The 56,389-nt window shown below is 47.9% G+C and carries 60 protein-coding genes, 1 other RNA gene and 2 other annotated features (2 of these 63 cut by a window edge); of the genes, 9 read left to right on the forward strand and 52 right to left on the reverse strand.

Annotated features, from left to right (window positions below):
* The 6 genes from hrcA to gpr form a co-directional block, all read right to left on the reverse strand.
* Positions 1 to 681, reverse strand: the 5' portion of a protein-coding gene (gene hrcA, locus GKZ89_RS03620; RefSeq protein WP_155110981.1) for a heat-inducible transcriptional repressor HrcA. 351 nt of this gene lie to the left of the window's left edge; only the first 681 of its 1,032 coding nucleotides appear in the window; it begins with the start codon at positions 679 to 681; the stop codon falls past the left edge of the window.
* Between the two features lie 106 nt (positions 682 to 787).
* Positions 788 to 1,927 carry a radical SAM family heme chaperone HemW gene (hemW, locus tag GKZ89_RS03625; protein ID WP_155110982.1) on the reverse strand — a complete coding sequence of 380 codons (1,140 nt, stop codon included), beginning with the start codon at positions 1,925 to 1,927 and terminating at the stop codon, positions 788 to 790.
* A 70-nt stretch (positions 1,928 to 1,997) separates the two neighbouring features.
* The gene (lepA, locus tag GKZ89_RS03630) at positions 1,998 to 3,821 is read right to left on the reverse strand and encodes a translation elongation factor 4 (protein ID WP_155110983.1); all 1,824 of its coding nucleotides are present in this window, start codon (positions 3,819 to 3,821) and stop codon (positions 1,998 to 2,000) included.
* A 194-nt stretch (positions 3,822 to 4,015) separates the two neighbouring features.
* A complete protein-coding gene (locus tag GKZ89_RS03635) occupies positions 4,016 to 4,351 on the reverse strand; it encodes a YqxA family protein (protein WP_155110984.1) in 336 nt (111 codons plus the stop codon).
* Positions 4,352 to 4,372: 21 nt separating this feature from the next.
* Positions 4,373 to 5,569: a stage II sporulation protein P gene (gene spoIIP / locus GKZ89_RS03640; protein WP_155110985.1), complete on the reverse strand. Its 1,197-nt coding sequence runs from the start codon at positions 5,567 to 5,569 to the stop codon at positions 4,373 to 4,375.
* Between the two features lie 68 nt (positions 5,570 to 5,637).
* A complete protein-coding gene (gene gpr / locus GKZ89_RS03645; protein WP_155110986.1) occupies positions 5,638 to 6,762 on the reverse strand; it encodes a GPR endopeptidase in 1,125 nt (374 codons plus the stop codon).
* A 202-nt stretch (positions 6,763 to 6,964) separates the two neighbouring features.
* On the opposite strand from gpr, the gene rpsT reads away from it, so the two are divergent.
* Positions 6,965 to 7,231 (forward strand): 30S ribosomal protein S20, encoded by a 267-nt coding sequence (gene rpsT / locus GKZ89_RS03650; RefSeq protein ID WP_155110987.1) that lies wholly within the window; start codon positions 6,965 to 6,967, stop codon positions 7,229 to 7,231.
* 109 nt (positions 7,232 to 7,340) lie between these two features.
* Here rpsT and holA read toward each other — a convergent pair whose 3' ends face one another.
* Positions 7,341 to 8,369: a DNA polymerase III subunit delta gene (gene holA / locus GKZ89_RS03655; RefSeq protein WP_430696638.1), complete on the reverse strand. Its 1,029-nt coding sequence runs from the start codon at positions 8,367 to 8,369 to the stop codon at positions 7,341 to 7,343.
* A 313-nt stretch (positions 8,370 to 8,682) separates the two neighbouring features.
* Between holA and GKZ89_RS03660 the strand changes: the two genes are divergently transcribed.
* A complete protein-coding gene (locus tag GKZ89_RS03660) occupies positions 8,683 to 8,817 on the forward strand; it encodes a YqzM family protein (protein WP_155111111.1) in 135 nt (44 codons plus the stop codon).
* Positions 8,818 to 8,882: 65 nt separating this feature from the next.
* On the opposite strand, the gene GKZ89_RS03665 is transcribed toward GKZ89_RS03660, so the two are convergent.
* From GKZ89_RS03665 to GKZ89_RS03675, 3 genes are all read right to left on the reverse strand, one after another.
* The gene (locus tag GKZ89_RS03665) at positions 8,883 to 11,177 is read right to left on the reverse strand and encodes a DNA internalization-related competence protein ComEC/Rec2 (protein WP_155110989.1); all 2,295 of its coding nucleotides are present in this window, start codon (positions 11,175 to 11,177) and stop codon (positions 8,883 to 8,885) included.
* Positions 11,178 to 11,203: 26 nt separating this feature from the next.
* On the reverse strand, positions 11,204 to 11,761 hold the full coding sequence (locus GKZ89_RS03670) for a ComE operon protein 2 (RefSeq protein WP_155110990.1): 558 nt from the start codon (positions 11,759 to 11,761) through the stop codon (positions 11,204 to 11,206).
* 64 nt (positions 11,762 to 11,825) lie between these two features.
* On the reverse strand, positions 11,826 to 12,467 hold the full coding sequence (locus tag GKZ89_RS03675; protein ID WP_162356416.1) for a helix-hairpin-helix domain-containing protein: 642 nt from the start codon (positions 12,465 to 12,467) through the stop codon (positions 11,826 to 11,828).
* Positions 12,468 to 12,553: 86 nt separating this feature from the next.
* Here GKZ89_RS03675 and comER point away from each other — a divergent pair, with 86 nt between their 5' ends.
* Positions 12,554 to 13,384, forward strand: a complete 831-nt coding sequence (gene comER / locus GKZ89_RS03680) for a late competence protein ComER (protein WP_155110992.1) — start codon at positions 12,554 to 12,556, stop codon at positions 13,382 to 13,384.
* A gap of 287 nt (positions 13,385 to 13,671) precedes the next feature.
* On the opposite strand, the gene GKZ89_RS03685 is transcribed toward comER, so the two are convergent.
* The 8 genes from GKZ89_RS03685 to GKZ89_RS03720 are packed head-to-tail and all read right to left on the reverse strand — an operon-like array spanning position 13,672 to position 18,689.
* Positions 13,672 to 14,418, reverse strand: a complete 747-nt coding sequence (locus tag GKZ89_RS03685) for a class I SAM-dependent DNA methyltransferase (protein ID WP_155110993.1) — start codon at positions 14,416 to 14,418, stop codon at positions 13,672 to 13,674.
* Positions 14,415 to 14,771 carry a ribosome silencing factor gene (rsfS, locus tag GKZ89_RS03690; RefSeq protein ID WP_155110994.1) on the reverse strand — a complete coding sequence of 119 codons (357 nt, stop codon included), beginning with the start codon at positions 14,769 to 14,771 and terminating at the stop codon, positions 14,415 to 14,417. Before rsfS ends, GKZ89_RS03685 begins: the two co-directional genes overlap by 4 nt.
* A gap of 7 nt (positions 14,772 to 14,778) precedes the next feature.
* A complete protein-coding gene (yqeK, locus tag GKZ89_RS03695; RefSeq protein ID WP_155110995.1) occupies positions 14,779 to 15,348 on the reverse strand; it encodes a bis(5'-nucleosyl)-tetraphosphatase (symmetrical) YqeK in 570 nt (189 codons plus the stop codon).
* Positions 15,338 to 15,907, reverse strand: coding sequence for a nicotinate-nucleotide adenylyltransferase (locus GKZ89_RS03700; RefSeq protein WP_155110996.1), 570 nt, complete (start codon positions 15,905 to 15,907; stop codon positions 15,338 to 15,340). Before GKZ89_RS03700 ends, yqeK begins: the two co-directional genes overlap by 11 nt.
* A gap of 19 nt (positions 15,908 to 15,926) precedes the next feature.
* Complete coding sequence (gene yhbY, locus GKZ89_RS03705; protein ID WP_155110997.1) at positions 15,927 to 16,217, reverse strand: ribosome assembly RNA-binding protein YhbY; 291 nt, start codon at positions 16,215 to 16,217, stop codon at positions 15,927 to 15,929.
* Positions 16,218 to 16,219: 2 nt separating this feature from the next.
* Entirely contained in the window at positions 16,220 to 17,056 is an 837-nt protein-coding gene (gene aroE / locus GKZ89_RS03710; protein ID WP_155110998.1) for a shikimate dehydrogenase, read from the reverse strand.
* Between the two features lie 20 nt (positions 17,057 to 17,076).
* Positions 17,077 to 18,180, reverse strand: coding sequence for a ribosome biogenesis GTPase YqeH (gene yqeH, locus GKZ89_RS03715; RefSeq protein ID WP_488225883.1), 1,104 nt, complete (start codon positions 18,178 to 18,180; stop codon positions 17,077 to 17,079).
* Positions 18,177 to 18,689, reverse strand: a complete 513-nt coding sequence (locus GKZ89_RS03720) for a YqeG family HAD IIIA-type phosphatase (protein ID WP_155111112.1) — start codon at positions 18,687 to 18,689, stop codon at positions 18,177 to 18,179. Before GKZ89_RS03720 ends, yqeH begins: the two co-directional genes overlap by 4 nt.
* A 384-nt stretch (positions 18,690 to 19,073) precedes the next feature.
* Here GKZ89_RS03720 and sda point away from each other — a divergent pair, with 384 nt between their 5' ends.
* Entirely contained in the window at positions 19,074 to 19,208 is a 135-nt protein-coding gene (sda, locus tag GKZ89_RS03725) for a sporulation histidine kinase inhibitor Sda (RefSeq protein ID WP_155111113.1), read from the forward strand.
* A 129-nt stretch (positions 19,209 to 19,337) separates the two neighbouring features.
* Here the strand turns inward: sda and GKZ89_RS03730 are convergent, their stop codons facing one another.
* Together GKZ89_RS03730 and GKZ89_RS03735 are read right to left on the reverse strand one after the other, a co-directional pair.
* Entirely contained in the window at positions 19,338 to 19,511 is a 174-nt protein-coding gene (locus GKZ89_RS03730) for a hypothetical protein (RefSeq protein WP_155111000.1), read from the reverse strand.
* 97 nt (positions 19,512 to 19,608) lie between these two features.
* Positions 19,609 to 20,343 carry an SGNH/GDSL hydrolase family protein gene (locus GKZ89_RS03735; RefSeq protein ID WP_155111001.1) on the reverse strand — a complete coding sequence of 245 codons (735 nt, stop codon included), beginning with the start codon at positions 20,341 to 20,343 and terminating at the stop codon, positions 19,609 to 19,611.
* A gap of 175 nt (positions 20,344 to 20,518) precedes the next feature.
* Here GKZ89_RS03735 and sigK point away from each other — a divergent pair, with 175 nt between their 5' ends.
* On the forward strand, positions 20,519 to 21,244 hold the full coding sequence (sigK, locus tag GKZ89_RS03740) for an RNA polymerase sporulation sigma factor SigK (RefSeq protein WP_155111002.1): 726 nt from the start codon (positions 20,519 to 20,521) through the stop codon (positions 21,242 to 21,244).
* A gap of 140 nt (positions 21,245 to 21,384) precedes the next feature.
* On the opposite strand, the gene GKZ89_RS03745 is transcribed toward sigK, so the two are convergent.
* The 6 genes from GKZ89_RS03745 to GKZ89_RS03770 form a co-directional block, all read right to left on the reverse strand.
* Positions 21,385 to 21,513, reverse strand: coding sequence for a YrzI family small protein (locus GKZ89_RS03745; protein ID WP_155111003.1), 129 nt, complete (start codon positions 21,511 to 21,513; stop codon positions 21,385 to 21,387).
* A 1,198-nt stretch (positions 21,514 to 22,711) separates the two neighbouring features.
* A complete protein-coding gene (locus GKZ89_RS03750) occupies positions 22,712 to 22,936 on the reverse strand; it encodes a YrhC family protein (RefSeq protein WP_155111004.1) in 225 nt (74 codons plus the stop codon).
* A 76-nt stretch (positions 22,937 to 23,012) separates the two neighbouring features.
* On the reverse strand, positions 23,013 to 24,146 hold the full coding sequence (locus GKZ89_RS03755; protein ID WP_155111005.1) for a bifunctional cystathionine gamma-lyase/homocysteine desulfhydrase: 1,134 nt from the start codon (positions 24,144 to 24,146) through the stop codon (positions 23,013 to 23,015).
* Between the two features lie 2 nt (positions 24,147 to 24,148).
* Entirely contained in the window at positions 24,149 to 25,072 is a 924-nt protein-coding gene (locus GKZ89_RS03760; protein ID WP_155111006.1) for a PLP-dependent cysteine synthase family protein, read from the reverse strand.
* 32 nt (positions 25,073 to 25,104) lie between these two features.
* Positions 25,105 to 25,797, reverse strand: coding sequence for a 5'-methylthioadenosine/S-adenosylhomocysteine nucleosidase (gene mtnN / locus GKZ89_RS03765; protein ID WP_155111007.1), 693 nt, complete (start codon positions 25,795 to 25,797; stop codon positions 25,105 to 25,107).
* Between the two features lie 18 nt (positions 25,798 to 25,815).
* Positions 25,816 to 26,457: a class I SAM-dependent methyltransferase gene (locus tag GKZ89_RS03770; RefSeq protein ID WP_155111008.1), complete on the reverse strand. Its 642-nt coding sequence runs from the start codon at positions 26,455 to 26,457 to the stop codon at positions 25,816 to 25,818.
* A 186-nt stretch (positions 26,458 to 26,643) separates the two neighbouring features.
* Between GKZ89_RS03770 and GKZ89_RS03775 the strand changes: the two genes are divergently transcribed.
* On the forward strand, positions 26,644 to 26,853 hold the full coding sequence (locus tag GKZ89_RS03775) for a DUF2536 family protein (protein ID WP_155111009.1): 210 nt from the start codon (positions 26,644 to 26,646) through the stop codon (positions 26,851 to 26,853).
* Between the two features lie 165 nt (positions 26,854 to 27,018).
* On the opposite strand, the gene GKZ89_RS03780 is transcribed toward GKZ89_RS03775, so the two are convergent.
* From GKZ89_RS03780 to GKZ89_RS03850, 15 genes are all read right to left on the reverse strand, one after another.
* On the reverse strand, positions 27,019 to 27,657 hold the full coding sequence (locus tag GKZ89_RS03780) for a DUF1510 family protein (RefSeq protein ID WP_155111010.1): 639 nt from the start codon (positions 27,655 to 27,657) through the stop codon (positions 27,019 to 27,021).
* Positions 27,658 to 27,767: 110 nt separating this feature from the next.
* The gene (locus tag GKZ89_RS03785; RefSeq protein ID WP_155111011.1) at positions 27,768 to 29,519 is read right to left on the reverse strand and encodes a peptidoglycan D,D-transpeptidase FtsI family protein; all 1,752 of its coding nucleotides are present in this window, start codon (positions 29,517 to 29,519) and stop codon (positions 27,768 to 27,770) included.
* A gap of 49 nt (positions 29,520 to 29,568) precedes the next feature.
* On the reverse strand, positions 29,569 to 30,045 hold the full coding sequence (greA, locus tag GKZ89_RS03790; RefSeq protein ID WP_155111012.1) for a transcription elongation factor GreA: 477 nt from the start codon (positions 30,043 to 30,045) through the stop codon (positions 29,569 to 29,571).
* Positions 30,046 to 30,241: 196 nt separating this feature from the next.
* Positions 30,242 to 30,877: a uridine kinase gene (gene udk / locus GKZ89_RS03795; RefSeq protein ID WP_155111013.1), complete on the reverse strand. Its 636-nt coding sequence runs from the start codon at positions 30,875 to 30,877 to the stop codon at positions 30,242 to 30,244.
* 108 nt (positions 30,878 to 30,985) lie between these two features.
* Positions 30,986 to 31,597 carry an O-methyltransferase gene (locus GKZ89_RS03800; protein ID WP_155111114.1) on the reverse strand — a complete coding sequence of 204 codons (612 nt, stop codon included), beginning with the start codon at positions 31,595 to 31,597 and terminating at the stop codon, positions 30,986 to 30,988.
* 259 nt (positions 31,598 to 31,856) lie between these two features.
* Positions 31,857 to 32,990 (reverse strand): endolytic transglycosylase MltG, encoded by a 1,134-nt coding sequence (mltG, locus tag GKZ89_RS03805; RefSeq protein WP_155111014.1) that lies wholly within the window; start codon positions 32,988 to 32,990, stop codon positions 31,857 to 31,859.
* 252 nt (positions 32,991 to 33,242) lie between these two features.
* Entirely contained in the window at positions 33,243 to 33,530 is a 288-nt protein-coding gene (locus GKZ89_RS03810; RefSeq protein WP_155111015.1) for a DUF1292 domain-containing protein, read from the reverse strand.
* Positions 33,531 to 33,558: 28 nt separating this feature from the next.
* Entirely contained in the window at positions 33,559 to 33,975 is a 417-nt protein-coding gene (ruvX, locus tag GKZ89_RS03815) for a Holliday junction resolvase RuvX (RefSeq protein ID WP_155111016.1), read from the reverse strand.
* A gap of 3 nt (positions 33,976 to 33,978) precedes the next feature.
* A complete protein-coding gene (locus tag GKZ89_RS03820; RefSeq protein WP_155111017.1) occupies positions 33,979 to 34,245 on the reverse strand; it encodes an IreB family regulatory phosphoprotein in 267 nt (88 codons plus the stop codon).
* Between the two features lie 89 nt (positions 34,246 to 34,334).
* Positions 34,335 to 36,971: an alanine--tRNA ligase gene (alaS, locus tag GKZ89_RS03825; RefSeq protein ID WP_155111018.1), complete on the reverse strand. Its 2,637-nt coding sequence runs from the start codon at positions 36,969 to 36,971 to the stop codon at positions 34,335 to 34,337.
* An 84-nt stretch (positions 36,972 to 37,055) separates the two neighbouring features.
* Positions 37,056 to 37,264 (reverse strand) — a binding site (T-box leader).
* 40 nt (positions 37,265 to 37,304) lie between these two features.
* Entirely contained in the window at positions 37,305 to 38,360 is a 1,056-nt protein-coding gene (locus tag GKZ89_RS03830) for an AI-2E family transporter (RefSeq protein ID WP_155111019.1), read from the reverse strand.
* Positions 38,361 to 38,402: 42 nt separating this feature from the next.
* Positions 38,403 to 39,602: a nuclease-related domain-containing protein gene (locus GKZ89_RS03835; RefSeq protein WP_155111020.1), complete on the reverse strand. Its 1,200-nt coding sequence runs from the start codon at positions 39,600 to 39,602 to the stop codon at positions 38,403 to 38,405.
* 36 nt (positions 39,603 to 39,638) lie between these two features.
* Positions 39,639 to 39,776: a YrzQ family protein gene (locus GKZ89_RS03840; protein ID WP_155111021.1), complete on the reverse strand. Its 138-nt coding sequence runs from the start codon at positions 39,774 to 39,776 to the stop codon at positions 39,639 to 39,641.
* 108 nt (positions 39,777 to 39,884) lie between these two features.
* Positions 39,885 to 40,073, reverse strand: a complete 189-nt coding sequence (locus tag GKZ89_RS03845) for a hypothetical protein (protein ID WP_155111022.1) — start codon at positions 40,071 to 40,073, stop codon at positions 39,885 to 39,887.
* A gap of 12 nt (positions 40,074 to 40,085) precedes the next feature.
* Entirely contained in the window at positions 40,086 to 40,568 is a 483-nt protein-coding gene (locus GKZ89_RS03850) for a PRC-barrel domain-containing protein (RefSeq protein WP_155111023.1), read from the reverse strand.
* A gap of 140 nt (positions 40,569 to 40,708) precedes the next feature.
* Here GKZ89_RS03850 and GKZ89_RS20970 point away from each other — a divergent pair, with 140 nt between their 5' ends.
* The gene (locus GKZ89_RS20970; protein WP_164502875.1) at positions 40,709 to 40,858 is read left to right on the forward strand and encodes a hypothetical protein; all 150 of its coding nucleotides are present in this window, start codon (positions 40,709 to 40,711) and stop codon (positions 40,856 to 40,858) included.
* Positions 40,859 to 40,883: 25 nt separating this feature from the next.
* Here GKZ89_RS20970 and recD2 read toward each other — a convergent pair whose 3' ends face one another.
* The 5 genes from recD2 to cymR form a co-directional block, all read right to left on the reverse strand.
* The gene (gene recD2 / locus GKZ89_RS03855) at positions 40,884 to 43,244 is read right to left on the reverse strand and encodes an SF1B family DNA helicase RecD2 (protein ID WP_155111115.1); all 2,361 of its coding nucleotides are present in this window, start codon (positions 43,242 to 43,244) and stop codon (positions 40,884 to 40,886) included.
* A gap of 40 nt (positions 43,245 to 43,284) precedes the next feature.
* Positions 43,285 to 43,947, reverse strand: coding sequence for a tetratricopeptide repeat protein (locus GKZ89_RS03860; RefSeq protein ID WP_155111024.1), 663 nt, complete (start codon positions 43,945 to 43,947; stop codon positions 43,285 to 43,287).
* Between the two features lie 100 nt (positions 43,948 to 44,047).
* The gene (mnmA, locus tag GKZ89_RS03865) at positions 44,048 to 45,163 is read right to left on the reverse strand and encodes a tRNA 2-thiouridine(34) synthase MnmA (protein ID WP_155111025.1); all 1,116 of its coding nucleotides are present in this window, start codon (positions 45,161 to 45,163) and stop codon (positions 44,048 to 44,050) included.
* Positions 45,164 to 45,179: 16 nt separating this feature from the next.
* The gene (locus GKZ89_RS03870; protein WP_155111026.1) at positions 45,180 to 46,322 is read right to left on the reverse strand and encodes a cysteine desulfurase family protein; all 1,143 of its coding nucleotides are present in this window, start codon (positions 46,320 to 46,322) and stop codon (positions 45,180 to 45,182) included.
* Positions 46,323 to 46,390: 68 nt separating this feature from the next.
* On the reverse strand, positions 46,391 to 46,807 hold the full coding sequence (gene cymR, locus GKZ89_RS03875; protein ID WP_155111027.1) for a cysteine metabolism transcriptional regulator CymR: 417 nt from the start codon (positions 46,805 to 46,807) through the stop codon (positions 46,391 to 46,393).
* Between the two features lie 322 nt (positions 46,808 to 47,129).
* Here cymR and GKZ89_RS03880 point away from each other — a divergent pair, with 322 nt between their 5' ends.
* Positions 47,130 to 48,407: a replication-associated recombination protein A gene (locus GKZ89_RS03880; protein ID WP_155111028.1), complete on the forward strand. Its 1,278-nt coding sequence runs from the start codon at positions 47,130 to 47,132 to the stop codon at positions 48,405 to 48,407.
* Positions 48,408 to 48,455: 48 nt separating this feature from the next.
* Here GKZ89_RS03880 and GKZ89_RS03885 read toward each other — a convergent pair whose 3' ends face one another.
* The 5 genes from GKZ89_RS03885 to hisS all read right to left on the reverse strand — a co-directional run bounded on the left by GKZ89_RS03885 (position 48,456) and on the right by hisS (position 53,585).
* A complete protein-coding gene (locus GKZ89_RS03885) occupies positions 48,456 to 49,202 on the reverse strand; it encodes an SDR family oxidoreductase (protein WP_155111029.1) in 747 nt (248 codons plus the stop codon).
* Positions 49,203 to 49,394: 192 nt separating this feature from the next.
* A complete protein-coding gene (locus tag GKZ89_RS03890; RefSeq protein WP_155111030.1) occupies positions 49,395 to 50,162 on the reverse strand; it encodes a tRNA threonylcarbamoyladenosine dehydratase in 768 nt (255 codons plus the stop codon).
* 90 nt (positions 50,163 to 50,252) lie between these two features.
* Positions 50,253 to 50,439: non-coding RNA, 6S RNA (ssrS, locus tag GKZ89_RS03895), on the reverse strand.
* Between the two features lie 83 nt (positions 50,440 to 50,522).
* On the reverse strand, positions 50,523 to 52,292 hold the full coding sequence (gene aspS, locus GKZ89_RS03900; protein ID WP_155111031.1) for an aspartate--tRNA ligase: 1,770 nt from the start codon (positions 52,290 to 52,292) through the stop codon (positions 50,523 to 50,525).
* A gap of 21 nt (positions 52,293 to 52,313) precedes the next feature.
* Positions 52,314 to 53,585: a histidine--tRNA ligase gene (gene hisS, locus GKZ89_RS03905; protein ID WP_155111032.1), complete on the reverse strand. Its 1,272-nt coding sequence runs from the start codon at positions 53,583 to 53,585 to the stop codon at positions 52,314 to 52,316.
* Between the two features lie 81 nt (positions 53,586 to 53,666).
* Positions 53,667 to 53,901: a binding site (T-box leader), on the reverse strand.
* Between the two features lie 359 nt (positions 53,902 to 54,260).
* Between hisS and GKZ89_RS03910 the strand changes: the two genes are divergently transcribed.
* A complete protein-coding gene (locus tag GKZ89_RS03910) occupies positions 54,261 to 55,973 on the forward strand; it encodes an N-acetylmuramoyl-L-alanine amidase family protein (protein WP_162356422.1) in 1,713 nt (570 codons plus the stop codon).
* Positions 55,974 to 56,000: 27 nt separating this feature from the next.
* On the opposite strand, the gene dtd is transcribed toward GKZ89_RS03910, so the two are convergent.
* A protein-coding gene (gene dtd / locus GKZ89_RS03915; RefSeq protein ID WP_155111034.1) for a D-aminoacyl-tRNA deacylase crosses the window boundary here: on the reverse strand, positions 56,001 to 56,389 show its 3' portion. 64 nt of this gene lie beyond the right edge of the window; the window shows 389 of its 453 coding nt (coding positions 65-453); its start codon lies off the right edge, out of view; the stop codon is at positions 56,001 to 56,003.

The following is a 56,389-nucleotide window of genomic DNA, read 5'->3' on the forward strand; positions in this document are numbered from 1 at the left end:
GGTCCCGGGCAGCAGACTGTCTTCAAACAGTTTAAGAAACTGTCCATAATTTTCAATATGAGCTTTAAGGATGCTCGCTACTTCCTTGTACATTTTATCCTTAAGTTCCGAAAGTGAAACCCCGGAGAGCCGCTCATTGAGAATATTGACTACTTTTTCGATGTCTCCCGGACGGACTGTTTCCGGAAGCGAGATCTGCCTGCTTTCAACATGGCCGGTGTTCGTAACCATGATGGCTACCGCAGTGTGATCACTGAGCGGGATAATCTGCAGATTTTTCAGCTGATTCTCATTCACTTTAGGCCCGAGGACAATGGTCGTGTAATTGGTCATATCCGAAAGGATCTGAGCTGATTTCTGGACCATTTTCTCCAGTTCAAAAATCTTTTCTTCAAAAAGGGATTTAATCAGCCTTGCCTCGCTGTTTGCCAGCCTCTTCGGGGAAAGCAGATGATCCACGTAATATCTGTATCCTTTTTCAGAAGGCACGCGCCCGGATGAGGTATGTGGCTTCTCAATAAAGCCCAGCTCCTCAAGATCCGCCATTTCATTGCGGATGGTTGCCGAGCTGAACGAGATCCCGCCTTTTTTGGAAAGAGTTCTTGACCCGACAGGCTGGGCAGACTGTATGAAGTCATCAACAATTACCTGAAGGATCAGCAATTGACGATCAGTAAGCATCTGTCATCACCTCTGTTAGCACTCGTATATGCTGAGTGCTAATACTACATACAAATTATCAAAACCCTAAAAAAAAGTCAACGGCAACGACTTGTTTTTTTGCTGTTCAGGATTGGCCGATAAAGGATTGGAATACTTCATTGCCCAGCAGCTTCCCGCGGGCCGATAAATAAATTGATTCTCCATCTTCTTCAAGCAGCCCTTTGGCCTTTTGCTCCTGTACAGGAAGACCGAATACATTGTGGAGTTCCCGGCTGAATTTTTTCTTAAACCTGTTCTTGCTGACACCCTCTGCTTTCCTTAGTCCCAAAAACAGCTCCTCTTCCATCCGTTCTGCTTCCGTTACCTCGTGACGGGACAGAACAGGGGAACGGGTTTCCTCAATGAGCGTCATGTATTTTTTCAGGGGCCCTGCATTGACCTCTCTCATCCCATTTACATACCCATGTGCTCCCGCACCAAATCCAAAGTACTCCTCGTTGTCCCAGTAAGTCAGATTGTGTCTGCTTTCCATTCCGGGCAGCGCAAAATTGCTGATCTCGTATTGATGGAATCCTTTGCTTTCCATTTTCCGCATCAGCAGCTCGTACATTCCCGCTTCCTCCTCCTGAGGCGGCAGGGGGAGCTTCCCTTTTTGCATAAGGTTGTAAAAGATGGTCTTTGGTTCAATGATTAAGGAGTAGGCCGAAAAGTGCTGTACATCCAGGCTCAGTGCGAGATCCAGTGAACGGTTAAAATCATCAGCCGTCTGTCCGGGGAGACCGAACATCAAATCAATGCTCAGGTTATCAAACCCAGCTCTTTTGGCATCCTCGACGGTGCGGAACACATCCTGTTCCCTGTGCACCCGGCCGATCTTCTCAAGCAGATGGTCCTCAAAGCTCTGCACACCGATGCTGAGCCGGTTTACTCCCGCTTGCTTCAATAGCTTCATTTTTTCGAACGACAGATCTCCCGGATTTGCTTCCACCGTATACTCCAGGCTGTGAGCGGGAACGAGGTGCTCACTGATCAGTTCTGTCAGCTGGGCGAGCTGCCTTTCATTCAATGCTGTAGGCGTGCCTCCCCCGATGAAAATCGTTTCAAGCTTTTCTTTATCATGACGTTCCATAACAGATTGAATTTCTTGTTTGAGGTGATCCAGATAGGCTTCCACCGGCTGGTTCTGGATAAAAATTTTATTAAAATCGCAATAGTGGCAGATATACTCGCAAAACGGAATATGCACGTAAGCTGCTTTCACCATGGGAATTTCTCCTTTAATGGAAGATGCCGCAGAATCTCTGCGGCACCCCTTTTTAGTATTTTCATACGGATCAGTTGTCGTCCATTTTCAAAACGGCCATGAAGGCTTCCTGAGGAACTTCCACGGAGCCGACCATCTTCATTCGTTTCTTCCCCTCTTTTTGCTTTTCGAGAAGCTTTCTCTTACGGGAAATATCTCCTCCGTAGCATTTGGCAAGAACGTTCTTTCTCATCGCTTTAATTGTGGAACGGGCAACGATTTTCTGGCCGATCGCCGCCTGGATGGGAACCTCGAAGTGCTGGCGCGGAATCAGTTCTTTCAGTTTTTCAACAATGATTTTCCCTCTGTCATACGCGCTGTCCCGGTGGACAATGAAGGAGAGGGCATCAATTGTTTCAGCATTTAAAAGAATATCCATTTTTACAAGCTTGGATTCCTTATAGCCGATCAGCTCATAATCAAAGGACGCATACCCCTTCGTGCTTGACTTAAGCTGATCAAAAAAGTCATAGACGATCTCGGACAACGGAATTTCGTAAATGATGCTGACACGGTTCTCATCAAGATACTGCATGTCCCCGAATATTCCCCGTTTTCCCTGGCAAAGCTCCATTACAGCCCCTACATAATCGTTTGGAACCATGACAGTCGCTTTAACATAAGGCTCCTCAATTCTGTCAATCTTCTGGGGATCCGGCATATTGGACGGATTGTCGATCCGGATTTCCTCGCCATCCGTCAGGAACACGGTATAGATAACACTTGGCGCCGTGGTGATCAAGTCAATGTTAAATTCGCGTTCGATCCGCTCCTGAATGATTTCCATATGGAGGAGTCCGAGGAATCCGCAGCGGAACCCGAATCCGAGTGCCTGTGAAGTCTCCGGTTCATATTGAAGGGCCGAGTCGTTCAGTTCAAGCTTCTCGAGCGCTTCCCGCAGATCGTTGTATTTTGCCGTATCGATCGGGTACAGGCCGCAGTATACCATCGGGTTAAGGCGGCGGTAGCCCGGCAGCGGTTCAAGTGCACCGTTTTTGGCGCTTGTTATGGTGTCACCTACCCGAGTGTCCCCGACATTTTTAATGGCTGCAGTCAAAAACCCAACATCTCCGACAGTCAGCTCATCCTTCATGACAGCCTTTGGTGTGAAGACACCAAGCTCAAGCACTTCGAATTCTTTTCCGGTGGCCATCATTTTAATTTTTTGGCCGACCTTGACTGACCCTTCCATGATCCGGATATACGCAACTACACCCCGGTAGGAATCATAGAGAGAATCAAAAATCATCGCTTTAAGCGGGCCATCCGGATCTCCTGACGGAGCCGGAACCTTTTCCACTACTTGTTCAAGGATTTCCTCGATCCCGATGCCAGCTTTTGCTGAAGCAAGCACGGCTTCTGAAGCATCCAGTCCGATGACATCCTCGATTTCCTGGCGGACACGCTCCGGTTCAGCACTCGGCAAGTCAATTTTATTGATGACCGGCAGAATTTCCAGATTGTTATCCAGGGCCAGGTATACGTTGGCAAGTGTCTGGGCTTCAATACCCTGGGCTGCATCCACAACAAGGACAGCACCTTCGCAGGCGGCCAGACTTCGGGAGACTTCATATGTAAAATCGACGTGTCCCGGTGTATCGATCAGGTGAAAAATATATTCTTCGCCGTCTTTTGCTTTATACGTAAGCTGAACGGCATTCAGCTTGATGGTGATGCCCCGTTCGCGTTCAAGATCCATAGAGTCCAAAAGCTGCGCTTTCATCTCCCTCTGGGTAATCGCAGAGGTTTTCTCGAGAATCCTGTCGGCAAGTGTAGACTTCCCGTGGTCAATATGGGCAATTATTGAAAAATTACGGATTTTAGATTGTCTTTTGTTTTTATCCAGGTTACTCATGATATCCATCACTCCTACAAAACTGCGCATTGCGCTAGCATTGATTATATCAATTGGAAAATCAAGATTCAACTAATGTTTTGAGCTTCCCCGCGGGCATCCGGGGCTGTCCTCATATAAAAACAGCCCTCCGGCTGGCAGCGGGGCCGGCTGGAGGGCTGTTTACACTTACAGATCTTTATAAGGAGTGAAGTTTACTGTGCATTTTTAAAGTACGATATCACTTTGCCGAACAGGGCCTCGATGGAAGCTGCAAGTCCTTTTGCAGCCTCTGAAAGGGGGTTAAATGCATCCATGCTCTCAAGCTGCTCTTTTTTCTTTTCAAAATCATGGCTGGAAACGGATTGGCCAAGAATGGAAGCTTCGACCTCTTTATTTTCCCCGGCTTTTACAGTAAAAGCGCTTTTAAGGTCAGGGTCATCATAGCCCTGGAGGCTTTTCATGCCGCTTCCTGCCATCTGCATACCGGCCAGGACACCGAGAAAAAGGAGCATTCCAACCATTGCTGTCTTGAGCATGAACTTTCCCATTCGATATCATCCCTCACATCTTTATTTCTTCTCGGCCGGCGTACCGCCCTGAACTTTTTCTGCCTGCCAGTAATATTCACTGAAAATGTCTGCAACAGCCTTCGTCGTATTCCTCAGCTCTTCCATATTATTATCCACTCCGCCAAACTCCATAAGCAGGGAATTGCCTGAAAGATCCTGATTGAACAAGCCGTTTGAATTTTTTACTTTTAAGGTTACCCCTTTGCTCAGGCCGGGATATTTCTTCTCAAGCATGCTGTGGAGATTTTTCGCAAGCTCGATATTCTTTTCGCGGTTTGTGTTTTTCCCTCCGACGACAAAAATGAGCTGGGCATAGGCTTTTCCTTTTATCGTGATGGTCGTATCTTTATGCTGCCTTGAATCCCTGTGGATATCGATAAAATAGGCCAGATCTTTTCCGGAGGCGATCGCTTCTTGAATGACCGGTCTCGCTGCAGTATAGGACTGGCTGTATTTCATTCCTTTGTCCTTCAGCAGTTTCTGAATATCTTTTCCTTCAAACCGGGTGCCCACTCCCTGTGCCTCCAGCTCGTCCATCAGCATCTTACTGACAAGTGTTACATTCGCACTTTTATGAAATGCGTCATCTGAGTTTGCAGGCGGGTTTTTAAAGAGCGGTTTGTAGGATTCAGTATTATGCGTGTTGTAAATGTACACAACGTCCCTGCCGCCGGTGGTATTCTCAGGAGCCTTAGCCGCCCCATCCGTTTTTTCAGAAGCCTTTCGCAGCTCTTCGATGGAAGCTTCTCTCTCCTTAAGCTGAACTTCCTCTGGAGGGGCAGATTCAAAGGGGACAATGGTGCTGTAATTACCGGCTGCACCTGCTACGATGATTTCACTGTCGTATAAGGAGAAGCCGGGGAGCTCCCGTCCAAGGAGACTTCTCGGGTCGTTCAGATTGATGCTCGCTGTCATTTTTAAAAACATCGATGACCAGTCTGCCGGTTTACTCTCTTTTGGAAGAGCCTGTGAAAAATAATGATTTTCTGAAGCAATCAAATGAACAAACGCCTCTCCGGCAATACCTCCTGCAAACGTATGGATGGAATCGGATGAAGGCCGGTATTCAGGTTTCAATGAGGTCAGGATGCCTGAGAGAACAAATATCAATACCAGGCCCATGAATGCCGTGATAAAGAGTTTTTTTATGCTTGTCCCCCTGATTGCCATAATTGTATTGGAGCCTGTCCTTTTCATGCGGATCCGTCCTCTCGCAGAATGTCTATTACATTCTATGGACCGTCTGCGAGATTTAGAACCAATTGCTAGTGTGTATACGTCCCTCTATTATCATGGCCGATCTGCCCGTGAAGCGCAGAATTCAGACCGCTTGCGATTACATTGGCCATATCACTGATGAAGACATCCACTTCTTTTGGCGTGACCATCAGGTTGTGTCCAAGAGGATTCAGCACCTCATGAATCAGCGCCCTCTTTTCCTCTTCCGGAAGAGTCCCGATGATTCCAAGGTAGGTCTTCCGCTGCTCTTCGTCGGGAAGATCCTCATCTGTGAGCTTCTTTTTTTCTCCAAAGGTCATTCCGGCAGGGACAAGAGACCTGGAAGGTTTATCCCCCTCTGCCATTTCACGGCCGAAGTGCTTTAAAATATAATCGATCGTGTCACTCGCAATTGTCACCGCATCCACTACTGTAGGAATACCGATCGCAATTACCGGAATCCCCAGCGTTTCATAGCTCAATTCTTTTCTTTTATTCCCAACACCGGATCCGGGGTGGATACCGGTATCCGATATCTGGATCGTGGCATTCACACGTTCAACCGATCTTGCTGCAAGGGCATCAATCGCAATGATAAAGTCCGGCTTGATCCGGTTCACCACACCGAGGATTATGTCACTCGTTTCAATGCCGGTAAGGCCCATTACCCCCGGGGAGATGACACTAACCGGCCGGTAGCCCTCCTGCACATTCTCGGGCTGAAGTTCAAATAAATGCCTCGTTACAAGCAGGTTCTCTGCAGCAATCGGGCCGAGAGCATCCGGTGTTACATTCCAGTTCCCGAGGCCCGCGATCAGGCAGGCAGCATCCTTTTTAATGCCCATATTTTCTATGAACCGGCTGAATTCTTTTGCGAAAACACCGATCACTTCCTGCTGCAATTCCGTATCCTTCTGCCGGATTCCATCTGCCTGAAGGGTTAAATAATTCCCGGCCTTCTTGCCTGTCGCTGCTTCTCCTTCTTTTTTTATTTCAACGGAAGTCAGCTTAATGCCGCCCTCCGTCCGTTCTTTAACGATAACCCCTTCAAGCTCCTCTGACTGCTTCTCCTGAACTGGTTTATTTTCCTGTTTTTCAAGCGCAAGGTCCCTCGCTTCTATGGCAAGATCCGTGCGCACCGTGAAGCTGGATAAATCAAGCGAATCACTCAATTTCTTTTCCCTCCTGGTGTACGTCCTGCTTCTATTTTTTCCAAAGTTGCATCCGGACATTCCGGTTCATTGCTATCAACGAAAATTCCTTGTCAGGGTATTGCATAACGGCACGGTCTCTGATAGAATATCTCTTGTTCTGTATGTTTGAAATGTATCGAGTAAAATAGATCTCGATTGCTTTTTTTAGGAGGTGAAACGGATGCCAAATATTAAATCTGCGATTAAACGTGTAAAAACGAACGATGAGCGCCGCGCTCATAACGCAACAATCAAATCTTCTATGCGTACTGCAATCAAAAGAGTTGAAGCACTAGTTGTGAACAACGATTCTGACAATGCTAAAACAGCTCTTCAAGAAGCTGCAAAAAGAATTGATAAAGCTGCTCAAAGCGGAATCATCCACAAAAACACTGCTTCCCGCTACAAATCCCGTTTGTCAAAACAAGTTAACGGTTTGTCCGCGTAAGCATTGTAAAAAGGCCGGCATATGCCGGCCTTTTTCTTTTGGCTTCTTTTTTTCAGGCTTTCGTGCAAATCCCTTTTCAGCTGTTTTACAGATGAAAGACATCATCCTGTCAATAATGGACTCCCTGTCTGTTCAATTTCATTAAAAACAGCTCCAAGATGAGAACTTTGTCCATGCCGCCTGTTTTCATGCGGTAATCCGCCTCGGCAAGCTCCTTCATCAAATTCTTTAATTCATCCTCACTGAAGGCACCCGTTTGCTGGTAGGCAAGCTTGATCCGAAACGGATGCACCTTAAGAGTACCAGCAATTTGAGGCTGTCCGTACCCTTCCGATGAAAGCTGCTTCACTTGCAGGATGAGGCGGAATTGAGACGTGATCAAAGACAGGATTTTAATCGGCTCCTCGTTTGCCTTGAGCAGGTCATGCAGCACATGGAGGGCTTTATCTGTTTTTCTGCCGGTAACATGGCTCGTCAGTTCAAAAATATTCTGCTCCAGGGTTCTTGCCGTCAGACTGTCAATCAGCGATTTGCTCAAATCCCCGCCAGGCCCTGTATAAGCGGACAGCTTCTTAATCTCCTGGTCCATCATCATCAGACTGCCGTTTGTAAGTGCGATTAAATGCTCTGCCGCTTCTTTGCCGATCTCCGTCTCCTCTGCTGCAGCAAGGGAGCGTGTCCACTGGATCAGCTCCTGTTCAGATAGTGGTTTTGCTTCACCCGCGGCTGCCTTTTTCTTCAGAAGCTTTGTAATCTTTTTCCGCTCATCAAGCTTCTCGTAAGGTGCCTGGATAATCAGGATTGTATAGGGGGCAGGTTCGTTTATGTATTGTTCAAGCCGTGACAGCTGATGCTCCACTTTTTCCTTTTTCTTCTCACCTGTCAAAAAAGATGGGTTTTTTAAGAGCACGACTCTTTTATCACCCATAAACGGAAGGGTCTCGGCATCATCCATGGCAGTCTCAACCGGCGTTTCTTCCATATCGTAGACGGACAGGTTAAAATCCTTTTCTTCCTCCTGTAAGGCGGCGCGGATGATCTTGTCCGCTGATTGCTCCATTAAGTACGTTTCTGTCCCGGTCAAAAGATAAACAGGGGATAGTTGATCTTTCTTGATCTGCTTCCAAAACTGCAGCACTCTCATCCAGCTCCTATGTAAAAACTCTACGTTCATCGTAAAGAGTTTTCCCCTGTTTGGCAAGCTTTTCAAACAGGAACGGAGGAGGGAAGACCCCTCCATCCATCTATAATAAACGCCCGACTGCAGTTCCCGGGATATCGCTGCAGAAAGACGATGCCGCTGCTTTCTTTTAGTGTGGCAGACTGAGCCAGAACTATGGCTGTAAACATCTTCTATTCCGGTGAAATGTTTATTGCAGGATGGATTTTTTTTCTAGTTTCCCTTATACTAATGGGAAACGGGAGGGGTAAATGTGAAAGAAATTGACAAATTGAATGAATTTGAAAAAAACGTACAAAGCAAACGGAATGATGCGGTTGATTCCGGTGTCGGGTTTGCCGTTTCCTTCGGATTTTTTGCAGCCCTTTTCATTATTGCGACTGTTGTCAAGCTGGCCGCATCTTAAAGACCGGATTCAGAGACTGACCTGCAGTCTCTATTTTTTTTGCGCTTTTCAGGATTCCCTTTATCTTATGGAGGATGGGAAACAAAGGTTCCGGATTCTCCGCTAAAAAGATATTGAATGGTGCCCCCTGTATCCGTCCGCAAAGGAACCGTCCCCTCGTCCTCCAGCCTCTTCAGCACTTCTGGATGGGGATGGCCGTACCGGTTCTTCCTCCCTGCAGAAATAATCGCTGTCTCCGGGCTGACAGCTTTTAAAAACTCTTCCGTAGTCGAAGTTTTGCTCCCGTGATGACCGGCCTTCAATACATCGGCATGAAGAGGCACATCCTTTTGCAGCAGCCGACCTTCCCCTTCGGCTCCAAGATCTCCGGTTAAAAGCCACCACTTCCCTCCAAGCCGGAATCTGAGAACGAGTGAATCCTCATTTTTATCTTCGCTGAGCACGCTTGGCGACAGCACTTCAAATTGGATTCCCTTTTCCTTTATCAGTCCCCCTGCACGAACCGCCTGCACAGCTGTTTTTTTCCTTACTGTTTCTTTAATGAGCTCCGCATCAGCAGAATCGCGGACGAACCATTCAGGAATGACGAGTTTCCCGGTCTTGATGCGGCTTAGTATATGCCTGTATTCCCCAACATGATCGTGATCTGCATGTGTTAGAAAAATAGCGTCCACCTTTGTAATTCCTTTTGAGGTGAGATAAGGAAGCAAGGTATACTCGGAAAGTTTTTTCTCCTCTCTCCTCTTCCTCCACTCCTCTCCTTCCGCCTCAAAGGTGAAGGCGCCGCCTGTATCAATGACATACACTCCTTCCCTGTACGGCAATTCGATCACGATGCAATCCCCCTGGCCGACATCAAGGAAAGTGACAGAGCCCTGTGTTTCAAAATAAGGCAAAAGGAGATCCGCCAGTACTAGAGATCCTCCAATCAGCAGAGCCCCTGCTGCTTTGCGCCACCCTTTTTCCACAGCCCAGAGACTATACAAAGCAGCAGCTGTATAAAGGAGTGTTAACGCTGCAGGCGGTTTTCCAAGTGTGAGGAGCAGGGGATCAAAAGCTGCAAAGACGGCGGCCGTCCCGTTCGTCCAGTAAACAGCTGAATCAGCTGCAGCCACAGCGGTATTCCAAAAGGGTGCCTGAAGGAGGGTGAGGACAAAAGCGAGTAGCGAGAGCGGCATAATGAAGAAGGAGTAAAGCGGGACAAAAAGAAAGTTCACGAAAAGACTGGAAAGAGAAAGCTCCCAAAAGGAAGACAGAATGAGCGGGAAGGTTGAAATCATGGAAAGCAGCGTGAGGGAAAAATTTTGCATGCGGGGTCTGCCTCTGTATCTTTTAAGCCAGCCTGCAGAAATCAAGAGGACGGAGCTGATCACAAAGGTCAGCTGAAACCCGGTGAGGAAAAGATGGAGCGGCCGAAAATAAAGCCAGATCAGGAACAGACCCGTTAGAAGCTTTACAGGCGCAGCCTTCGATTTAAGGATAACAAGCAGCAAATACAGTTCCCCTGCAAGCACTGCTCTTGTGACAGACTCTGAACCTCCTGCAAGAATCAGATAGGCAGGAAGGAGGCAGAGGAGAACCCAGGCAGATCCTTCCCTGCTCATCCCCGCTCTTATAAGAACATACCGGCCTGCTGCAGCAAGGAGGGCCACCTGCATCCCCGATATGGCGAGCAGATGAATGATGCCAATCTGCTGATAATCCGCTTCCGTCTGGGACTCAATCCATTCGCGTTCACCGAAAATCAGTGCCTGGACTATCCCCGCTGTATCCGCAGGGAAAACGCGCAGGATAAGATTCAGACCTTCAGACCTCCATTGCAGAAGCTGCGCTTCCGGATCATACTCTTCCCTGCAGTCCATTATTTGGGAAGCCTCCAGGATATAATGGATTCCCTGGACCTGCAGATAATGATGATAATCAAACCCGTTCGGAATCACCGGATGCTGCGGAGGCTTCAGCACTCCCGCTACCGCGCAGGACATTCCTCCCGTCATGGCAGCAAGCTGCTCTTTTTCCGCCTCGTTCTTTATCAGGAAGCGGAGAGGGTAGCTTTGGCCATCTTCTGCTCTCAGCACCGCTTTAAAGAGGGGTCCGTCAGAAGAAGGATGGGTAATGAACATGCCTCTTTCCGAGAACTGCGCCTCTGAAAAAACCACGTTTTTTTGCTCAGCCCATCCGGAGGCTGAATGTGCGAATAATAGAAAGACAGCTGCGGGCAGCAGTGCGGCTGTCCTTTTTTGTCTTGCTGATTGAACAGCTGTAAAGGCAGCAATCACTGTAAAACCTGCCCATTCAGCTGAGTGCCAGCAGGACAGGATTGCGATGGCAGACGCGGCTGCGCACCAAACTGTGTTCACTGAACACCTCCCTGATTTCTTTCAAGCTACGAAGAATGCATCACCCGGTCCGCACGCCGTTTCAGCTCGTCCATTTCTGATTCATCATCTACAAGCTCTTTAATCCGGCTGAGCAAATCGTTCAGCAGTTCATCCTTTTCTCCATCATGCTTTGTTTCACTGTGCTCAACCTGATGAACCTTCACTCCTGCCTGCCTGAAAAGTTCAATGGCATAGGCATGATTTTTATAATCTGCTGAATAAAAGACCGAGCGTATTCCAGCCTGGATAATGGCTTTACAGCACTGCAGGCAAGGGAAGTGTGTGACGTAGATTTCTGCTCCCTCTGTTGGCACACCGAATTTTGCGCACTGGAGGATGGCATTCATCTCTGCGTGAATGGTCCTCACACAATGCCCATCGATCACATAGCATCCTGAATCTATGCAGTGCTCCCCTCCGGCAATCGAGCCATTGTAGCCTCCTGCAATCATTCTTTTTTCGCGCACGATGGTAGCTCCGACTGAAAGTCTTGTGCAAGTACTTCTTAACGCAAGCAAATGGCTCTGGGCCATGAAATATTGATCCCACGATATCCGGTTCATCCTTATATCCCTCCGAACGATTTCTACTGTTATTTTATCGCTGTCTGAAAAGCCCCGTCAAAGGTTAATTCACCACGATCGCATCCTCTAGCTTTTCATACGTCTTATCCCCGATTCCTGAGACCTCCTTCAGCTCATCCGGTGACGAAAAGCCTCCATTCTCCTCCCTGTAGGCGAGAATCGCTTCCGCCTTTGAAGGGCCGATACCCGGCAAGGTCTGCAGTTCATCCAAACCGGCCGTATTCAAATTCACGGCTGCTGTCTCTTCCGTATCTGTCTTTATGCCGGCGGCCGGCTGCGGCAAAGCCTCTTCTCCCTTGGCCGGAATATACACTGCCTCTCCATCTGCAAGTGCGGCTGCAAGGTTTATGGTCTTTCTGTCTGCCGTATCGTGAAGTCCACCTGCCCGCTCTACCGCATCCTTTACCCTGGCACCTTCCTGCAGTTCATAAACACCCGGCTTTTTTACCGCTCCTTTAACATCTACAATATACTTTTTCTCAGGCAGCTCATCTTCTGTTTTCTTTATTTGTTTATCATTCTCAGCTGCAGGTATTCCTGCTGAAGAAATCGCCGCTGCTTCTGGAACCTCAGGAACCCCAGGAACCCCCTGCTCCCGGTCCTGTGCAGTCAGGAACAGAAATGCAGCGCCCGCTGCAATTGCTGCACCGGCAATCAGCATTTTATATTTTTGAAACCAGTCCATTTTTTCACCTCTGATTCTTTTCGGTATAAGGAAAATCATGTATGCATAATGTGTAGGAGAATAGGTTTGCGAAGGAGGGGAAGCCGTTGAGCATCGGTTTTATCGGTACAGGCAACATGGGAAGAATTCTGATAGAGGCTTTTTTGGAGGCAGAGGCTGTCGATCCCTCGTCTGTCTATGTGACGAACCGTACATTGAAGAAGGCTTATCATATACAGTCTGAGTATCCCGCTATCCGAGTATGCGAAAATGCGAAACAGCTTGCAGCATCTTGCTCCATTATTTTTCTCTGCGTAAAACCGCTTGATCTGCATCCTTTGGTCACCGGTCTCAGCAGCTATCTGACGGATGAGCATTGCCTTGTATCCATTACGAGTCCCGTCACTGCCCGCCAGCTTGAAGCTATTTCTCCCTGCCAGACTGCTAGGGTGATTCCAAGCATCACAAACCGCGCTTTGAGCGGTGTGTCTCTTTTTACATTTGGAGAATCGTGTTCCATCGAAAACCGGACTGAGCTCCTGAGGCTGTTCCATTCTATATCAGAACCGGTATTGATCGAAGAAGCCGTTACACGTGCTGCGTCTGATATCGTAAGCTGCGGGCCCGCTTTTTTCAGTTACCTGCTTCAGCGTTTCACAGATGCAGCAGCACTGGAGACACCCATCACGAAAGATACAGCCGTTCAGCTTGCAAGCGGGATGATTATAGGGATGGGGAAGCTGATCGAAAAAGGGCATTATACCCTGCCCGGTCTTCAGGAAAAGGTCTGTGTTAAAGGCGGAGTTACAGGAGAAGGAATCAGTGTACTGGAGAGAGAGCTTGGGGATGTTTTTCAGCAGCTTTTCAGAAAAACCCATGAGAAGTTTGATGAGGACTTGACGCTTGTCGGGGATCAATTCAAGAGCCATCAAAAATAAATATACGACACCTTTCTTCTAATTCCTTCAATTTTTTCAAAAAAAGTTCTGCAGAGCCTCTCCTCCAGGGGCGGGAAGGAAAGCAGGGACCGGCAATATGCCATTCCCTGCTTCTTGCAGCGCAATTTTACAGCGCAAGCACCTTGCTAGTAAGCACCATTGCGCTTCATCCTGCTGGCCCTGCTCAGACTGATGAATTGGCAACCTGAAGAACAAGGGAACCGGACAAGCAGTCATTCAGTGAAGGTGTATTTTCTGGATAAAAAAAAGAACGCTGCACGCGTTCCTCATTTTTTCCTGAAGGCAAAGAACAGCCTTTCTGCTTCATCCAGGAGCAGACCGGGTTTAAAATCAGTAAAATATTCGAGACGTTCGAATCCTGCTTCTTCCGCCCATAAGAGAAGCTCTTCGGGCGGGTATGTCCGCTGCTGATGAAATTCATCCATCCTGCTGTAGCTTCCGTCCTCTTTTTTCACAAAAAAGGTCAGTTCATGTTCAACGGACAACGGACGTTCCCCATTGAAGCATTGCCAGATGAGGCTGACGTCTTCTCCAGCATCCGCAAAGGTAGAGCCTGCCAGGACGTGTTCCATTTTATAAACGGAATGGACATCAAACAAAAGCAGGCCTCCGCTCCGGAGCACCTGATGCACAGAAGTAAATGTTTTCTTTACGTCTTTTTCCTCAAGAAGATAATTCAGGGAATCACAGTTGATGAGGACCGCATCAAAGCTTTCCTCATGACCTTCCAGCTCCCTCATGTCCTGCTGAAAAAATGGAATCTCCATTTTTCTTTCTCCTGATTTTTGGATGGCCAAGGAAAGCATTTCCCCGCTTAAGTCAGCACCGCTCATCTGGTAGCCCTTTTCCTGCAGCAAAACGGTAATTTCTCCTGTTCCGCATGCTAAATCTAGGACTTGATGCACTCCCTCTCCATGCTGCTTTAACAGCGTGTCGATCAGGTCTGCCCATTCCCGGTAAGGCACATCCTCCATCAAATGATCATAGACTCCTGCAAAGCCTTGGTAGATCATACTTCCAGAAGCTTCGCCACATCTTCCGACGGAGCATCTCCCCAAAGCTTTTCGAGGTTGTAATAGGTCCGTTCATCGCGGTGGAAAACATGAGCAATCACATCGCCGAGATCGATTAGAATCCAGCGGGCTTCGTCAAATCCTTCCATTCTTTTCACTGTAATTCCATTTTCATCTGCCTGGTCCTTGATTTCACGTGCGATCGCCTGGACCTGCTTATCCGAATTCCCGTGGCAGATTACAAAGTAATCAGCAATCAGGGACAGCCCCTTCATTTTCAATACGGTCATGTCTTCTGCTCTTTTATCATCTGCTGCCTTGGCAGTCAGCTTTAATAGGTCTTTTTCGTTCATTCTATTTTCAATTCCTCCCGTTTTTCAATACTAAATCGTTATACGCTTCAATCGTCAGCGGATAGACCGCCTGATTTTTTTTCAGCAAAAAGGTGATGGTGTTCCTGAGAGCCAATTTCATCGCCTCGTCCAAGTCACGTCCTGCAGCAGCTCTTGCCTCATCCGCCCCAGGAAATATCCGTCCAGGTTCGATGTAGTCCGCTACGTAGATCACTTTCTCGAGAAGGGTCATTCCTGCTTTTCCCGATGTATGGAATCTTACAGCATCCAGGACCTCCTGATCACGGATTCCCGCTTCCTGTTCAATAAGGTAAGCTCCTACAGGAGCATGCCACAGTTCTTCATTATGAACAAGCAGGTCCCTGTTCATATTCTGTTCGATAATGATCTGCTTCATTTCTTCTTTAGGCCTGAATTTTGCGTAATCGTGAAAGATGGCTGCAAGTTCGGCTTTCGCTACGTCCGCACCGTATTTTCCAGCCAGTTCAATCGCCGTACCCATTACGCCCAGCGTATGCTGATACCGGTGGTCTGTCAGCTGCTCCCTTACAGCTGCCAGCGCTTGTTCACGTTCCATACAGTCCCCTCTCCCTGATATAATCCTTTATTTGGTCCGGCAGCAGGAAACGGGTGGTTTCCCCGTTACGGAGCCGCTCTCTGATCATAGTGGATGACACATCGAACTGGGGAACATCCGCCATCGTGACCTTGAAGTCCGTTGCCGGAGAGTAACCGGGCCGGTTTACTCCGACAAACCGCACGAGCCGGATCAGTTCATCAATCCGGCTCCACTGCGGCAGGAATTCAATCATATCTGCTCCGATAATAAAAGAAAATGATGCCTCCGGATATTTTTCTTTCAGGAGTACGACTGTATCGTATGTATAGGAAGGGCCGGATCTCTCGAGTTCGGCAGCCTGAATCTTAAATCCTTCCGCTCCCCCTATTGCGAGCTTGAGCATTTCAAACCGCTCATCGGGGCTTGAATGCTCCTCGTGCTGTTTATGCGGAGGAAGCCTGTTCGGCATGAACCAGATCTCATCGAGTGACAGGGCAGCCATCACTTCGCTCGCGATCAGCAAATGCCCATAGTGAGGCGGATCAAACGTGCCGCCGAGAATCCCAATCTCCTTCATGTTAAAAACTCCTTTACCGTTACGGAAGCTTGATTTGCTTATTCTCGCGTGATTCTTTGTAAAGAACGATCGTACTGCCGATCACTTGAACCAATTCCGCTTTTGCTCCCTTGGAAATCTGCTCTGCTACCGTGTCTTTATCTTCATCGCAGTTTTGGAGCACACTTACTTTCAGCAGTTCGCGCACTTCCAGAGCTTCTGCAACCTGTTTGATCATATTATCATTGACCCCGCCTTTGCCCACTTGAAAAATCGGGTTCAAATGGTGGGCTTCCGAGCGTAAAAATCGTTTTTGTTTTCCTGTCAGCATTTCTAAGTTCCTCCCAGTTTCTTCTTTACAGTCTCTTCCATCATACGGATGTCCGGCAGCACTCCTGTCCAGTGCCTGAAGGAGAGTGCAGCCTGATAAACAAACATCCCGATTCCAGGGATGATCCGGCATCCTCTATGCTCCGCATCTTTCAGAAAAGCCGTTTTCATTGGATTGTAAATAATATCACTCACTAAAGTCCCGCTCCTGACTTTCTCAAGAGACAGGGGCTGCCCGTTCACATTCGGAGACATCCCGATGGAGGTTGTCTGAATGATCAGGTCATACCCTGAAAGGCGGGCTTCCGCTTCCGTAAGCGTTAGAGCCGTTCCCTTTGTACCAGCCGGGCTTTCTTTAATGATTAAGGCAGCTTTTTCGATTGTCCGGTTGGCGATATCCGCTTCTTTGATTCCCTCAAGCGCCAGCGCAGAATAAATGCCTCTCGCTGCCCCGCCCGCACCGATAATCAGGCACTTCAGATCCTTGAGATTGCTCCCTGTAAATGGTTTTATTGACTCAATGTATCCCGGTCCGTCTGTATTGTATCCTATAAGCCGTCCGTCTCTGTTAACGATGGTATTGACCGCTCCCATTGCTCTTGCGGAAGGATCCGTCTCATCGAGGAATTCAAGGACTGCCTCCTTATGCGGGATGGTCACATTGGCGCCCTTGATCCCGAGAGCCCTGATGCCTTCCACCGCTGCTTTAATGCTGGACTTTTCAACATGAAACCGGTGATAGGAAGCCTTTATTCCAAGTGCCTTAAACGCCTGGTTGTGGATGTCAGGCGACATGGAATGGCCGACCGGACATCCGATGATTCCATAAAGCTCTTCCATTCACAGTCTCCCCGCTTTCGTTAAATTAAAGATGGACGCAAGCCGACATACACTCCTTTAGGAGCATAGGCAGTGATCTTTTTCCCAGGTTCATTAACGGTCACCCAGCCAAGTCCTGAAAAGACAATATCTGTTTTTGCGTCTTTAACAGTGAACGTGTGGGGAACGAGTTCCGGAAAGGCATCAAGCTGGCCGGGACGCGGCGGAGACAAAAGCTCTCCTTTGTGAGTCTCATACAGCTCGTCCGCCTGTTCAAGCTTTGTCCGGTGTATATAAAGTTCATTTGGAATGTAGCAAGTGAACGTGCTCCGTCCGCCTTTTAAAAAGTCAAACCGGGCAAGGCCCCCAAAAAAGAGCGTCTGCTCTTCATTCAGCTGGAACACTTTAGGCTTGATTTCTTTTTTGGGTGAAAGAAGCTTCAAATCATCCTGGTTCACATAGTGGGCCATTTGGTGATGGTTGATGATGCCGGGCGTGTCATAAAGGGCAGACCCGTCATCGAGCGGAATTTCAATAAGATCGAGTGTTGTCCCCGGATAATGAGAGGTCGTGATTAACTCTTTCTCCCCTGCTACTTCTTTGATGATGCGGTTGATGAAAGTTGATTTGCCCACATTGGTGCAGCCGACAACATAGACATCCTTGCCATCACGGTATTGATCGATCGCTTCTGCTACTTCTCTGACACCCTGCCCCCTTGAGGAACTGATCAGGAAAATATCAACCGGCTTCAGGCCGTTTTCCTTCGCTTCCTTCTGGATCCATGATATCAGCTTTTGTTTTTTCACTGATTTTGGCAGAATATCCGCTTTGTTTGCCACAAGCAAAACGGGGTTGCTCCCGGCAAATCGCTGGATCCCGCTGATCCAGCTGCCATTGAAGTCAAATATATCGACGATTTTCACGATGAGTGAATCCGTCTCCCCGACTCCATGCAGAATCTTCAGGAAATCGGCATCTGTCAATGCAACATCCTGAATTTCATTATAGTTTTTCAGGCGGAAGCATCTCTGGCAAATGACAGGCTCCCTCAGCAGGGCACTGGAAGGGGTGTAACCCGCTTCTTCCGGCTGCTCTGTCTGAATAGCTGCTCCGCAGCCAACACAATAAATTTTTTCCTTCACTTCTTTTCCTCCCATTGGATGAGCCCTCTTTTCTTGAGGGTATCCATAATCCGGCGTTCAATCCGGCGGTTAAAACGGGTCATAACGCCATCTGTCGAAGCGACCGGCACGACCAGGATGGTATGAAATCCGTTCCTGTTCCCTCCCAGTACATCGGTCAGGAGCTGGTCACCGATGACCACTACTTCATCCTTCCTCAGCTGCATGTCCTTGATCGCTTTTCTGAAAGCACGTCCCATCGGCTTTCTGGCCTTATAGATAAATGGAATGCTCAATGGATCACTGAATTCCTTAACCCTTTTTTCCACATTATTTGATACTATGGTAACTTTGATGCCGCTGTCGTTCATTTCTTTAAACCATTCGATCAGTTTTGGAGTGGCGCTGGGCCTGTCCCACTCGACCAGGGTATTGTCCAAATCCGTGATAATCCCTTTTATATTCCGTTCCTTTAATTGATAAGGGCTTATTTCAAAGATACTTTTTACAAACTCTCCAGGTAAAAACATTTTCAGCAAAGGGCTCACACCTCTTAAGATCATATTTTGCCAGTCTTCATCTTACCTAATTTCGACAAATACTTCAAAAAAATCTTTTCTTTCCCGCAGTCATGGAAATTTCAAGAAAATTTTTCGACAAGAACCGGCTGTTTTTTACAGCTGTGGATAACTCTATTCACATCATCCACCTACATCCTTCAAAATAAATTCCATTTATAAACAAAGTATTAACAGGTTATCCACTTTTTATTGTGGATAACAGAACGATTGTTCCGTTTTTCAATTCGTGTTAGATTAAAAGCAATTAAAGTCTGAACCGGATAGTATATGCTGATCCAAAAGCAAAAAGAACCGTTTACAGGAGGTGAACCGCCAATTATTTGGCCGGACAGTATGCGCAAATTATCGGATGAACTGCTGATTGAATCATACTACAAAGCTACAGAGCTTAAACTAAGCCAGGATTTTATCGTTCTGATCGAATGTGAAATTAAACGCCGTTCACTGAATCATGTAATCAGAGGCTAAGCCGGCCAGCCGCTAATAAGCTATACCCTTTAAAATGCCGGCGTCAATCATGAATGCATGCTATTATACCATGCTGAAGCCTGCCGCTCTACCAGGCCAAGAAAAAAACACCCCGGCCTGTGAGGTGCTTCAATTCCAGAAACCGCCGCAATACCAATAGTATCCTCCAAAAATCAAAAGCAGAATAAAAACGACGATCACGAATGCATACCAGAATCCGTACCCTGCTGCCGGCGGGATATATGGATAGGGATAAGGCTGCGGTCCGCAGCCGGGACTGCACGGATAATAACCTGCAGACATGTAAACGACCTCCTTCCAGGCTGTTTACATGCAGTGTATGTACACTTCTTCAAGAAAGTATAGGCATTTATTCCAATTATCCGTGGAATTTATCCCGCTATTTCAGAATTTTGCTTTCCGAAATTGACTCATACAGGATACGCGCCCCTTTTGGAGTCATGTGGTTTCCTGAAGGATCGATAAGACCGGAGGCCATCAAATCAGAATCCGTGCTGCCCCCTGCTTCCTTCACCATGTTTTCCCAATGATCGATCAGGCGGACATCCTCGCTTGACGCAATGCTCCTTACGATGTCGTTGTAGGAATTGTGCCAGTTCCTTGCTCCCCTGCCTGCATCATAGTAGATTCTTTCATATCTTGAATAGTAGAGCTTATCCTGCCCGTTTCCTTCTATAATCGGCAGACAGGTGATCAGCACTGGCTGACCGCCCTTTTTTTCGATTTCATCTATAAAATACAGGAGATTTGATTTAAAGCGGGCTTTTGAAACCCTTGGCTTGCCATTTTGCAGAACAACGGCATCGTTTGTGCCAAACATGATAAAAACCGTTTTCGGATTTCTGTCAAGCACATCCTGTTTAAACCGTTTTCTTCCATCCTCGGTCGTTTCTCCCCCGATTCCGGCATTGTAGACGTTCACTTTTCCTTGCTGTGATAGGTTGAGCAAGTTCACCCATTTTTCGTTCTCGGGGTAATCTCTGAGCGGAAAATTAGCCCCTCTTGTATTGCTGTCTCCAAATGCAACTGCGCTGTACTCATTATTCGGTCCGCATCCCGCAGCCGCAAGGAGACAAAGTATGACGAAAAGCTTCCTCACCGCGTGCACCTCCATAAGCTATACATCACTATAATATAGAATTCTTCGCGTTTCAACTGTGGTCTGCATTTATCCGGCAAAAGCCACCCGATTTGGAACTTTATCTGTCTAAACTGACACAGGCAAGCTGCACCCCACATACACATAACTAATAGGCAATTGCCTACATACAGACCTCGGGGGTGCTCACATGTCCGGAATATTTACGGCGCTTGCATACGTGATGAGGGAAATGATCTTCCTTGTTAGCTATGTAAAGAACAATGCTTTTCCGCAGCCGCTATCTTCAAGTGATGAAAAAAAGTACCTGCAGCTGATGGCAGAGGGAGATGAACATGCCAGGAACCTCCTGATCGAACATAATCTCAGGCTGGTGGCCCATATCGTCAAGAAGTTCGAAAACACGGGAGAAGACGCAGAAGATCTGATCTCCATCGGGACGATCGGTCTTATCAAGGCGATTGAAAGCTACTCCCAGGGAAAGGGCACAAAGCTCGCAACATACGCTGCCCGGTGTATTGAAAATGAAATTCTGATGCATTTGCGCGCCCTGAAGAAAACGAAAAAAGATGTCTCGCTTCATGATCCGATTGGCCAGGATAAAGAAGGGAACGAGATCTCGCTGATCGATGTTCTGAAATCCGAGAGCGAGGATGTAATTGATACCATCCAGCTGAATATGGAGCTTGAGAAAGTAAAGCAGTTTATCGGCGTCCTCGATGAGCGGGAAAAAGAAGTCATTACGGGCAGATTCGGGCTCGATTTGCAAAAGGAGAAAACACAGCGTGAAATCGCCAAGGAGCTGGGCATTTCCAGAAGCTATGTTTCCAGAATTGAAAAGAGGGCCCTCATGAAAATGTTCCATGAGTTTTACCGTGCTGAAAAGGAAAAAAACAGCAAAAAAAAGAGAAGATAGGGAGCAGCAGCCCTTATCTTCTCTTTTTCTTTCCATTTATTTTTTTTAAAACTAGCCGCTATCCTTCTCCACTGTTAGATAATTCATCCATGCACTCCTGAACATAATACCCGCTCCTTTCTTATTGTTATGATTTTCCCTTAAAGCATCAAATGGCGGTTTTTCAAGTCATCCATCAAGTTTTTGACTTGATGGTCATAGTTCGCTTCCGCTTTCGTTTTGTGATTGCGCTTAAACGTTACTGTCACAAATAGTAAATGAATGGTCATCCGTTATCACCTCCTTAAAGGCGAGGCGCCGGGGCTCAAAACGCTGCAAAAAAAACGCCGCAGGTCCTGCCCCGGGCGTCTTCAGCAAGATATAAAACGCCCCAGGCAAGCAAACCGCTCAGCCTGAGGCGTATATTCCAAGTATAGAAAAGGACATACGTCGCTAAAGAACAGCCGGCCAATTGTAAGGGTTTGCTTTATTAAACTGTTTGAGTTCTCTTTCAGCAGAATATCTCATCATTTTAACCGGCCTCCTTTTTTCCAATTTTGTTTATGTGGCAATTATATCCACAGTTACCAAAAATGTAAACGGATTTCCTTTATCTTTTTGAAAATGGGCATTTTGGTATTGGCTGTCCTACGGATGCTTAGAAATCTGGAGACAAACATCTGTATTTATTATTCGCCACTTGATGAAAGCACTTTTTAAAATTGCTGTTGATTTCCGTTGCAGGCGTTCGCTTTCCGCGGGGCGGGCGGTGAGCCTCCTCATCGCTTCGCGATTGCGGGGTCTCACCTGTCCCGCTGCTCTCAGCTCGGAGTCTCACGCCTTCCACTCCAATCAACAGGTGTGAGGATTTTGCGTTGTTCTTTTACTTTGCTTTATTAGGAGCTTCGTTCAACTTTGCTGTTTATTCCGGTAGAAGCGCTTGCTTATCCAGGGACGGTGGTGAGTCTCATCTTCTCCTTGCGTGTTCCTATGCTTTCAAGCTCAAAGTCTCATGGCTTCCGCTCTAATTAACAGGGGCAAAGATTTAGACCTCGATCAATTACTTTGCCTGATTAAAAGCTCTTTTAAATTTGCTGTCGATTTCCGCTGCAAGCGTTCGCTTTCCGCGGGGCGGGCGGTGAGCCTCCTCATCGCTTCACGATTGCGGGGTCTCACCTGTCCCGCTGCTCCCGCTGGAGTCTCACGCCTTCCACTCCAATCAACAGGTGTGAGGATTTAGGGTTGTTCTTTTACTTTGCTTTATTAAAAGCTGAGTTAAACTTGACTATTAATTTCCGGTACAGGCTTTCTCTCATTAAGGGATGGTTAGGCTTCTCTTCTCTTTGCTTCGCGAACTCCAGGGCTTACCTGTTTCGCTGCAAGCTTAATGTCTCACGCCTTCCGCTTCAATCAATCTAGGTCTATTCAAAAAAAACCCCCGCCATGCTCGTTGAAGCATGGCGGGGGTTTTAGGGTAATCTGCGGAATTTATTGCTCAGTGTCTTCCTGCAGCTTCTTTTTATAAACGAGTGATACTTTAAAACAGATCATTGCTGCTAAGAGCATCATTCCGGATGCTCCCAGCATGCCGGGTTGGCCTGACGGGTGTTCGGAAGAAACAAAAATACCAATATAGAAAAATGTCCCGAGTGCGAGCAGGACGATCGCGTAGTTTTTAAAATCGATTACAAGTTCGTTCCAATGCTTTTTCAATCCAATCACCTGCCGGAATAGAATATGTCATCTGTTTCATCGTAACATATTCTTACAGTCCGGATGGCTTGTAAAATCAGGAAAGAGCTGTGCGGAGATCTTCGATTAAATCCTCTGCGTCCTCGATTCCGACTGAAATCCGGATCAGTCCGTCTGTAATGCCAAGTTCTTTTCTCCGCTCAGGAGGAATGGAAGCATGCGTCATCCTGGCAGGAACGGAAATGAGACTTTCCACTGCACCAAGGCTTTCAGCGAGTGTGAAGTATTTAAGCTTGCCAAGTACTTCATCTGCTTTTTCCTGGCTTCCTACGTCAAAGGAGACCATCCCTCCGAAGCCGCCGGATTGTTTTCTCGCAATCTCGTGGTTCGGATGCTCTTCAAGGCCCGGGTAATAAATTTTCGATACAGCAGGATGCTCATTCAGGAAAGCCACAATTTTTTCTGTGTTCCGTTCAGTCGCCTCCATGCGCAGGCCAAGTGTTTTTACTCCGCGGATCAACAGCCAGGAATCCTGCGGACCGAGAATGCCGCCGGTGGAGTTCTGCACAAAATGAAGCTCTTCGGCAAGCTCAGAGCTGTTTACCGCTACCAGACCCGCTACTACATCACTGTGGCCGCCGATGTATTTTGTTGCGCTGTGCAGCACGATATCCGCGCCCTGTGTGATCGGAGTCTGCCAGTATGGTGTGCTGAACGTATTATCCACGATTGTAAGCAGACCTTTTTCCTTTGCAAGAGCAGCAGATGCTTCAATATCCGTGATCTTCAGAAGCGGGTTGGTCGGTGTTTCAAGATACAGCGCTTTTGTATTCGGCTTGATGGCATCTTTGATATTTTGCAGGCTGCTTGTATCCACAAAGTCAGACTCGATTCCCAATCTGTTCAAGACCTTTGTCATCACGCGGTATGTGCCGCCGTATACGTCATCTGTCATGATCACGTGGTCCCCGCTGCTGAATAGCATCATGACTGCAGAAATAGCAGCCATTCCGGAACCGAAAGCAAAGCCGGCGTGCCCGCCTTCCAAATCTTTTATCAGCTCCTCGAGCGCATGTCTCGTTGGATTTCCGGTTCTGGAGTACTCAAAGCCTTTATGCTCACCGACTTTATCCTGCTTATAGGTGCTGACCTGATATACCGGTACATTTACTGCACCTGTCTGTGCGTCTCCGGTAATGCCTCCGTGGATCATCTGAGTCAGTTTTTTCATTCCTATATGCCTCCTTCATAAATTCTCTTGCTTAAGTACCGTTCACTGCTGTCAGGAAAAATCGTTGCGATGATGCTGCCGGGTGGAGCTTTTTCTGCCTCGAGAATGGCTGCATGAAGAGCTGCGCCTGATGAACTCCCGGCTAATACCCCTTCTTTTACGGCAAGCTCAGCTACACGTTTGAACGCATCTTCATCAGAAATTGTGTGGATGGCATCAAAAAGCTCCCGGTCCATGTACTCAGGCAGAAATTCCATGCCGATCCCTTCTGTTTTATGAGGACCCGGCTCACCGCCGTTAAGGACAGAGCCTTCGGGCTCCACAATACATGTTTTAATGTCAGGATTCTTTTCCTTTAAATATCTGGCAGTGCCTATAAACGTCCCGCCGCTTCCCGCGCCGGCAACGAAAACATCGATTTTTCCCTGAAGCTGTTCCCACAGCTCAGGTGCAAGCGACTTATAATAAGTACGGGGATTTGCAGGGTTTCCAAACTGCTGGGGGCAATAAGAGCCAGGGATCTCTGCTTCAAGCTCCGCCGCTTTCTCGATAGCACCCTTCATCCCAAGACTCGTCGGCGTATGAATGACGTTTGCTCCGAGCGCTTTCATGATCTCCTGTTTTTCCATGCTGAATTTTTCCGGGACACAGAAAATGACCTTCAAGTCCTCGCGGAGTGCTGCGAGGGCCAGTCCGATTCCCGTGTTGCCTGCCGTGGGTTCAATGATGGTGCCGCCTTTTTTTACTTTACCTGTTCTCAGCGCATCTTCGATCAGTTCTTTCCCCAGCCGGTCTTTAATGCTTCCGCCGGGATTATAAAATTCAAGCTTCGCGAACAGCTTTGTGCCGTTTGAAAGCGAAAACTGCTGCAGTTCCATGACTGGAGTCTCTCCAATTAATTCGTGAATTCCTTTTACTGTTTTCATCGTGCACCTTCTCTTTCAGCTGGCGGGGCTGGTTATAAATGCCTTACGATCCGAAGAACGTGTTCTGCTGAGTGCAGTCCGGCTGTTTCCAGGAATTGATCGAAGGAAACATCTGATTCCTTCCCGGCGATATCGGACAGAGCACGGATGATGACAAATGGCACCTCAAACTGATGGCAGACTTGGGCAATTGCAGCTGCCTCCATTTCCACCGCGTACAGATTTTCAAATTTTGTCCGGATATAAGCGACACGCTCAGGATCATTCATGAAAGAGTCACCTGTTGCGATCATACCGGTTACTGCCTGGATGCCTTCAATCCCTTTTGCCTGCTCTTCTGCCACTTCAAGCAGACGTGCGTCCGGTTTATAAGCAGCCGGCAGCCCCGGTACTTGACCGTATTCGTAGCCGAAAGCGGTCACATCTACATCATGATGGCGCACCTCGGAAGAAACGACGACGTCCCCTACGTTCAATGAATGATGAAACCCTCCTGCGGAACCGGTATTAATGACGCTGTCAGGCTGAAAGCGGTCGAGGAGAATGGCCGTACTCAAGGCTGCATTTACTTTTCCGATTCCCGACTTCAGCAAAACAATTTCTTTTCCTTCGTATAGTCCTTCTGTAAATTCACTTCCGGCGATCACAGAAGTGCTGCGGTTCTCAAGCTTTTCCCTTAAAATGTTTACTTCTTCTTCCATTGCTCCGATTATCGCTATTTTCAATGTCATTTCCCTCTTTCTTTACTGCTGTTTAACGGCTTCCATAATCCATACAAAAGGATTCATCTGACTGAATGAGACAGCAAATCCATGCTTGCTGAATAGTGAACGCATGACAGCGTGTGTGGTGTAATATTCGGTCTCAAGGTCCCGGGCCAAACTTATAAACTGTCTGCTCCGTGCTTCCCTGATCTTCGCCTGATACGCGTCACGGTCCTTGAAGACAGTATCGGCAAAAACTATTTTACCACCTTTGGCAAGCATCGTTCCATAAACACCGACAGCTTGATCTTTTTCTTCGTCTGTCAGGTGATGAAAAGCATACGTACTTACAATCGCGTCAATAGGAAAAGCCGGTTTGGGAAACTCGAGGAAGTCTCCATTATGAAGCTCTGCGTCCGGCAGCTTCTCGGCAGCTTTCTGCCTCATTGCTCCAGACGGTTCAATTCCGTATACTTTTTTTCCTGCATGAAGGAGAACGGCGGTCAGGTTGCCTGTGCCCACCCCGAATTCAATGACGTTCTGACCGGCTCTCCCCGCTACTTCTTTGAGGATCTTTTCATAATCCTGAAAAACTTCTTTGTATTCCAAGTCATGGCCGCTGACGGTTGAATCGTAATCGGATGCCCAGCCCTCGAACAACTCTAAAAATTCTCTGCCCATAATGTCCTCTCCATTTCGTCTCACGTATAAAATAAACAATTCCTATGAGTATACTATGATTTAATTACAGCAACTGTTCAAAGATTATCATAAAAGACAGGAGCCAACAACAGAAATGTTTTCCATAGCCCGCTGCAGCAGGCTTTCTGGTACAATATGAAAAGGAAAAGCAGGAGGAGAACAAAGATGGATTTCAAGCTTGATTACCTGAAAGATAAAGTCGAATTTTTTGAAAACACCTCTTTGAAAGAGCTCGAAGCAAAAATTTCAGAACAAATCGATCACAATAAAGCCATTATGATGGAGGTTCATTCCGTTTCCCATCAAATGCATGTGATGGAAGACGGCCGGAGATTTTACAGCGCAGTTGTGCATTTCAAGGCAAAATTGCAGTAGTTTTCCCGAACTTGACAGAGCTTCACTCTTAAAAAGCAGCATCTTCTATGATCCGGTCTTAACGGACCTGTATGCCGCTTCCATGCAGGAGAACCGCAGCCCTCTTCGTCTTTACAACAAAAAAGGGAGACGCCGTTTGTGCGTTTCCCTTTTTTACGTATCAGATTACTTTTTTGTCACAGTAAGCGGCTTCCAGCCTTCGTTCTCCACGAAAGTCATCGTCACCTCATATTTTTCTCCCGAGTTCTTTGCAGATACGGTTCCTTTTGCATCATTTGGTGAACCGTTATTCCCGAGGAACCAGATCGTCATATTATTTTCCGGGATTCCGGTGGCTGTACTTAGCGCTCTCGTCATTTCCTTCCAGTCTGTAGAGCCTTTATCGTAGACAGCTGTATGCTCACCGCTCTGTTCTGTTCCAACAGGCTCCCATTTTCCTTCACCTGTCGGATCGGCGTTCTCTTCGTTCTCATTCTTTTTTTGCTCTTCTTCTTTTTTCTGATCTGCAGGCGGCTCTTCCTCAGGCTTTGGTTCTTCCTCAGGCTTGTCCCCGGCGGATGTATTTGATGAATCGCTATTTTCGTCTTCATTTTGTGATGCAGCTTCCTCATCTTCTTTGCTTGTTTCCGCGCTTTGAGTCTGCTGTTCGGAAACCTTGCTGCTTGAGGGCTGCTTATTATCGCCGCCAAGAATAAGCTGTGAGCCTACCGCCACAATCAGAATCAGGACAACCCCGATGAGCACGTTTAAAACCACATTCGTTTTTCGGCGCTTATCACGGTTACCATAGCGGGTTCTATTCATATTCTCCACTCCTTTTCCCACTTACCTTCAGCTTTATTCTATCATCGGACTGCTAATCTAGCCAGTTTTGATTGCCGGGCTTCTCTCCCTGCCCATCTCACAGCATGCATTTATGACCCGCTTCCGATTGCAGCGGCCAGGTCATAGAATACTTGATTGGCGGAAGCTCTTGAAGCAACGGTGTCCGCATCCAAAACGACTAGAGCGTATTTTGGATTATCAGATGGGAAGTAGCCGGCAAACCATTTATTGATCAGGTTCTGCCCCGAAACATCCTTCTTCCCCGTCTCGGCTGTACCTGATTTGCCCGCTGTGAGGAAAGGGAGCGAACGGAATTTAGAGCCCGTTCCCTTTTCATCTTCTACCACAAGCCTGAGCAGCTTCTGCAGTTTTTGAACCGTGTAGCGGTCTATAGAAGGGCCTGGCTGCTCCTGATCTGGAAACCGGTACATGACCGTACCGTTTTTATAGAGTATTTCTTCTACAGCCTTCACTGTCATTTTTTCTCCGCCCCTTGCAATGGAAGCCATCATATTTGCGATAGCAAGAGGTGTGGCCTGAACATCCTTCTGGCCGATCGCAGCTTGAGCCACTGCTTTTTTTGAGCCCTTATCCCGTTCGTCCTTCCACACCGTTCCGCCTTTCTCTTCCGGAAGCTGTTTAAAGAGACTGTAATGGAAGACAGGTCCGGACCAGCCGGCCGGCTCGAGCAGACCAAGATTCGCTGCTGTTTTTTCCAGATAATCCGGATCTTTTTTGATCAGCTCATTGGATAAGATATTGTACGTGTAATTGCAGCTTCTGGAAAAGCTTTTATCAAAATCCAGGGTGCCAAGTTGTCTGTCCTCTTCCGGAGCTCCATACGGATTCAAGTCGCAGTTATAGCGGGCTGAAGGATGATCCAGACCGCTTTCAATTGCAGCGGCAGCCGTCACAATTTTAAAAACAGAGCCCGGCTTCATGCTCTCCAGCATATAGTTTTTCATGCCGGAACCGTCTCCGTTCGGATCCAGTTCCGGTTTACTCGCCATCGCAAGGATTCCATTTGACTGGATATCCAGGAGCACCGCTCCCCCTTTCTGAATCGGTGAGCTGCTTAGGATCTCTTCCATCACCCTCTGATTCTCTTCGTCGATCGTTGTCTTGATCTGCACCGGATAATGGGAGCTTGAGTCAGCGATGTATTTGACATTCACCCCAAACAGCGGATTCCCGTTTCCATCTACATGGTAGAGAAGCCTCGTTTCTGATTCGGGAAGGAGGAATTCATCAAAAGCCTTTTGCAGACCGGAGGCTCCGATTTTCGTATTGACCGGCAGTTTTTTTTCAGGATATCTTGTTTTCATTACTTCAGGCATCTCGGCTGTGAAGCCGGTCAGGTGAGGTGCTGGCCGCTCTGCGGAAGAAGTCTGAACCATCACTCCATAAATCCCGGGAAACTTCAGGGAATTGATTTGATCCAGATCGTTAGGCGTCAGCTCGGCTCCGTCTTTCTTGGCAAGTATGAGCGGTTCATCAGCCCGTGATACGAGAGAGATCAGGATACCTTCGGACATACCGGTGATCCTGCTGATTTCCTTTCCCGGCCAATCGAGCCCGCGGATAAAAGGAAACAGAACAAGAGAGGGCTCATCTCCGCCGGAGAGGGACGTCCCGTTCCGGTCAAGCATAGAGCCTCTTCCGTTATTGATGAGGACCGACTGTGTCCGCTGCTGGACGCTTTCTTCGATTAAATTAATATGATGGCGCCCGAAATGTTCTGTATTGAACAGCTGCAGGTCCGCAAGCCTTCCTGCAAGCAGCAGAAGCCCGGCTGTGATGACGATGCATACTGTAACCATTCTTTTTCTGATTTTCCGCATAAAAAAACCACCTCGTCAACATTCTCGACGGGGCGGTCAGGATTTAACCTTACTTGATGCTTATAATTTTAACCTGCATTTCACCGCCTGGAGTTTGAACCGTTACTTCATCCCCTACCTGGCGGCCGATCAGATTTTTTGCAATTGGAGAGTCGTTGGAAATTTTCCCTTCAAACGGGTCGGCTTCTGCGCTTCCAACGATGGTATAGGATTCTTCTTCTCCGTCCGGGAGCTCCTGGAACGTTACCGTTCTTCCAAGTGCTACAGAGTTGGAGTTGGAAGCATCTTCAACAATGATTTTTGCATTGCGGATCATATTTTCAAGGGTTGTAATCCTTCCCTCGACAAACGCCTGGTCTTCCTTCGCAGAATCGTACTCGGAGTTTTCTGAAAGGTCGCCGAAGCTGCGCGCCACTTTAATCCGTTCTACAACTTCTTTGCGGCGTACCGTTTTCATGTACTCCAGTTCTTGTTCCAGCTTCTCTTTTCCCTCTTTAGTCATCGGAAATTCTTTCTCTTGTGCCATCGTCACACACTCCTTCTGAATCAGCTGTCCCCCAAATTAGCGTTATATGTTAGACCTGTTAATATGACAAGAGCGAGGACAGGATGCCCTCACACTTTCCTTTCATATCAGGAATCGGCTATGACTGCCTTTTTTATGAAACCTTTAACAATCTATACATAATATGGGCACACTGCTCTATATCTATGCTATGGTATTACAAAATAGCGTTTTGTTCAAGAATTGTTTGAATTTTTGTTACCATTAAATCAACCGCCACATGATTCTGGCCGCCTTCCGGAATGATAATATCCGCATAGCGCTTTGTCGGCTCGATAAATTGGTTATGCATCGGCCTGACAACAGAAACATACTGTTCGATGACTGAATCTATGGAACGGCCCCTCTCTTTGATGTCTCTGAGGATCCTCCTGATAATGCGGATATCTGCATCTGTATCTACGTACATTTTTATATCCATCAAATCTCTGAGCCGCTCATCCTCAAGGATCAGGATCCCTTCCAGTATGATGACGTCCTTCGGTTCTATCTCAATAACCTCTTCAGATCTGGTATGGATTTTGTAGTCGTATACCGGCTTTTGGATCCCTTCATAATGAAGCAGCTTTTTCAGATGATCAATTAACAGATCATTATCGAAGGCAAGAGGGTGGTCATAATTCGTGTTCAGCCTCTCTTCATACGGAAGATGACTTTGATCTTTATAGTAATAATCCTGTTCGAGCATCATGATCGAATGCCCTTTAAAATGCTCGTAAATCGCCTTGGTCACGCTCGTCTTTCCTGAGCCGGACCCTCCGGCAACCCCTATAACAACGGGTTTTTTCACCATTTTTCAGTAAACCCCTTCCGCCTCTAGATGGATAAATCAACCGGTGATGGCCTGCCCCGGCAGAATCGGATGGGCCCGCTTCTGCCGGGGCAGAGGAGCCTTCCGGTTTTATTTTTTCTTTTTGCTGACAGCGATGCCGTCGCCCGCCGGGATCATACACGTATCATAGCCTTCATGCTCCATAAGCCAGCTGTTATAGCCGGCAATCTTTCGGACAAGGGTACGGATTCTTTTGCTCTCAATGTTCTCCTGTTCCTCTGCAACAAGGCCTTTAAACAAAATGTTATCAGTAATGATGATTCCATCTTCTGAAAGCATCGGTTCATATAGTTCAAAGAAACGCTGATACTGTCCTTTGGCTGCATCAATAAAAAGGGCATCGTAAGGTCCCTCTTTGCTGACCGCATCAGCAAGCTCGAGCGCATCGCCAAAATGAACGCTGATTCTGCCGCTTAGTCCATGATGCTCAATCCGCTTTACTGCCTCGCTGTACCTATCTTGATCACGCTCGATGGTTACGACAGCTGCCTGTGGAACAGCCTCTGCCATCCGGATCGCAGAATAGCCGATGGCAGCCCCGATTTCAAGGATACGCTTGGGAGCATGAATCCGGAGAAATTGCAGCAGTACTTCCATTCCCGCTGGCTCCATTATGGGAACCCCATGTTCGCGGGCATAGGTTTCCATTTCCTCAATGGAAGCGGAGCGCCCGGGAATCATGCTTTCGATGTATTGATGAAGCTTTGGTTCAAGCAATTAGATGATCCTCCTTGCGCAAAAAGAAGAGCTCTCTGCCGGGAACTCTTGTCTTAAAAATTCTGCCTATACTTTATAGCTCGATATATTTTAGCATAAATAATGAAGGAATGAAAATAAAGTTCACGCTGTCCAGACATCCTGAAGGCCTTGAAAAGAACGGATGCGGATCAGCTGCATGCAGCAGCAGGATCCACATCCGTTCAGGACAGACAATTTTACATTATTGTTCGGACTTTTCTCTTGGCCCGGTAATATGCTTTTCCTTCAGACGGTTGTGTTCATCCAATGTTTTGGAGTAATACACTTTTCCGTCAGGGGCTGCCAGAAAATACAGGAAGTCCGTGTTGTCAGGCTTCAGGGCAGCTTCCATCGATACGGTGCCGCTGTTAGAAATCGGTCCGGGCGGCACTCCTTTGTTTCTGTATGTGTTGTATGGTGAATCTACCTTCAGATCTTTATAAAGTACCCGGTCTTTATGTCCTCCAAGCGCATATAGCACAGTCGGGTCCGTTTGAAGCGGCATGTTGGTCTCCAGCCTATTGAAAAACACACTGGAGATCATCTGCCTGTCTACCTGCCCGGTCGCTTCTTCCTCAATTATAGAAGACATGGTCAGGAAATAATGGACGCTCCATTTCTTTTCCTTAAGCTGCGGAAGATACGGTTTAACGGCTGCATCTGTCTGGCTGATCATTTTCTCAAGGATGGTATCCAATGCTGTCTTTTCATCGGCAAATGGATAAGTTGCCGGATACAGGTAGCCTTCGAGCTTGTACTTCACCTTTTTATTGTCGATTTCATTTGTTACCGTTTCCGGGTATTTCTTTTTCATCGCTTGAATAAACGCCGGATCCTGGAGTCTTTTCATGACTTCTTCTTTGGAAAATTCGGTATTCTCTTCAATGTTGGAAGCAATCTGTGACAGCTGATGGCCTTCCGGAACCGTGATCTGGATGGCAATATCCTCTGACATTTTCCCGGTCTTCAACAAACCGATCATTTCATCCATTGTCATGGATTTGCTCATTAAATAGTCCCCGGCCTGAAAGCCCGTTTCATTTCTGAATTTCACATAATATTTAAAGACTCTTGCATCCTTAATCAGTCCCTCTTTTTTCAGCTCAGCTGCAATTCCTGATACTGAGGATCCGAGCGGGATCGAAATTTTCACCTGCTTTTCATTCGATGAGTCAACCGGACTTAAGGAGTTTTGAATATATACGATCAGTGAAACCGCAATAATTGCGAATACGATCACTGCTGTAATCACGATTCGAAGGACAATCTTGCGGATTGATTTTGCTTCCTCCTGTTTTTTCAGTAAATTTTTATGTATGGATGGTTTTTGTTTCATCCTTTTCCCCCTTTCACTTCCGTATATTATACTACAAAATTCTTCCCGATTCGTCATCTTGAAAATTATTGCCTGACAGATTTTGCTGCATTGTGCTGAATGCTGCTGACGGGCATTACCCCTGGCAGGTGGTAAGCCTCCTCCTGGCTGTACAGCTGCGGAGTCTCAGCTGCCGCCTGTTCTTACGCCTTCCTCCAAGATCAACAGGTATGAAAAACCACAAAAAAAAGCCGGCGGCTGCCGGCTTTTTTCTTATTTTTCTTCTTCATCATCGAAGAACGTGTTCATCATTTCTTCGATCATATCCCATTCTTCTTCAGTTTCGATCGGCTGGAGCTCTCCGTCTTCTCCGTTTTCACTTGGAGTGAAGCTTGAAGCGTGGATTTCTACATCCTCTTCATCCTGGTCCTCACTGCTGATTGGATAGTAAAGCACGTAAGATTTTTTAAATTCATCTGATTCAAAAGTGAACAGAATTTCGCAAAGCTGTTCATTTCCGTTTTCGTCTACTACTGTAATTTGTTTTTCACCATGTTCCATGTTTTTCACCTCGTTATAAGTATGTCCGTTACCGAAGGCTGTCAAGATATCCCTGAAGGATCATGACAGCGGCCATTTTATCGATGACCTTCTTGCGCTTCTTCCGGCTCACGTCGGCCTGGATGAGCATCCGCTCTGCTGCCATTGTGGTCAGCCGTTCATCCCACAGGACGACCGGCAAAGAAAACGTTTCTTCAAGAAGGGAAGCGAATCGCTGGCACGCTTCGCCGCGCGGACCAATTGTTCCATTCATATTCTTCGGAAGACCGACGACTATCTTGTCCGCCTCTTCCGTCTTGATGATTTCAGAGAGCCTGTTCAGACCGAAGTCTCCGCCCTCTTCATTAATCTTGACCGTTTCAAGTCCCTGGGCTGTCCAGCCCAGATGATCGCTGACTGCTACTCCGATCGTTTTCGTTCCATAATCAAGCCCTAATACTCGCATTCATTACTCCTCGCGGTTATTTTGCAGGTACGATTTAACAAGCTCCTCGATCAGCTCGTCCCTCTCAAGCTTTCTGATCAGACTTCTTGCATCGCGGTGGCGGGGAATGTAAGCCGGATCTCCTGAAAGAAGATACCCTACAATCTGATTGATCGGATTGTATCCCTTCTCTTTGAGTGCATCATGTACGGTAAACAATACTTCGTTCACATCAGCTTGAACGGAATCATCTGAAACGTTGAATTTCATTGTTTTATCAAATGAGCTCATTTTCTGCACCTCTTTCTCATGTTCACGCGCCTGAAGACCTGAACGTGCTCGTCCTGACTCTTATCACCATTTTACACTAGAAATAAGAATTATAAAACGGATTTAACCCAATCCTGTGCATAGTTTAATGCAGAATCCAGTTTTTCAGGGTCTTTCCCGCCTGCCTGAGCCATGTCAGGACGGCCTCCGCCCCCGCCTCCGCAGCGTTCTGCCACTTCTTTAACAAGCTTTCCGGCATGCAATCCCCGTTCAATTAAGTCTTTGGATACACCGGCAGCAATATTCACTTTATCACCGCTGACAGCTCCAAGGACGATGACAGCTGATCCCAATTGTCCTTTCAGATCATCCAGGATACCGCGAAGACTGTTCATATCCTTCGCATTCACTTTGGCTGAAAGAAGTTTGATGCCTTCTACATCCATCACCTGATCGGTGAGAGAGGAAGCTTCCAGATTGCCGAGCTTGGCAGTGAGAGACTCGTTCTCCCGCTGCAGTTCTTTGATTTCAGCTGCGAGCGCATCGATTCTTGCCGGTACATCCTTTGGATTGGTTTTCAGCTTTCCTGCCGCTGCATCAAGAATGGAGAGCTGATCATTGACCGTTTCATAAGCAGCCTTACCTGTTACGGCCTCGATCCGTCTTGTACCCGCTCCGATACCGAATTCTGATACAAGCTTGAAGATGCCGATGGAAGACGTATTCTTAACATGGATTCCGCCGCAGAGCTCAAGGCTGTAATCGCCAATCTGGACAACCCGGACAACTTTTCCGTATTTCTCGCCAAAGAGTGCCATCGCGCCCATCGCTTTCGCTTCTTCAATCGGCTTCAGGTCGATATCGACGTGGATGCCTGCCCAGATTTTTTCGTTCACAAGCTGTTCGATCTCTTTCAGCTCATCTGCTGTAATCTGCCCGAAATGGGAGAAATCAAAGCGCAGGCGGTTTTCAGTCACAAGAGATCCTGCCTGGTTGACATGGGAGCCGAGTACATCCTTCAAAGCCTGATGCAAAAGATGGGTCGCTGTATGGTTTTTAACGATCCCTTCTCTTACTTTGCGATCAACGGCAGCTGTTACGGTTTCCCCTGATTTGATGGTTCCTTTTTCGACGACGGCACGGTGAAGATTTTGCCCGTTCGGTGCTTTCTTTACGTCCCGGACGCTTGCCGTAAAGGTTTCGTTTGAAACCGTTCCTTCATCGGCGATCTGCCCGCCGCTCTCAGCATAGAAAGGAGTCTGAACGAGAATGAACTGGACTTCGTCGCCCTCTGAAGCTTCTGAAACGAGTTCCCCGTCTTTAATGAGGACAGCGATTTCTGTTTCAGTGTGGAGCGTGTCATAACCTGCGAAGGTGCTCTCCACCGTGATTTCACCGAGAATGCCTCCCTGAACCTGCATGGAGCCTGTTTCCTGGCGCGCGGATCTTGCCCGCTCACGCTGCTGCTCCATTTCAGCTTCAAAGCCCTCCGCATCAATTTTCATCTCTTCCTCTTCCGCATATTCCTCTGTCAGTTCGACCGGGAAGCCGTACGTATCATAGAGGCGGAAAACATCAGCACCGGGAATGACATTGGAGCCTGCTTTTCTTTGTTTTTGAACGACATCGGAAAGAATGGCAAGTCCATCGTTCAGCGTCTCGTGGAATCGCTCTTCTTCATTTTTGATAACTTTTTGGATGAACTCTGTTTTCTGTTTCACTTCCGGATAGAAGGCTTCCATAATCTCGCCAACTACCGGTACAAGTTCGTACATAAACGGACGGTTGATGTCCAGTTTTTTCGCATAGCGCACAGCACGGCGGAGCAGTCGGCGGAGTACATAGCCGCGGCCTTCATTAGATGGGAGCGCTCCGTCACCTACTGCGAAGGATACTGTCCGGATATGGTCGGCGATGACTTTGAACGCTTCATCCTTTTCCTTGCTGCTATGGTATTCCATACCGGATATAGAAGCGGTCGCCTCGATGATTGGCATAAACAGGTCTGTCTCGTAGTTCGTCGGAACATTTTGAATGACCGAGCACATGCGCTCAAGGCCCATTCCCGTATCGATGTTTTTCTTCGGAAGCGGAGTGTAGGTATTATCTGCATTATGATTGAATTCAGAGAACACAAGGTTCCAGACCTCAAGATAGCGTTCGTTTTCCCCGCCCGGGTAAAGCTCCGGATCCTCAGGGTCATTCCCGTACGTTTCGCCCCGGTCATAGAAGATTTCTGTGTTCGGTCCGCTCGGGCCTTCTCCGATATCCCAGAAGTTCCCTTCCAGTCGGATGATTCTCTCTTCCGGAACGCCCACTTTAGACGTCCAGATTTCAAATGCTTCATTGTCCTCAGGGTGAATAGTCACTGACAGTTTTTCCGGATCAAAACCGATCCACTTTTCATCCGTCAAGAATTCCCAAGCCCATTCAATGGCCTCCACCTTAAAATACTCACCGATGGAAAAGTTTCCGAGCATTTCAAAAAATGTGTGGTGACGGGCTGTTTTTCCGACATTTTCAATATCATTCGTCCGGATGGACTTCTGTGCGTTGCAGATTCTCGGATTAGCCGGAATCACGCGGCCGTCGAAATATTTTTTCAGCGTCGCCACTCCGCTGTTGATCCACAGCAGGGAAGGATCCTCGTGCGGAACAAGAGATGCGCTCGGTTCAACCGAATGTCCTTTTTCTTTGAAAAAATCAAGGAACATTTGGCGTACTTCAGCAGATGTTACATGTTTCATCCGTTTCTCCTCCTTCATATATGTATCCCGGGCTTGCCGCAAAACAAAAAACTCCCGTTCCTGTACAAATCCTCCGCGGATTTGCACAGGGACGAGAGTTTGCTCGCGGTACCACCCTGATTATGGATTTTCATCCATCACTTCGTTCAGCCTTAACGCGGCCAAGGGACGGCAGGTTTTAGCCTGCACTCGGGAATAGCGTTCTGTCACCCTTCATTGGCGTGCCCTTTCAGCCGGGGGGCATCCTCTCTTTAAATGGACTGTGACATACTCGTTTCCGTCAGCGTTTCATGCTCTATCTACCTGTGATTATAGTCAATGCAGGAGCCAGTGTCAATGGGCTTTCAGAAGCCGGACACCATGCTCAACGAGAACTCTTAAAACGGCCGTCACCGGTACCGCGATGATCAGCCCGAAAATCCCCGCAAGCTCTCCGCCTGCTGCAAGAGCAAGCATGATCACAATTGGATGCATATGCAGACTGCGGCCGACAATAAGCGGGCTGATGACATTCCCCTCAAGGAATTGAAGCACAAGGATGATAATCACCACGGTGATCACAGTCTCCGTTGACATCGCTGCGGCAAGAATCAGAGCAGGAATCGCACCGATCACCGGTCCGAAATAAGGGATGATGTTGGTCACGGCAATGATGATGCCCAGGACGAGCGGATATTTCACCCCGAAGATCCATAACGAAAGAAAAGCGAGCAGACCGATGATGACACAGACGAAAAACTGACCTCGGATGTAGCTCCCGAGCGACGCATCCGCATCCCGGATCAGCTCCTTCCCTCTTCTCCGCCAATTTTTCGGCGTCAAGTACCAGGCCGTTCTTTTCAGCAGCTCAATGTCCTTCAGCATATAAAAAACAAGAAACGGAATCAGCGCTAAAATGACCGCATTGTCAAAGATCGAACGGATCGACAAAATAATCTGATCAATCAGCCCCGAAAGCCACTGCTCCGCTTCACCAAGCAGATCCTCCACCCGGTGATGCAGCCCCATCGGCCAATGATCGGTCTGATCCCGGATCATCGTCAGCCAGCCTTCATACAGCTTAACCATCCGCGGCGCATTCGCCGACAGCTCCATCAGCTGGTTGATCAGCAGCGGAAGCCCCCGGTAAAACCCATATCCCAAACTCCCGAAAAACAGCAAATAAATAACAAGAATGGAAAGTGTGCGCGGAAGCCCCGTCTCATGCAGCTTCTCCACAATCGGATGCAGCAGATACGTAATAAACGACGCGATCAAAAACGGAATCACAATCGCCTGCACCATCATCCACAAAGGGTTCCAAACCACCTTAAGCTTCAAAAACAAATACAAAGACAGCAGGGAAAGCAGGACAATCCCCGCCCTCAGCAAAATTTTCTTCTCTCTCATCGCGCATTCCTCCGGGTTTAGTTTGGGAGGATGGCGGGGGGATTATGCATGGGGGATGACATATTGATATGAACGCGAACGTCCGACCGGATAAAGATCCATGCTTTTGAACAGAGATCTCACCAATGGCCCTGAGTTTGTCTTTAAAAACAATTTAGCATCTTTCGTAGAGATTCTGCGGTTGATGATAAGGCCGTAATCCCTCAGTGCTTTTTGAGCACCATCAATTGTATACTTGCTGCATCTGCTGCACTTCCACCCTTGTCTCCTCACATATTCTAAAGGGAGGAACCTGCAATGATCGCATATGACACCAGGCTGAATCTCGTACTTTTCGATTTGCATGGTCTGGAGCATGTTGACTTTGGCCGAGCTATGGTTCGCAAGTAATTTTAGACCCACTTGATGTAATTCGTGAGCAAGGATCAGGTTGTCGGAGAATTTATTGGTCAGTTCCAGAATTTTTTTATGGACCATTAAATTTGGGATTACAGAATGGTGTGGCGGAGGCTGATCCGGAGAGGCTGTCAAAATAGTTTTCGGGCTGCTGATCACCACAAATGAATGAATAGGAATTTCCGGTATACTTTGCTGCTTGCACCAAATTGTAAATTGAGCTTCCTGACGCTTAATTTGAATTAGGGGGTCAGGAAAGGATTCCTGGGTATTATTGTACGTCCGGATTAACTGATTAAAACCAGTATCAAAATAGAGAGTCCCAGCAATATTCTTCACCTCAAGAATAACGATAAAACTGGAAGACAGGATGAGCGCATCCATTTGAAAGTGGTGTTTTCCATCAAACAGCCTGAGGTCAAAGAAGATTGAATACGTATCGGAGTCCAAAAAACTTAACGGGTATTCTAGATTTTTTTCTCCTTTGTAGCCGGCTGATTTCATCATGAGCTGCTGATTTACTTTTTCTGCTTTTGGATGTTCCGGAGGCAGCCTTTTTTGGATTGCTTCAAGCTGCTTTAAAGCGAGGGGGTAAGACAGAGGTTTTATGATCATCGAATTGCTCCTTTCATAACATGTAGTATTCGACCTGGGCTGATTCGGCTCCTTTTTTTTAAAAAAAATTAGAGCCGTGTCGATTGCGTGATGTATTTTGTCGATTGCGTTCAATAACTTGTCGATTGAGTGATTTATGGTGTCGATAGACTTCAATACAATGTCGAAAAGCGATTTAACGACACAATACCTGTTTTTTCGACACCAACTTGGCACACTAAAACCCCACAAAAAAACCCCCCGCCCATACCGGGCGGGGGGTTCCCATCAGTCAAACATCTTTCTCATTGAGCGCTGGAGGTTCTTTTTCATTTTTCGGGTGTTCATGCGCTTGCGGTTGCTCATAGCATAGGTCGCAGCGGCGCCGACGCCCATGGAAATTAATGAGGTCATTGTGCGGTTCATGGTGTATTCCTCCTTTAATTTCGTTTAGATGGCGAAATCCGACCGGGCAGTCAAGTCATCCTGCCCGCTCCGGGGGTCTGCCCATTCAACGGGCTATATTCTCCCGTACTAAATAACTGTGCGGTCTTGCTCATCAAACAGGTCGTCCAGCGAGCTCAGCGTTCCGTCTTCTTCAACCTGATGAGTCAGGATCATTCCTTTAGAGACGGACAGCTCGATGAAACAGCCCCAGCAATAATATTGGTTGACGCCTATTTTTCCCAGGTCCTTGCATTGGCAGTTCGGGCATTTTAACATACCGGGCACACCTCACTCTTGTATCACATTCATGACAATGGCATCTTTGCTTACGGTGAATTCTTCGGTGAGAGGATTTACTTTTTTTCTGCCCTCTGCTAAATCTGCGAAGAAGCCGTCTGTCAGTTCATATGCTACGATTGTGCCCAGCTGTTCTGAAAAATATACGTCCTCCAGCAGGCCGAGCTGCTCACCTGAGCTGGAGTAGACGGTTTTATTCAGCAGCTGCCCGTGCCCGTGGAACCGGTAGCCTTCTCTTGCTGCTGCAAGCGGCTGAAGCATTTCGGTATCCTGAATCATCACGCCATCCTCTCCGACGGAGCCGATGGAGGCGAGCGGTATGAAGCGGTCTTTCCTGAATAGTCCTCTGCCGTCCAGCACAAGTCCGGATACTTTACCGTCTGCGCTGATCACAACGTCAGCAATTTTCCCAAGGCAGTTAGCGTTTCTTGCATCAAAAACCGGAAGTCCTTTTACTGTTCCGAATGTCCGCAAGATGATCTCCCACCTTTCCGAACACTCTTATGATTCTTCCGCCGGTTCGAAGTCATACGGCGAAAGGATTTCCATTACAAGCGGTTTCATTTTTTTGAAAAAGAGGTATTAAGTAACAAACTTAGTGAGGAAGTGGTCGAATGGATGAGCAGCGCAATGTTGAAGTAAGGGAGAAAAAAACCAATTCAAGTCTTGTCGCTTCTACTTTTATTAAATACGCGGCCTATTTACTCATTTTCTTTGGGATCATATGGTTTTTAATCAACTATATCCTGCCGATGTTCAATTAAAAAACCAGCCTCCCCGGCTGGTTTTTTACATAAAGTCAAAAGGAGTCACATTTTCCATGCCGATCATGGCGTTGCTGACATCAAAAGGAAGCAGTTTTTGCAGTTCATCTTCTGCTTCTGCTGTGATACCAAGCCGCTCCTTCAGTGATGTCTGCCGTTCAAGCTGATCTTTGTTTTGGATGCCGCGCACAAATGCGTCTTCCTCTCCGCACATAATAAGAAATTTTTTGCTGCGGGTGATGGCTGTGTAGATCAAATTGCGGCGGAGCATCCGGTAGTAGCTTTTGACGACGGGCAGAACGACAATTGGAAATTCACTGCCCTGCGATTTATGGATGGAGCAGCAATACGCATGGGTGAATTGTGAAAAATCGCCGCGGGTGTAAGTCACTTCGTTTCCGTCAAAGGAGACGACGATCAGATCTTCCTTTTCCGTGTTTTCCTTCGCGTAAAAAATGGATTCAATCTCTCCCATATCTCCGTTGAACACGTTGCTTTCCGGCTGATTGACGAGTTGAAGCACTTTATCGCCAATCCGGTAAACCGTGTCCCCGAACTTCATTTCGCGCTTATTCTCAGATGCAGGATTAAAAATGTCCTGAAGCAGGATATTAAGCTGGTCGATGCCGGCCGGGCCCCTGTACATGGGAGCGAGAACCTGGATATCGCGGGCCGTAAACCCCTTCTTTTTGGCGTTTTCCACTACTTTCCGAACGACTTCTTTTACCTGGCCTGATGCACAGTTGATAAAGGAACGGTCAGATGTCTGGTTTTTCAGGTTGGGGGGGATCCTCCCGCTTTTAATATGGTGTGCGAGTTCGATGATCGAAGAGCCTTCCGCCTGCCGGTAGATGCTCGTCAGCCTCCCAGTCGGCACCTCCTGGGAGGCAAGAAGGTCTTTCAGAACCTGTCCCGGGCCGACAGAAGGAAGCTGGTCTTCATCCCCTACCATGACGACCTGGATTTTCTTAGGCAGTGATTTGAACAGCTGATTGGCCAGCCAAATATCGACCATCGACATTTCATCGATTATTAGAAGCTTGCCTTCAATCGGGTTGTCTTCATTCCGGTCAAAGCCCTCCGATCCGTTCCAGCCGAGCAGTCTGTGGATGGTAACGGCAGGCATGCCGGTCGATTCGCTCATCCGCTTCGCTGCGCGCCCTGTCGGAGCTACGAGAAGGATGGGAAAGGGTTCATCTTTTTTGTAGTCCCCCGGGTCAAGCGAACAGCCGTGCAGATCGGAATACAGTTCGACAATCCCGCGGATGACGGTGGTTTTTCCTGTTCCCGGCCCCCCTGTCAGCAGGAGCATCGGCGTCATGAGGGCACGCTGAATGGCTTCTTTCTGGCTCGGTGCATAAACCACCTTCATCCTCTCTTCAAGCTTGCCAAGAGAGAGCAGGAATTCAGATTCTGGGAAAAGCTCATCGTATTCATCCTGCTGGAGGATCTGCTGGATGTGCTCCGCCACCTTTTTTTCCGAGTGATAGAGAACTGGGAAATACATTTTCCCTTCATCCTCGATCAGCTGCTTTCCATCGGCGAGTGCCGTAATCTGGGAGTCGATGTGATCTGCACTGATCGCTCCTCTCCCGGATGCTTCAAGCAGCTGTTTTGTTTTCCCAATCAGCTGTTCCTTAGTTAAATAAACGTGACCTTCCTGAGAGCTCGACTGTTCAATGGAGTACAGGCAGGCTGCATTGATTCTCTCCGGACTGCTGCCTGATATGCCGAGATGGTGGGCCAGTTCATCCGCTTTGCCAAAGCCGATTCCTTCTATATCTTTAACGAGCTGAAAAGGATTCTCCTGGATCCGTTCCAGTGTTTCATCCTGATATTCCTGATAAATTTTCATGGACAGCTGCGGACCAAAGCCGAATTGGGAAAGGGAGATCATGATCTGTTCCAGTCCCTGGTGCTGTTTCAGAACTTGAGCGAGAATATTCGCTTTTTCCTTGTTCACTTTAGGGATCTTGTAAAGCACAGCAGGATCTTGCATGATTTTTGAGATCGCCTGTGTGCCCAGGTGGCCGACAATAATCTCTGCTGTTTTTTTGCCGATGCCTTTAAAAAGGTCACTCGACAAATATTGAACGATCCCTTCTTCTGTGTTCGGAAGGTCTTTTCGGAAATGCTCAGTCTGAAACTGCATGCCGAATTTCGGATGATTTTTCACCGTTCCATAAAATATGTATGTGTCTTCTTCCGTAAGGAGAGGGAAATAGCCGGTGACGGTCACATCTCTTTCGTCAAATTCGAGATTGGATTCAAGCAGCCTCGCTTTCAGAACGGTATACAGATTTTGCTCATTATGGAAGATGACGGCTTTAATGATTCCTTTTACGAAAGGCTTATTCTCATTCTGGCCTTCAGATAGTCCGTCCATTGTCAGCTGCATTCCCATCACCTCTCCTTCCCTGCTTGCATCAGGACTCTTTCAGAGCATCTCCTGTAATCTTCTTTCCGTTCAGTGCCAGAACGTGGTCAGGCTGGATTTGAACGGCTTTGGAAAACATGTCATATGCCTGCTTTGTTTTTTCTTCAAACGACAGCGCAACACCCAGGTTATAATAAGCATCGGCATGGCCGGGGTTCTGGCTGATAACCGTTTCAAACTCCCGTGCCGCCCTGCTGATTTCTCCCTGTGAAGCGAGGCACAGTCCGTACTGAAAACGGGCATCTGCATCTTCACTGTTCATTTCGACCGCTCTCATAAAATAAGGGAGAGCAAGACGTTCCTTATTCATCTGAACGAGGGACATCCCTGTCATGAAGTAAGCATCGGCTTCTTCAAGGCCTTCGTTCATAGCTGCCGTAAAGGATTTTGCCGCTTTATCAAAATCTCCTTTTTCATATGCAACATTCCCTTTTCCATATAGTGCAGCCGCGGAACGAGGGTCGAGCTCGAGTGCTTTGCTGAAAAAATTTCCGGCTTTTTCAAATTCCTCAACAGAGGCAAGCAAATTGCCGAAATTGACGTAAAGGACCGGATCGGATGGATCGTTTTCAATGGCTTCCGTAAAATATTGGGCAGCTTTTTCAAGCTCTCCATTTTTCATCGCTTCAATACCCAGCAGGTTCTTATCCATGCTCGTTCCCCTTCCTGTATGTAAAATGCAAAGAGGACCGCTCAGAATCCGCCTGTACCAATCTTTTGGCTGAGCTTCTTCGAGGCAGTCCTAGCTGCATTTACCCGACGTACATTAATTTTTCACTGTTTTTGAATATTTCATCGATCGTTCCGCCGCCGAGGCAGACGTCTCCATCATAAAAAACAACTGCCTGTCCTGGCGTAACAGCCCGGATTGGCTCTGCGAACGTCACTTTCGCAGTCGAATCATCAAGCATCGTCACTGTTACCCTGTTGTCACTCTGGCGGTAGCGGAATTTAGCTGTGCAGTCTAGATCTCCCTCCGGCGCTTTACCGGAGCCCCAGCTGATGTTTGTTGCAATAATGGAATCCGAGTAGAGTAAGTCGTTGTGGAAGCCCTGATCAACAAAAAGAATGTTGCGTTTCAGGTCTTTGCCGACTACGAACCACGGCTCGCCGCTTCCGCCGATGCCAAGACCGTGGCGCTGGCCGATCGTATAGTACATCAATCCGTCATGCCTGCCCATCTTTACGCCGCCGAGCGTCTGCATTTCTCCCGGCTGCGCAGGCAGGTAGCCTCCAAGGAACTCTTTGAAGTTCCGTTCTCCGATAAAGCAGATGCCCGTACTGTCTTTTTTGGCAGCGGTCGCGAGTCCTGCTTCTTTCGCCAATTCGCGGACACGGGATTTGTCCATTCCGCCGAGCGGGAACATGACCTTCGACAGCTGTTCCTGGCCGAGCTGGTTCAGGAAATACGTCTGATCTTTATTTTCATCGATTCCCCGAAGCATTTTAAATACGCCATCCTGCTCCTCCACTCTTGCATAGTGGCCCGTGGCAAGATAGTCTGCCCCGAGTGACACGGCATGTTCAAGAAATGCTTTAAATTTAATCTCTTTGTTGCACATAACGTCGGGGTTTGGTGTTCTGCCCGCTTTGTATTCATCAAGGAAATAGGTAAACACCTTGTCCCAATATTGTTTTTCAAAATTCACTGCATAATACGGGATGCCGATCTGATTGCAGACACGGATGACGTCATTGTAGTCCTCTGTAGCCGTACAAACACCGTTCTCGTCCGTATCATCCCAGTTTTTCATAAAGATGCCGATGACATCGTAGCCCTGCTCTTTTAAAAGCAATGCCGCCACAGAGGAATCCACTCCTCCTGACATGCCGACTACAACGCGGGTATCTTTTGGTGCTTTAGTCATTTCTCTCACCTCTATTCTAAGCTGTCAGTCTTTTAACAATCGCAGCAATTTTAGCTGCCGCTTCGCTTACCTGATCAGCCGTGTTTCCCAATCCGAAGCTGAAGCGGATGGAGGATGCAGGCCTGTCCGAATCCTTGCCGAACATGGCTGTCAGTACATGTGAAGGGTCAATGGAACCCGCTGTGCACGCCGATCCGCTCGAAGCGGAGATGCCGGCTATATCCAGGTTCACGAGAAGGGATTCTACATTCGTTCCCGGAAAATAGACGTTAAGCACATGTGGAAGGCTGTTTTCAAACGACCCGTTTATGTCGTAGGCAATTCCGGCAGCGTTAAATGCCTCAATCATTTCAGACTTCATTTCTTTGTATTCAGAGACCTTCTTTTCCCTGGTCTCTTCTGCCAAAAGCGCGGCTTTATGAAGCCCTGCTGCACCTGCTGCGTTTTCGGTGCCTGCACGCCGCTTCAGTTCCTGTTCCCCGCCAAAAACACGCGGCTTCAGTGTTATCCCTGATTTCGCATACAGGAAACCGATGCCCTTTGGCCCGTTCAGTTTATGGCCGGAAACCGACAGCAGATCCGTTTTCAATTCCTTGACGTCAAGCTTGAGCACACCGAACGCCTGTACAGCATCTGTATGAAATACAGCTTGATGGCCTTCCAGAACAGCACCGATTTCTGAGATCGGCTGCAGGGAGCCCACTTCATTGTTTCCATACATAATGGTCGCTAAAATCGTGTCCGGAGACAGCTCGTTTTTAAAATCTTCAAGCGAGATGACGCCGTTCCGGTCTACCGGCAGGTACGTTACGCGAAACCCCTCTTTTTCAAGGAACCGGCACGTATGAAGGACGGCATGATGCTCAATGGAGGTCGTGATAATATGGTTTCCTTTTTCCCTCATCGCATAGGCTGCTCCGAGGATCGCCATATTGTCCGCTTCCGTTCCTCCGCTGGTGAAAATGATCTCACCGGCTTGTGCTCCAATGAGAGAAGCGATCTCGTCACGGGCAAGATCCAAGAGTCTTCTGGATTCCCTTCCATGGGCATGAATGCTGGAAGGATTCCCGAACGCTTCTGCCATAAAGGACGTCATTGTATGGATAACCTCAGGATGCATCGGCGAAGTGGCCGCATGATCCAGGTAAATTCGTGACATGTTTTCACCTCTTGCCTTCCGGCTCTGCTGGAATCCGGCTGAAAAGCAGCAGGATTCCGCAGCAGGGATTAAATATAAAACATATAGGCTTCCTGGTCTCCGTCGGAATAGCTGGCCAGGTCTTCTAGTGTTGTGCTGTCAAGTACATCTTTGACCGCATCGCGGATCCGGATCCACAGCTCTCGCTTGGCAGGCTCTTCGTCCTCCAGCACTTCGACCGGGCTGATTGGTCCTTCCAGTACGCGGATAATGTCCCCCGACGTAATGTTTTCGGGCTCATCCCCGAGAACGTAGCCCCCATATGCACCGCGGATGCTTTTCACAAGCCCGGCATTTCTAAGCGGTGCGATCAGCTGCTCCAGGTAATGTTCGGACAGGTCATTCGTCTGGGCGATGCTTTTAAGCGAGGTCGGACCTTCCCCATGCTTTCTCGCCAGTTCAATCATAATAGTAAGACCGTAACGGCCTTTCGTCGAAATTTTCAAAGCAGACACCCCAATCAATAGCATAGTATACTGGATATTCATAAATGCGCTAAAGCAGCAGGATTTCTGCTGTTTTTATATAATGAGAAATCCGGTTAAGACGGATTCTGATTCGTCTAAAAGCCATTGCTTGTAAAAAAGCAGATAAAACCTATATTATTGTACCATATTCTGCAGGGTGTCCGCTTGAAAACTGCTGGACTGATTGCCATATTATAATGAATTCAGCGGTGCATTGCAAAATTTATGCCCCGGCAGCAAACACCTGCAGGCGATCCCTATTCCTAGTAAAATGGAAAATAGACGAGGTAAAGTAGGAGCGATGAGAGTGAAGCCTTTAGCGTATAGAATGAGACCGCGTGTCCTGGATGAAATCATCGGCCAAAAGCATCTGGTCGGGGAAGGGCAGATTATTTCCAGAATGGTCAGGGCCAGGCATTTGAGTTCCATGATCCTGTACGGCCCTCCAGGAATCGGAAAAACATCCATAGCCACAGCTATTGCCGGGAGTACGGAAACGGCATTCCGGACATTGAACGCTGTGATCCATAATAAAAAAGACATGGAGATTGTAGCGGAAGAAGCAAAAATGTCAGGGAAGGTCATTCTGATTTTGGATGAGGTGCACCGGCTTGATAAAGCAAAGCAGGATTTTCTGCTCCCTCACCTGGAAAATGGAAGGATTGTGTTGATCGGGGCGACTACGAGCAATCCGTATCACGCCATCAATCCGGCGATCCGGAGCAGATGCCAGATTTTCGAACTGAAAGCCCTGAGCGAAGAAGAGATAAAGGAAGCCATCGAGATCGCATTGGCGGATAAGGAGCGCGGTTTTGGCTCACAGAAGACAAAGGTTTCCCCTGAAGCACTTGATCACCTGGCTTCCGGAAGCGGCGGAGACGTGCGCTCCTCTCTGAACGCACTGGAGCTCGCGGTTCTGTCTACACCCGAGAATGAGGATGGCGTCATTGAAATCGATCTGAAGACGGCAGAACAGTGCCTGCAGAAAAAAGCGTTCGCCCATGATAAAGACGGAGATGCGCATTATGATGTACTCTCTGCTTTCCAAAAATCGATCCGCGGATCGGATGTGGATGCGGCCCTTCATTATTTGGGACGGCTGATTGAAGCAGGTGATTTAGTGAGCATCGCCCGCAGGCTTCTTGTGATCTCCTATGAAGACATCGGCCTTGCGAGTCCCCAGGCCGGCGCCCGCACTCTTGCGGCGATCCAATCGGCGGAACGGCTTGGGTTTCCAGAAGCACGGATTCCGCTTGCCAATGCTGTGATTGAACTTTGCCTGTCACCCAAGTCCAATTCCGCCTATCAGGCACTGGATGCTGCGCTTGCAGACATCCGGGCCGGCAAATCGGGAGATGTCCCCGCTCACCTGAAGGATGCCCATTACAAGGGAGCAGCCAAACTCGGCCGCGGTCTGACCTATAAATATCCTCATGATTATGAGAACGGGTGGGTGCAGCAGCAATATCTGCCGGACAAGCTTAAGCATAAAACCTATTATGAGCCGAAGAACACCGGCAAATTTGAACAGGCTCTTGCCCTGATCTACCAGAAACTGACCGGACAGAAAAAAAGCTGACATAAAAACAGGGGAACGCATCATGGCGTTCCCCTGTTTACAGTTCTATTATCCCTGATTCACGGGTCTGATGATCACTTCATTAACATCCACATGATCCGGCTGGGACAGCGCGTAGTAAATCGCTTCTGCGATATCAACGGAGTCAAGCGGTTTTACACCGGAGAGCATGTCTTTAAACAGATCCTGCACTTCTTCATCTGTGATGTGGGATGGGAGCTCCGTTTCAACGGCTCCCGGAGAAATATTCGTCACCCTTACCGGTGTATCGGCTAGTTCCTTTTCCATACCCATAGACAGCGCACGCACTGCATACTTCGTGGCACTGTATACGGCAGAAGAAGGCATGACCTCATGTCCGGCAACGGAAGAAATGTTCACGATGTGACCTGTACCTTTCTCAAGCATGCCCGGCAGTACAGAGTGGACACCGAAGAGAACCCCTTTAATATTCACATCGACCATCTGCTCCCACTGGTCGACCATGTCGTTTTTAAGGAAGGACAGAAGCATGACTCCGGCGTTGTTGATCAAAATATCAACCTGTCCGAATGCCTCTTTCGTTTGCTTTACCAGATCTTCTACATCCTGCTTGGACGTAACATCTGTCGTGATAGCCAGTACTTCAGCTGAATAGGAACCCTTCAATTCATCAGCAAGCTCCCGGATCTTGTCTTCTCTTCTTGCTGCTAGTACCACATTTGCTCCCTCTGAAGCAAGCTTTCTCGCAACGGCTTCTCCGATTCCGCTGCTGGCTCCTGTAATAATGGCTGTTTTTCCTTTAATTGATTTCATCAAAAATCTCTCCTTTTGTATGCATCTTCTTGTCTATACCCCTATTGGGCCGGAAGTAAAAGAAAGGAGAACATTGATGAGGAGAAATCCCGGTTTACGTTGCAATGCAGGGCAAAAAAAATAACGGAATCTGTGTGTCCGGTTTGTTATCCGGGCGGACACCAGTTCCGTTATTTGTGACGTTTAGAGAGGTTATGCTTTGTCGTTGACTCTGCTGATGGGAATGTCTTTTAAAAGCTTCATGATCACGTGCCCGCCCATGATCAGGCCTGCGACGGATGGTACCCAGGCATTGGAGGATGGAGGCATTTTCGCTTTCCGGATCGGCGCATCCTCTTTGCCTACGACTTTCCTGACGTCCTCGCGGATTACGATCGGGCTTTCATCTGAAAAAACCACTTCGATGCCTTTATGGATCCGTTCTTTTCTCAGTCTCGTACGGATCACCTTCGCGATCGGATCGGTGTGGGTTTTAGAGATATCGGCCACTTTAAACCGGGTTGGATCTGTTTTATTGGCCGCTCCCATACTCGAGATAATCGGGATGTTCCGCTGTAAGCATTCTTTCATTAAATGAATTTTATAAGAGATGGTATCGGATGCGTCAATCACATAATCAAGTCCGTAGCTGAAAAATTCTTCATAAGTCTCTTCTGTATAAAACATTTTCAGCGCGATGACTTCACATTCCGGGTTGATTTCCTTTACCCGGTCTTTCATCAGTTCCACTTTTTGCTGGCCGACCGTCGAAACGAGCGCATGGATTTGCCGGTTTACGTTTGTGATGTCCACGTCATCCTTGTCAACGAGCACCAGTCTTCCGACTCCGGAACGTGCAAGGGCTTCAGCAGAAAAAGAACCGACCCCGCCGATGCCAAGCACAGCTACCGTGCTGTTTTTTAAAAGATCAATGCCTTCTTTTCCGATGGCGAGTTCATTACGGGAAAATTGATGCAGCATAGTTTTCACTCCAATAAAAGATTAAGATGTATCACAAAAAACTGCATGAGCTTGAACGCCCATGCAGGTTGTCGGCTATTTGCAGATGGGCTTAGTCCCAATCGTGCCGTCATGTCCATTCCTTGTCTTGAACCCGCACTCAGCAGGTGGGTGCCCTGTTTTGGAAAATTCGCGAGTCCTCCCTGAGGAAGGCATTCACTCATTCCAAAAACGCAGGCTCCCAATCAAAAAATGTTCGGTCAAAATACAAGGTATACAACGAACACATCAGGACTTCGCCCCGTCTTTTCCATCATTATACGCTACCTGATTTCCATTTTCAAGCTGGAGCAAGAGGGTCAATATAACCGTTTTTACTGATTATTTTGTCTTTCTCGCAATATGCAGCTCATCCAGCTGGGCATCGCTTGCCTGACCGGGCGCATCTGTCATGACGCAGCTTGCGCTTGCTGTTTTCGGGAAGGCGATCGTATCGCGCAGGTTTGTTCTGCCTGCAAGCAGCATGACAATGCGGTCAAGACCCAATGCAATGCCTCCATGAGGAGGAACACCGTACTCAAATGCTTCGAGCAGGAATCCAAACTGGTCCTCTGTCTGCTCTTTGCTCATTCCAAGGATCGCGAACATTTTTTCCTGAATTTCTTTTTCAAAGATCCGGATGGATCCGCCGCCAAGCTCATAGCCGTTCAGGACTAAATCGTATGCCTGCGCCTGCATCCCTGCCGGATCACTTTCAAATTTGTCCAGATCCTCAGCAGCCGGCATCGTGAAAGGATGGTGGGCTGCATAATAGCGGTTTTCCTTTTCATCAAATTCAAGCAGCGGCCAATCCACGACCCATAGGAAGTTGAACTTGCTCTCATCAATCAGGCCAAGCTCTTTTCCAAGCTTCAGGCGAAGGGCTCCAAGGGCATCCGCAACTACCGGTTTGGAATCGGCTACGAACAGAAGCAAATCTCCGGGCTCCGATCCGGCCGGTGCGATCAATGCAGCCTGCTCTGCTTCCGCGAAGAACTTCGCGATCGGCCCCTTCAAGCCTTCCTCTTCATGCTTCAGCCAGGCAAGACCTTTCGCTCCATATGGCTTCACGAATTCAGTCAGTGCATCGATGTCTTTTCTGGAGTATTTGGATGCTCCGCCTTTTACATTGATCAATTTAACCTGACCGCCGGATTCAACAGCTCCGCTGAACACCTTGAAGCCGCTCCCTGCTGTCTGTTCAGAGACATCCGTCAATTCCATCGCGAAGCGGGTATCCGGTTTATCTGAACCGAAGCGCCCCATTGCACCTGCATAGGTCATTCTCGGAAGAGGAAGGGAAATATCCATTCCTTTGACCTCTTTCATGACAAAGGACATCATCCGTTCCGCCATCTCCATGATCTGATCCTGATTCATAAAGGACGTCTCGATATCCACTTGTGTAAACTCAGGCTGCCGGTCTGCTCTCAGATCCTCGTCTCTGAAGCAGCGGGCGATCTGATAGTATTTATCAAAGCCTGAAACCATCAGGAGCTGCTTGAAAAGCTGCGGGGACTGCGGCAATGCGTAGAACTCGCCCTCATGCACACGGCTTGGCACGAGGTAATCCCTGGCACCTTCAGGCGTGCTTTTGGTTAAAATCGGTGTTTCCACGTCCAGGAATCCATCTTCATCAAGGAACATACGGATTGCTTTTGTCACATCACTGCGCATTTTCAGTGTATTGAAAAGCGCCGGTCTCCTTAGATCCAGATAACGGTATTTAAGGCGGACATCTTCAGACACTTCATCTGATTTATCCTCAATCTGAAATGGTGGTGTTTTTGAAGCGTTCAGAACAGTAACAGCAGAGGCCTGAACCTCGATGCTTCCTGTTTTTAAATTCGGGTTAATAGTGCCTTCCTCGCGTTTGGAAACCGTTCCTTCAATGCTGAGCACATATTCACTCCGCACGCGGTTGGCCGTTTCCCACGCATCCTTCGCTTCCTCTGGATTGACGACAATCTGAACAATTCCCGTTCTGTCACGCAAATCAATAAAAATCAGTCCGCCGAGGTCGCGCCTCTTTTGAACCCAGCCTTTCAGGGAAACTTGTTCTCCAATTGCCTCGGGGTTTACTTCACCGCAATAATAGGACCTGCCAAACATGAGTACCTCTCCTAACTGTCGTTAAATTCGTTTCGATAAAATGGTGTCTGCCAGCATAGAAATGGAAATTTCCTGCTGCTCTCCGGACTCCATATCTTTAAGGGTGATGACTTCGCGTTCCAGTTCATCGTCACCGAGGACGGCCACAAATCTTGCCTTCAGCCTGTCTGCTGCTTTAAACTGGCCCTTCAGCTTTTTGTTCTCATAATCGCGTTCCGCGGAAATCCCGGATTCCCGAAGTCCGTTTAGGATGGAAACCGATCTGTCTCTTGCACGGTCACCCATATACGCTACAAAGCAGTCGATGCCGGTATCGACCGGAAGTTCTGCTTTCTCTGCATCAATTGCAGCAAGGAAGCGCTCCAGACTCATGGCAAAGCCGATTCCAGACATTTCAGGGCCGCCCATTTCCTTCACAAGCCCGCTGTATCTGCCGCCGCCTGCAAGCGTTGTAATCGCCCCGAATCCTTCTGCGTTGCTCATAATTTCAAAAGCGGTGTGGTTATAGTAATCCAAGCCGCGGACCAGGTTTTTGTCTACCGTATATGGAATTCCGATGGCATCCAAATACCCTTTAACCTGTTCAAAATAAGCGGAAGATTCTTCGTTCAGGAACTCCAGAATCGATGGTGCTGAATGAACAAGCTCATGCTCACGGTCCTTTTTGCAATCGAGGATCCTCAGAGGATTCTGCCCGAGCCGCTTTTGGCAATCCGCACAGAACTCGCCAATCCTCGGACTGAAATGCTGTACAAGTGCTTCTTTGTGCGCCGTTCTGCTTTCCTGGTCGCCAAGACTGTTGATGACAAGCTTTAGATCTTTAAGGCCTGCTTTTTTGTAGACATTCATGGCGAGTGAGATCACTTCTGCATCGATCGCCGGATCATCGCTGCCGATTGCCTCAATCCCAAACTGTACGAATTGGCGGAACCGCCCTGCCTGGGGCCGTTCATAACGGAACATCGGCCCGATATAATACAGCTTGACCGGCGATTGGGGGGAGGCATGCAATTTGTTCTCGACGAAAGAGCGGACAGCTGATGCCGTTCCTTCCGGACGCAGCGTCATGCTCCGGCCTTTGCGGTCCTCAAATGTATACATTTCCTTCTGGACAATATCCGTCGATTCTCCAACGCTTCGGAGGAAAAGCTCTGTATGCTCAAAAATAGGTGTCCTGATTTCCTTGTACTGATATGCGCTGCATACTTCTCTTGCAATTTTCTCGATATACTGCCACTTCTCTGACTGCCCCGGCAGAATATCCTGTGTCCCTCTTGGAACCTGAAATGCCATTTTCATCACTCCTGCATACGAAAAAATTAAGATTCTGTCTGTCCAGACAGCTGAAAATAAAAAACTCCCACCCCTGCATCATGCAGGGACGAGAGTTATACCCGTGGTTCCACCCTAATTGAAGTCCGCTCTTGCCGGACTTCCACTCATAGCCGTTAACGCCGGCTGCGTCCATTTCCTACTAAGCCTGCGCTTTTCAGAAAGGAACCTAAGAAGTGTTCTTTCATTGGATCATCACGGAGAAATGCTTTCAGCCAGGGCATTTCCTCTCTTTCCGCGTGTACTTCCAGCTACTCTTCTTCCTCGCTGGTTCATGTATGTACGTTGCTTAAACTCGAAGTTTATCTTATCATACGCACGCCTGCTTGTCATGTCAAGATTGTTTGAGATGTTTTTTTAAGGTTTTAACCTCTCTTGATGTAAGACCGAATTCCGGGGCCGTTTCAAAAGAGCCTGGATCCTGCTCCATTTTTGCCGATGAATGCAGGTCTGTTGAAAATAAACTCCCCGGGAGCCTGTGGGCCGTTTCTCCTTTTTCGCTGTACCTCATTTTCGCTGCCCCTTTCCTAAGTTTCATTTTAGCTTGCCCAATTTGTTGAAAAATTATTTCAAACGGCCCAAGGAATTGCCGATATAATGATAGAAGTGTACGTAGTGGAGAAAAGGAGGTTCTTAATGTCTAAAAAATGGATTGCAGCTGCAGCCGCTGCCATTCTTCTGTTCTCTGCGTTCCCTGCGCCGCCTTACGAGGCAGAAGCAGCACCGCAGGAGAAAGCGAAAATCCTGAATGATACGCTGAACATTCGCAAAGGTCCGGGATTGAGCTACGGAATTGAAGCAGTAGCCCGCAAAAATGAATCATATGGCGTTTTGGAAAGAACGAAGGATTGGGTGAAGCTTGACCTGCCTGGAAACCGTACAGGCTGGGCAGCAAGCTGGCTCGTCCAGGTACAGTCTCCTGAAAAGAAAGAATATGTGTATGCCACTACTGATGATGTAAGGATCCGCTCAGGCGCAGGCACCAATTACCGCATCACAGGAAGTCTTCCTGAAGGCAGACAAGCTGTCTTGCTTGAGAGGAAAGGAAGCTGGACTAAAGTTTCGTATGATGGAGCAACAGGCTGGGTCGCATCCCAGTTCATCGCAGGCCGGAGCACCGGCGGTACCAAAGCTCCTGAAGCTCCAAAAGGAACAAATGGTTACATAACCGCTGCTTCCTTGAATGTCCGTTCAGCTCCCGCATCTGCAAGTTCTATCATTGGTTCAGTCAAGAAAGGAACAGCCGTTGTCATTTTGCAGACGAATGGCTCATGGCACCGGATTTCCTACAGTGGAAAGACCGGCTGGGTGAGCAGCGATTTTGTCAGCAGCAAGGCAGCTTCCGGAACCACAAAGCCCAAATCGGGTCAAGTGACGGCAAACTCACTGAACGTAAGGAGCACCCCTGCTTTAAGCGGAAGCATTGCAGGAAAGGTATCTAAAAATCAAAAAGTTGAAATCATCGATGAACGGGACAGCTGGCTGAAAATCCGCTTCAGCGGATCAAGGACAGGCTGGGTCTCAGCGCTGTATATTAAGTCCGTTTCAGAAGGAAGCACAGATCGCGTAGACGGCGGGACGAGCGGATCCATCAGACTGCTGTCTTCCGGGACGAACATCCGCACGAAACCAACCGTGAGCAGTCAGGTCCTTATGAGGGGAGCAGCAGGCCAAACGTTTACAGTCATCGGTATACAGAATGACTGGTACCAGATTTCACTGCCGAACGGCCGGACCGGGTTTGTAGCTGGCTGGCTGGCAGAAGATTCAAAATTGGGCCAGGCGATTAAGAAGCCTGCAGCCGCAAATTCCTTAAAAGGCAAAACCATCGTGATCGATCCGGGGCATGGCGGGATGGATGGCGGTACGTCCGGGCACGGGGGTACGCTTGAAAAGAACCTGACAATGAGAACGGCCGGACTGCTGGCGGAGGGACTTCAAAGCCAAGGAGCCAACCCGATTTTGACAAGAAGCTCAGACTATTACATCACACTTGGTTCAAGAGTGAGCACCTCTCATCTAAAAAAGGCAGATGCATTCATTAGTGTTCATTATGACAGCAACCCGGTAAGAACGGTACGCGGGATGACGGTCTATTATTATCACTCATCCGGCAAGCTTCTGGCACAGCCTGTGAAAGAGGAACTAATCCGCTCGACTCGTTCAAAAGACCGCGGAGTCCAATTTGGAAATTATAAAGTGCTCCGCGACAACAGCAGACCGTCCATATTACTCGAACTCGGTTTCCTGAGCAATACCGCTGATGAAATGACCGTTAATTCCAACGGGTTCCAAAATTCAGCAGCCAATGGCATTACAAATGGTCTGAAAAAATATTTTTCCCAATAAAAAAAGGAAGCCGGCCGGCTTCCTTTTTTATTTACCCTGTTCGCTGCTGTCGATCACAAGCGTGACAGGGCCATCATTGATGAGGGAAACATCCATCATCGCACCGAATTTTCCAGTTTTCACTTTCAGGCCAAGCTCCCTCAGCGAAAGATTGAAAGCCTCATAAAGCGGTTCTGCCTGATCGGGCTTTGCCGCTCCCATGAAATTCGGCCTCCTCCCTTTTCGGCAGTCGCCGTAAAGAGTGAACTGTGAAACGGAAAGGACTTCGCCACCTGCATCGAGGATGGAGTCGTTCATTTTACCGGATTCATCTTCGAAAATACGCAGATTGGCAAGCTTGTCCGCCAGATATCGGGCATCTTTCTCGCTGTCATCATGCGTTATTCCGACAAGCACCATAATGCCCGGGCCGATTT

Source organism: Metabacillus mangrovi (assembly GCF_009711125.1).
Classification (GTDB): domain Bacteria; phylum Bacillota; class Bacilli; order Bacillales; family Bacillaceae; genus Metabacillus_B; species Metabacillus_B mangrovi.

Coding starts and splice junctions, on each gene's coding strand:
- hemW (WP_155110982.1), bottom strand. CDS start 1,927: ATGGTGAAAGCAGCTTACGTGCATATTCCGTTTTGCGAGTATATCTGC.
- lepA (WP_155110983.1), bottom strand. CDS start 3,821: ATGAGTAACCTGGATAAAAACAAAAGACAATCTAAAATCCGTAATTTT.
- GKZ89_RS03635 (WP_155110984.1), bottom strand. CDS start 4,351: ATGGGAAAGTTCATGCTCAAGACAGCAATGGTTGGAATGCTCCTTTTT.
- spoIIP (WP_155110985.1), bottom strand. CDS start 5,569: ATGAAAAGGACAGGCTCCAATACAATTATGGCAATCAGGGGGACAAGC.
- rpsT (WP_155110987.1), top strand. CDS start 6,965: ATGCCAAATATTAAATCTGCGATTAAACGTGTAAAAACGAACGATGAG.
- GKZ89_RS03670 (WP_155110990.1), bottom strand. CDS start 11,761: ATGAACCGGATATCGTGGGATCAATATTTCATGGCCCAGAGCCATTTG.
- GKZ89_RS03675 (WP_162356416.1), bottom strand. CDS start 12,467: ATGGACTGGTTTCAAAAATATAAAATGCTGATTGCCGGTGCAGCAATT.
- GKZ89_RS03685 (WP_155110993.1), bottom strand. CDS start 14,418: ATGATCTACCAAGGCTTTGCAGGAGTCTATGATCATTTGATGGAGGAT.
- rsfS (WP_155110994.1), bottom strand. CDS start 14,771: ATGAACGAAAAAGACCTATTAAAGCTGACTGCCAAGGCAGCAGATGAT.
- yqeK (WP_155110995.1), bottom strand. CDS start 15,348: ATGGAACGTGAACAAGCGCTGGCAGCTGTAAGGGAGCAGCTGACAGAC.
- GKZ89_RS03700 (WP_155110996.1), bottom strand. CDS start 15,907: ATGAAGGAGATTGGGATTCTCGGCGGCACGTTTGATCCGCCTCACTAT.
- yhbY (WP_155110997.1), bottom strand. CDS start 16,217: ATGCTGACAGGAAAACAAAAACGATTTTTACGCTCGGAAGCCCACCAT.
- aroE (WP_155110998.1), bottom strand. CDS start 17,056: ATGGAAGAGCTTTATGGAATCATCGGATGTCCGGTCGGCCATTCCATG.
- GKZ89_RS03720 (WP_155111112.1), bottom strand. CDS start 18,689: ATGTTTTTACCTGGAGAGTTTGTAAAAAGTATCTTTGAAATAAGCCCT.
- sda (WP_155111113.1), top strand. CDS start 19,074: ATGCGCAAATTATCGGATGAACTGCTGATTGAATCATACTACAAAGCT.
- GKZ89_RS03730 (WP_155111000.1), bottom strand. CDS start 19,511: ATGTCTGCAGGTTATTATCCGTGCAGTCCCGGCTGCGGACCGCAGCCT.
- GKZ89_RS03735 (WP_155111001.1), bottom strand. CDS start 20,343: ATGGAGGTGCACGCGGTGAGGAAGCTTTTCGTCATACTTTGTCTCCTT.
- sigK (WP_155111002.1), top strand. CDS start 20,519: ATGTCCGGAATATTTACGGCGCTTGCATACGTGATGAGGGAAATGATC.
- GKZ89_RS03745 (WP_155111003.1), bottom strand. CDS start 21,513: ATGACCATTCATTTACTATTTGTGACAGTAACGTTTAAGCGCAATCAC.
- GKZ89_RS03755 (WP_155111005.1), bottom strand. CDS start 24,146: ATGAAAAAACTGACTCAGATGATCCACGGAGGCATTACCGGAGACGCA.
- GKZ89_RS03760 (WP_155111006.1), bottom strand. CDS start 25,072: ATGAAAACAGTAAAAGGAATTCACGAATTAATTGGAGAGACTCCAGTC.
- GKZ89_RS03770 (WP_155111008.1), bottom strand. CDS start 26,457: ATGGGCAGAGAATTTTTAGAGTTGTTCGAGGGCTGGGCATCCGATTAC.
- GKZ89_RS03775 (WP_155111009.1), top strand. CDS start 26,644: ATGGATTTCAAGCTTGATTACCTGAAAGATAAAGTCGAATTTTTTGAA.
- GKZ89_RS03780 (WP_155111010.1), bottom strand. CDS start 27,657: ATGAATAGAACCCGCTATGGTAACCGTGATAAGCGCCGAAAAACGAAT.
- GKZ89_RS03785 (WP_155111011.1), bottom strand. CDS start 29,519: ATGCGGAAAATCAGAAAAAGAATGGTTACAGTATGCATCGTCATCACA.
- greA (WP_155111012.1), bottom strand. CDS start 30,045: ATGGCACAAGAGAAAGAATTTCCGATGACTAAAGAGGGAAAAGAGAAG.
- udk (WP_155111013.1), bottom strand. CDS start 30,877: ATGGTGAAAAAACCCGTTGTTATAGGGGTTGCCGGAGGGTCCGGCTCA.
- GKZ89_RS03800 (WP_155111114.1), bottom strand. CDS start 31,597: ATGATTCCCGGGCGCTCCGCTTCCATTGAGGAAATGGAAACCTATGCC.
- mltG (WP_155111014.1), bottom strand. CDS start 32,990: ATGAAACAAAAACCATCCATACATAAAAATTTACTGAAAAAACAGGAG.
- GKZ89_RS03810 (WP_155111015.1), bottom strand. CDS start 33,530: ATGGAACATGGTGAAAAACAAATTACAGTAGTAGACGAAAACGGAAAT.
- ruvX (WP_155111016.1), bottom strand. CDS start 33,975: ATGCGAGTATTAGGGCTTGATTATGGAACGAAAACGATCGGAGTAGCA.
- GKZ89_RS03820 (WP_155111017.1), bottom strand. CDS start 34,245: ATGAGCTCATTTGATAAAACAATGAAATTCAACGTTTCAGATGATTCC.
- alaS (WP_155111018.1), bottom strand. CDS start 36,971: ATGAAACATGTAACATCTGCTGAAGTACGCCAAATGTTCCTTGATTTT.
- GKZ89_RS03830 (WP_155111019.1), bottom strand. CDS start 38,360: ATGAGAGAGAAGAAAATTTTGCTGAGGGCGGGGATTGTCCTGCTTTCC.
- GKZ89_RS03840 (WP_155111021.1), bottom strand. CDS start 39,776: ATGAACCGCACAATGACCTCATTAATTTCCATGGGCGTCGGCGCCGCT.
- GKZ89_RS03845 (WP_155111022.1), bottom strand. CDS start 40,073: ATGTTAAAATGCCCGAACTGCCAATGCAAGGACCTGGGAAAAATAGGC.
- GKZ89_RS20970 (WP_164502875.1), top strand. CDS start 40,709: ATGGATGAGCAGCGCAATGTTGAAGTAAGGGAGAAAAAAACCAATTCA.
- recD2 (WP_155111115.1), bottom strand. CDS start 43,244: ATGGACGGACTATCTGAAGGCCAGAATGAGAATAAGCCTTTCGTAAAA.
- GKZ89_RS03860 (WP_155111024.1), bottom strand. CDS start 43,947: ATGGATAAGAACCTGCTGGGTATTGAAGCGATGAAAAATGGAGAGCTT.
- mnmA (WP_155111025.1), bottom strand. CDS start 45,163: ATGACTAAAGCACCAAAAGATACCCGCGTTGTAGTCGGCATGTCAGGA.
- GKZ89_RS03870 (WP_155111026.1), bottom strand. CDS start 46,322: ATGTCACGAATTTACCTGGATCATGCGGCCACTTCGCCGATGCATCCT.
- GKZ89_RS03880 (WP_155111028.1), top strand. CDS start 47,130: ATGAGAGTGAAGCCTTTAGCGTATAGAATGAGACCGCGTGTCCTGGAT.
- GKZ89_RS03885 (WP_155111029.1), bottom strand. CDS start 49,202: ATGAAATCAATTAAAGGAAAAACAGCCATTATTACAGGAGCCAGCAGC.
- GKZ89_RS03890 (WP_155111030.1), bottom strand. CDS start 50,162: ATGCTGCATCAATTTTCCCGTAATGAACTCGCCATCGGAAAAGAAGGC.
- aspS (WP_155111031.1), bottom strand. CDS start 52,292: ATGTTTGGCAGGTCCTATTATTGCGGTGAAGTAAACCCCGAGGCAATT.
- hisS (WP_155111032.1), bottom strand. CDS start 53,585: ATGGCATTTCAGGTTCCAAGAGGGACACAGGATATTCTGCCGGGGCAG.
- GKZ89_RS03910 (WP_162356422.1), top strand. CDS start 54,261: ATGTCTAAAAAATGGATTGCAGCTGCAGCCGCTGCCATTCTTCTGTTC.